At 50.8% G+C, this 57,671-nt stretch carries 55 protein-coding genes, 9 tRNA genes and 1 pseudogene (2 of these 65 only partly in view); 37 read left to right on the top strand and 28 right to left on the bottom strand.

What is annotated here, in order from left to right; genetic code table 11:
- The 9 genes in view from CWE07_RS02265 to hisG are tightly spaced (at most 55 nt apart) and all read right to left on the bottom strand, a layout consistent with a single transcriptional unit that may run on beyond the window.
- Positions 1-229, bottom strand: the beginning of a protein-coding gene (locus CWE07_RS02265; protein WP_241973995.1) for an MATE family efflux transporter. The gene continues 1,166 nt to the left of window position 1, outside the view; only the first 229 of its 1,395 coding nucleotides appear in the window; its start codon is at positions 227-229; its stop codon lies beyond the left edge, outside the window.
- 40 nt (positions 230-269) lie between these two features.
- Positions 270-890, bottom strand: coding sequence for a bifunctional phosphoribosyl-AMP cyclohydrolase/phosphoribosyl-ATP diphosphatase HisIE (gene hisIE / locus CWE07_RS02260; protein ID WP_111568295.1), 621 nt, complete (start codon positions 888-890; stop codon positions 270-272).
- Between the two features lie 24 nt (positions 891-914).
- Positions 915-1,688 (bottom strand): imidazole glycerol phosphate synthase subunit HisF, encoded by a 774-nt coding sequence (gene hisF / locus CWE07_RS02255; RefSeq protein WP_111568294.1) that lies wholly within the window; start codon positions 1,686-1,688, stop codon positions 915-917.
- A complete protein-coding gene (gene hisA / locus CWE07_RS02250) occupies positions 1,670-2,407 on the bottom strand; it encodes a 1-(5-phosphoribosyl)-5-[(5-phosphoribosylamino)methylideneamino]imidazole-4-carboxamide isomerase (protein WP_111568293.1) in 738 nt (245 codons plus the stop codon). The genes hisF and hisA overlap by 19 nt, the downstream gene beginning before the upstream one ends.
- A complete protein-coding gene (hisH, locus tag CWE07_RS02245) occupies positions 2,401-3,009 on the bottom strand; it encodes an imidazole glycerol phosphate synthase subunit HisH (RefSeq protein WP_111568292.1) in 609 nt (202 codons plus the stop codon). Before hisH ends, hisA begins: the two co-directional genes overlap by 7 nt.
- Complete coding sequence (gene hisB, locus CWE07_RS02240) at positions 3,006-4,079, bottom strand: bifunctional histidinol-phosphatase/imidazoleglycerol-phosphate dehydratase HisB (RefSeq protein WP_111568291.1); 1,074 nt, start codon at positions 4,077-4,079, stop codon at positions 3,006-3,008. The genes hisH and hisB overlap by 4 nt, the downstream gene beginning before the upstream one ends.
- A gap of 30 nt (positions 4,080-4,109) precedes the next feature.
- Entirely contained in the window at positions 4,110-5,186 is a 1,077-nt protein-coding gene (gene hisC / locus CWE07_RS02235) for a histidinol-phosphate transaminase (protein ID WP_111568290.1), read from the bottom strand.
- Positions 5,183-6,550: a histidinol dehydrogenase gene (gene hisD, locus CWE07_RS02230; RefSeq protein ID WP_420836530.1), complete on the bottom strand. Its 1,368-nt coding sequence runs from the start codon at positions 6,548-6,550 to the stop codon at positions 5,183-5,185. Before hisD ends, hisC begins: the two co-directional genes overlap by 4 nt.
- Positions 6,551-6,605: 55 nt before the next feature.
- Positions 6,606-7,502, bottom strand: coding sequence for an ATP phosphoribosyltransferase (hisG, locus tag CWE07_RS02225; RefSeq protein ID WP_111568289.1), 897 nt, complete (start codon positions 7,500-7,502; stop codon positions 6,606-6,608).
- 353 nt (positions 7,503-7,855) lie between these two features.
- Here hisG and CWE07_RS02220 point away from each other — a divergent pair, with 353 nt between their 5' ends.
- Positions 7,856-8,179 (top strand): hypothetical protein, encoded by a 324-nt coding sequence (locus CWE07_RS02220; protein WP_111568288.1) that lies wholly within the window; start codon positions 7,856-7,858, stop codon positions 8,177-8,179.
- A 27-nt stretch (positions 8,180-8,206) separates the two neighbouring features.
- Here the strand turns inward: CWE07_RS02220 and CWE07_RS02215 are convergent, their stop codons facing one another.
- On the bottom strand, positions 8,207-10,249 hold the full coding sequence (locus tag CWE07_RS02215; protein WP_111568287.1) for a YfiR/HmsC family protein: 2,043 nt from the start codon (positions 10,247-10,249) through the stop codon (positions 8,207-8,209).
- Between the two features lie 195 nt (positions 10,250-10,444).
- Between CWE07_RS02215 and CWE07_RS02210 the strand changes: the two genes are divergently transcribed.
- The 10 genes from CWE07_RS02210 (at position 10,445) to CWE07_RS02165 (ending at position 20,639) form a co-directional block, all read left to right on the top strand.
- Positions 10,445-12,466, top strand: a complete 2,022-nt coding sequence (locus CWE07_RS02210; protein ID WP_111568286.1) for a DNA repair helicase YoaA — start codon at positions 10,445-10,447, stop codon at positions 12,464-12,466.
- 10 nt (positions 12,467-12,476) lie between these two features.
- The gene (gene tsaB / locus CWE07_RS02205; protein WP_241973994.1) at positions 12,477-13,211 is read left to right on the top strand and encodes a tRNA (adenosine(37)-N6)-threonylcarbamoyltransferase complex dimerization subunit type 1 TsaB; all 735 of its coding nucleotides are present in this window, start codon (positions 12,477-12,479) and stop codon (positions 13,209-13,211) included.
- Between the two features lie 84 nt (positions 13,212-13,295).
- The gene (locus tag CWE07_RS02200; RefSeq protein ID WP_157983201.1) at positions 13,296-13,982 is read left to right on the top strand and encodes a Slp family lipoprotein; all 687 of its coding nucleotides are present in this window, start codon (positions 13,296-13,298) and stop codon (positions 13,980-13,982) included.
- A 10-nt stretch (positions 13,983-13,992) separates the two neighbouring features.
- Positions 13,993-14,859, top strand: a complete 867-nt coding sequence (locus tag CWE07_RS02195; RefSeq protein ID WP_157983200.1) for an alpha/beta fold hydrolase — start codon at positions 13,993-13,995, stop codon at positions 14,857-14,859.
- Positions 14,860-15,145: 286 nt separating this feature from the next.
- Positions 15,146-16,801, top strand: coding sequence for a long-chain-fatty-acid--CoA ligase FadD (fadD, locus tag CWE07_RS02190; protein ID WP_111568283.1), 1,656 nt, complete (start codon positions 15,146-15,148; stop codon positions 16,799-16,801).
- Complete coding sequence (gene rnd, locus CWE07_RS02185; RefSeq protein WP_111568282.1) at positions 16,801-17,961, top strand: ribonuclease D; 1,161 nt, start codon at positions 16,801-16,803, stop codon at positions 17,959-17,961. Before fadD ends, rnd begins: the two co-directional genes overlap by 1 nt.
- 36 nt (positions 17,962-17,997) lie before the next feature.
- On the top strand, positions 17,998-18,297 hold the full coding sequence (locus tag CWE07_RS02180) for a YcgL domain-containing protein (protein ID WP_111568281.1): 300 nt from the start codon (positions 17,998-18,000) through the stop codon (positions 18,295-18,297).
- Positions 18,298-18,310: 13 nt separating this feature from the next.
- A complete protein-coding gene (locus CWE07_RS02175) occupies positions 18,311-19,348 on the top strand; it encodes a lytic murein transglycosylase (RefSeq protein WP_111568280.1) in 1,038 nt (345 codons plus the stop codon).
- An 88-nt stretch (positions 19,349-19,436) separates the two neighbouring features.
- Positions 19,437-20,111 (top strand): fumarylacetoacetate hydrolase family protein, encoded by a 675-nt coding sequence (locus tag CWE07_RS02170; protein ID WP_111568279.1) that lies wholly within the window; start codon positions 19,437-19,439, stop codon positions 20,109-20,111.
- A 9-nt stretch (positions 20,112-20,120) separates the two neighbouring features.
- Positions 20,121-20,639 (top strand): YcgN family cysteine cluster protein, encoded by a 519-nt coding sequence (locus CWE07_RS02165; protein WP_111568278.1) that lies wholly within the window; start codon positions 20,121-20,123, stop codon positions 20,637-20,639.
- On the opposite strand, the gene CWE07_RS02160 is transcribed toward CWE07_RS02165, so the two are convergent.
- Positions 20,634-21,194 carry a disulfide bond formation protein B gene (locus CWE07_RS02160; protein ID WP_111568277.1) on the bottom strand — a complete coding sequence of 187 codons (561 nt, stop codon included), beginning with the start codon at positions 21,192-21,194 and terminating at the stop codon, positions 20,634-20,636. The two genes, CWE07_RS02165 and CWE07_RS02160, sit on opposite strands and share 6 nt — an antisense overlap.
- A gap of 278 nt (positions 21,195-21,472) precedes the next feature.
- On the opposite strand from CWE07_RS02160, the gene fadR reads away from it, so the two are divergent.
- On the top strand, positions 21,473-22,183 hold the full coding sequence (fadR, locus tag CWE07_RS02155) for a fatty acid metabolism transcriptional regulator FadR (protein ID WP_111568276.1): 711 nt from the start codon (positions 21,473-21,475) through the stop codon (positions 22,181-22,183).
- 114 nt (positions 22,184-22,297) lie between these two features.
- Here the strand turns inward: fadR and CWE07_RS02150 are convergent, their stop codons facing one another.
- Complete coding sequence (locus tag CWE07_RS02150; RefSeq protein ID WP_111568275.1) at positions 22,298-22,879, bottom strand: superoxide dismutase; 582 nt, start codon at positions 22,877-22,879, stop codon at positions 22,298-22,300.
- Between the two features lie 332 nt (positions 22,880-23,211).
- Here CWE07_RS02150 and grxD point away from each other — a divergent pair, with 332 nt between their 5' ends.
- From grxD to CWE07_RS02135, 3 genes are all read left to right on the top strand, one after another.
- Positions 23,212-23,574, top strand: coding sequence for a Grx4 family monothiol glutaredoxin (gene grxD / locus CWE07_RS02145; RefSeq protein WP_111568274.1), 363 nt, complete (start codon positions 23,212-23,214; stop codon positions 23,572-23,574).
- Between the two features lie 112 nt (positions 23,575-23,686).
- Positions 23,687-24,292 (top strand): peroxiredoxin, encoded by a 606-nt coding sequence (locus tag CWE07_RS02140; RefSeq protein ID WP_111568273.1) that lies wholly within the window; start codon positions 23,687-23,689, stop codon positions 24,290-24,292.
- A 50-nt stretch (positions 24,293-24,342) separates the two neighbouring features.
- The gene (locus CWE07_RS02135) at positions 24,343-25,446 is read left to right on the top strand and encodes a hypothetical protein (RefSeq protein ID WP_111568272.1); all 1,104 of its coding nucleotides are present in this window, start codon (positions 24,343-24,345) and stop codon (positions 25,444-25,446) included.
- Between the two features lie 65 nt (positions 25,447-25,511).
- Here the strand turns inward: CWE07_RS02135 and rnt are convergent, their stop codons facing one another.
- Positions 25,512-26,123 carry a ribonuclease T gene (gene rnt, locus CWE07_RS02130; RefSeq protein ID WP_181452249.1) on the bottom strand — a complete coding sequence of 204 codons (612 nt, stop codon included), beginning with the start codon at positions 26,121-26,123 and terminating at the stop codon, positions 25,512-25,514.
- A gap of 211 nt (positions 26,124-26,334) precedes the next feature.
- On the opposite strand from rnt, the gene CWE07_RS02125 reads away from it, so the two are divergent.
- A complete protein-coding gene (locus tag CWE07_RS02125; protein WP_241973992.1) occupies positions 26,335-27,243 on the top strand; it encodes a flagellar protein MotY in 909 nt (302 codons plus the stop codon).
- Here the strand turns inward: CWE07_RS02125 and nth are convergent.
- Genes nth through rsxA form a run of 7 tightly spaced genes read right to left on the bottom strand, consistent with a single transcriptional unit; the run spans position 27,240 to position 33,615 of the window.
- Complete coding sequence (gene nth, locus CWE07_RS02120; RefSeq protein ID WP_111568269.1) at positions 27,240-27,875, bottom strand: endonuclease III; 636 nt, start codon at positions 27,873-27,875, stop codon at positions 27,240-27,242. The two genes, CWE07_RS02125 and nth, sit on opposite strands and share 4 nt — an antisense overlap.
- Positions 27,876-27,899: 24 nt before the next feature.
- Positions 27,900-28,679 carry an electron transport complex subunit E gene (locus tag CWE07_RS02115; RefSeq protein WP_111568268.1) on the bottom strand — a complete coding sequence of 260 codons (780 nt, stop codon included), beginning with the start codon at positions 28,677-28,679 and terminating at the stop codon, positions 27,900-27,902.
- A complete protein-coding gene (gene rsxG / locus CWE07_RS02110; protein WP_181452245.1) occupies positions 28,676-29,332 on the bottom strand; it encodes an electron transport complex subunit RsxG in 657 nt (218 codons plus the stop codon). The genes CWE07_RS02115 and rsxG overlap by 4 nt, the downstream gene beginning before the upstream one ends.
- Positions 29,332-30,450 (bottom strand): electron transport complex subunit RsxD, encoded by a 1,119-nt coding sequence (rsxD, locus tag CWE07_RS02105; protein ID WP_111568267.1) that lies wholly within the window; start codon positions 30,448-30,450, stop codon positions 29,332-29,334. The genes rsxG and rsxD overlap by 1 nt, the downstream gene beginning before the upstream one ends.
- Complete coding sequence (gene rsxC / locus CWE07_RS02100) at positions 30,450-32,438, bottom strand: electron transport complex subunit RsxC (protein WP_111568266.1); 1,989 nt, start codon at positions 32,436-32,438, stop codon at positions 30,450-30,452. Before rsxC ends, rsxD begins: the two co-directional genes overlap by 1 nt.
- A complete protein-coding gene (rsxB, locus tag CWE07_RS02095) occupies positions 32,435-33,034 on the bottom strand; it encodes an electron transport complex subunit RsxB (RefSeq protein ID WP_111568265.1) in 600 nt (199 codons plus the stop codon). Before rsxB ends, rsxC begins: the two co-directional genes overlap by 4 nt.
- Positions 33,031-33,615, bottom strand: coding sequence for an electron transport complex subunit RsxA (gene rsxA, locus CWE07_RS02090; RefSeq protein ID WP_111568264.1), 585 nt, complete (start codon positions 33,613-33,615; stop codon positions 33,031-33,033). Before rsxA ends, rsxB begins: the two co-directional genes overlap by 4 nt.
- 182 nt (positions 33,616-33,797) lie before the next feature.
- Between rsxA and CWE07_RS02085 the strand changes: the two genes are divergently transcribed.
- Positions 33,798-34,328, top strand: a complete 531-nt coding sequence (locus CWE07_RS02085; RefSeq protein ID WP_111568263.1) for a phosphatase PAP2 family protein — start codon at positions 33,798-33,800, stop codon at positions 34,326-34,328.
- Here CWE07_RS02085 and CWE07_RS02080 read toward each other — a convergent pair.
- From CWE07_RS02080 to CWE07_RS02065, 4 genes are all read right to left on the bottom strand, one after another.
- Complete coding sequence (locus CWE07_RS02080; RefSeq protein ID WP_157983199.1) at positions 34,303-35,937, bottom strand: serine hydrolase domain-containing protein; 1,635 nt, start codon at positions 35,935-35,937, stop codon at positions 34,303-34,305. The genes CWE07_RS02085 and CWE07_RS02080 overlap by 26 nt on opposite strands.
- A gap of 191 nt (positions 35,938-36,128) precedes the next feature.
- Positions 36,129-36,205 (bottom strand) — tRNA-Asn (locus CWE07_RS02075).
- Positions 36,206-36,236: 31 nt separating this feature from the next.
- Positions 36,237-36,313, bottom strand: a tRNA-Asn gene (locus tag CWE07_RS02070).
- Between the two features lie 719 nt (positions 36,314-37,032).
- The gene (locus tag CWE07_RS02065; RefSeq protein WP_111568370.1) at positions 37,033-38,220 is read right to left on the bottom strand and encodes a pyridoxal phosphate-dependent aminotransferase; all 1,188 of its coding nucleotides are present in this window, start codon (positions 38,218-38,220) and stop codon (positions 37,033-37,035) included.
- A gap of 285 nt (positions 38,221-38,505) precedes the next feature.
- Here CWE07_RS02065 and CWE07_RS02060 point away from each other — a divergent pair, with 285 nt between their 5' ends.
- From CWE07_RS02060 to CWE07_RS02005, 12 genes are all read left to right on the top strand, one after another.
- A complete protein-coding gene (locus tag CWE07_RS02060; protein ID WP_111568261.1) occupies positions 38,506-39,876 on the top strand; it encodes an MATE family efflux transporter in 1,371 nt (456 codons plus the stop codon).
- Positions 39,866-41,875 (top strand): excinuclease ABC subunit UvrB, encoded by a 2,010-nt coding sequence (gene uvrB, locus CWE07_RS02055; protein ID WP_111568260.1) that lies wholly within the window; start codon positions 39,866-39,868, stop codon positions 41,873-41,875. The genes CWE07_RS02060 and uvrB overlap by 11 nt, the downstream gene beginning before the upstream one ends.
- Before the next feature lie 117 nt (positions 41,876-41,992).
- Positions 41,993-42,068, top strand: a tRNA-Val gene (locus CWE07_RS02050).
- 78 nt (positions 42,069-42,146) lie between these two features.
- Positions 42,147-42,222, top strand: a tRNA-Val gene (locus CWE07_RS02045).
- An 86-nt stretch (positions 42,223-42,308) separates the two neighbouring features.
- A tRNA-Val gene (locus CWE07_RS02040) sits at positions 42,309-42,384 on the top strand.
- Positions 42,385-42,812: 428 nt separating this feature from the next.
- Positions 42,813-43,286, top strand: a complete 474-nt coding sequence (locus tag CWE07_RS02035) for a TonB-dependent receptor plug domain-containing protein (protein WP_157983198.1) — start codon at positions 42,813-42,815, stop codon at positions 43,284-43,286.
- Positions 43,283-44,545 carry a TonB-dependent receptor domain-containing protein gene (locus CWE07_RS02030; protein ID WP_111568258.1) on the top strand — a complete coding sequence of 421 codons (1,263 nt, stop codon included), beginning with the start codon at positions 43,283-43,285 and terminating at the stop codon, positions 44,543-44,545. Before CWE07_RS02035 ends, CWE07_RS02030 begins: the two co-directional genes overlap by 4 nt.
- 3 nt (positions 44,546-44,548) lie before the next feature.
- On the top strand, positions 44,549-45,013 hold the full coding sequence (locus CWE07_RS14465; RefSeq protein WP_241973990.1) for a hypothetical protein: 465 nt from the start codon (positions 44,549-44,551) through the stop codon (positions 45,011-45,013).
- Positions 45,006-45,200 (top strand): helix-turn-helix domain-containing protein, encoded by a 195-nt coding sequence (locus CWE07_RS14460; protein WP_425320744.1) that lies wholly within the window; start codon positions 45,006-45,008, stop codon positions 45,198-45,200. Before CWE07_RS14465 ends, CWE07_RS14460 begins: the two co-directional genes overlap by 8 nt.
- Positions 45,201-45,362: 162 nt before the next feature.
- The gene (gene exaC, locus CWE07_RS02015) at positions 45,363-46,883 is read left to right on the top strand and encodes an acetaldehyde dehydrogenase ExaC (RefSeq protein ID WP_111568255.1); all 1,521 of its coding nucleotides are present in this window, start codon (positions 45,363-45,365) and stop codon (positions 46,881-46,883) included.
- 71 nt (positions 46,884-46,954) lie between these two features.
- Complete coding sequence (nosP, locus tag CWE07_RS02010; RefSeq protein ID WP_126818962.1) at positions 46,955-48,163, top strand: nitric oxide-sensing protein NosP; 1,209 nt, start codon at positions 46,955-46,957, stop codon at positions 48,161-48,163.
- A 15-nt stretch (positions 48,164-48,178) separates the two neighbouring features.
- A complete protein-coding gene (locus CWE07_RS02005; RefSeq protein ID WP_111568253.1) occupies positions 48,179-50,032 on the top strand; it encodes a sensor histidine kinase in 1,854 nt (617 codons plus the stop codon).
- Here CWE07_RS02005 and CWE07_RS02000 read toward each other — a convergent pair.
- Both CWE07_RS02000 and CWE07_RS01995 read right to left on the bottom strand, forming a co-directional pair.
- Positions 49,997-50,638, bottom strand: a complete 642-nt coding sequence (locus tag CWE07_RS02000; protein ID WP_111568252.1) for a response regulator — start codon at positions 50,636-50,638, stop codon at positions 49,997-49,999. The genes CWE07_RS02005 and CWE07_RS02000 overlap by 36 nt on opposite strands.
- 88 nt (positions 50,639-50,726) lie before the next feature.
- Positions 50,727-52,223, bottom strand: a complete 1,497-nt coding sequence (locus tag CWE07_RS01995) for a protein adenylyltransferase SelO family protein (protein WP_157983197.1) — start codon at positions 52,221-52,223, stop codon at positions 50,727-50,729.
- 196 nt (positions 52,224-52,419) lie between these two features.
- On the opposite strand from CWE07_RS01995, the gene CWE07_RS01990 reads away from it, so the two are divergent.
- From CWE07_RS01990 to CWE07_RS01955, 8 genes are all read left to right on the top strand, one after another.
- Positions 52,420-52,653, top strand: a complete 234-nt coding sequence (locus CWE07_RS01990; protein WP_111568369.1) for a DUF2061 domain-containing protein — start codon at positions 52,420-52,422, stop codon at positions 52,651-52,653.
- Positions 52,654-52,827: 174 nt separating this feature from the next.
- Positions 52,828-54,237, top strand: coding sequence for a glutamate--tRNA ligase (gene gltX / locus CWE07_RS01985; protein ID WP_111568250.1), 1,410 nt, complete (start codon positions 52,828-52,830; stop codon positions 54,235-54,237).
- 1 nt (position 54,238) lies between these two features.
- Positions 54,239-54,880: a carbonate dehydratase gene (gene can / locus CWE07_RS01980; protein ID WP_111568249.1), complete on the top strand. Its 642-nt coding sequence runs from the start codon at positions 54,239-54,241 to the stop codon at positions 54,878-54,880.
- A gap of 172 nt (positions 54,881-55,052) precedes the next feature.
- Positions 55,053-55,128, top strand: a tRNA-Ala gene (locus tag CWE07_RS01975).
- A gap of 29 nt (positions 55,129-55,157) precedes the next feature.
- Positions 55,158-55,233, top strand: a tRNA-Glu gene (locus CWE07_RS01970).
- Positions 55,234-55,369: 136 nt separating this feature from the next.
- Positions 55,370-55,445: transfer RNA gene (locus CWE07_RS01965), tRNA-Glu, on the top strand.
- A 264-nt stretch (positions 55,446-55,709) separates the two neighbouring features.
- Positions 55,710-55,785, top strand: a tRNA-Glu gene (locus tag CWE07_RS01960).
- Between the two features lie 123 nt (positions 55,786-55,908).
- Positions 55,909-56,637: an SDR family NAD(P)-dependent oxidoreductase gene (locus tag CWE07_RS01955; RefSeq protein ID WP_111568248.1), complete on the top strand. Its 729-nt coding sequence runs from the start codon at positions 55,909-55,911 to the stop codon at positions 56,635-56,637.
- A gap of 129 nt (positions 56,638-56,766) precedes the next feature.
- Here CWE07_RS01955 and folK read toward each other — a convergent pair.
- Positions 56,767-57,072: pseudogene (folK, locus tag CWE07_RS14680) on the bottom strand (2-amino-4-hydroxy-6-hydroxymethyldihydropteridine diphosphokinase); the annotation flags it as partial.
- A protein-coding gene (locus tag CWE07_RS01945) for an arylesterase (RefSeq protein ID WP_111568246.1) crosses the window boundary here: on the bottom strand, positions 57,072-57,671 show its 3' portion. Its footprint extends 33 nt past the window's final position; only the last 600 of its 633 coding nucleotides appear in the window; the start codon falls outside the window, past its right edge; it ends in the stop codon at positions 57,072-57,074. The gene CWE07_RS01945 and the pseudogene folK, both read right to left, overlap by 1 nt.

The raw sequence follows: 57,671 nt of genomic DNA, 5'->3' as shown, positions 1-57,671 counted from the left end.
TAGCAAAGCCGAATACCAGGAGTGTCGCCGGGATCCAAATCGAGCCACCGACTGCGACCGCCGCCAAATCAGTTGCGCCAACCCGTCCTGCCATGAGGGTGTCAACGACGCTCATTAACATTTGGGTCAGTTGGGCAATCAGAATTGGACCAGTGAGCAGGGAAAGCTTACGAACTTCCTGCCAGGTGGTGGTGCGGGGGGTGGTTATAGGTGCGCGCGCTGTAGACACAAGGTAACTCCCAATCATATAGCGCGCGCATCATAGCATATTACTTTTTACGTTGCTCCAACACCTGACACACATCGGCAATGCTAAGATCGCGGGCGCTAAGCACCACCATCAAGTGGTACAGTAAGTCGGCGCTTTCGTTAAGTAATGCGTCATCGTTTTGTGCCACCGCAGCAAGGGCTACTTCGACGCCTTCTTCACCAACCTTTTGCGCGCAGCGACGAATGCCGTCAGCCAGCAATTTGGCGGTGTAGCTTTGGCTGTCATCGCCCTCGGCTTTGCGAGCGTCAACGGTGCGTTGTAATTCACTGAGTTGGCTAATCACCGGTTGCTGCGTCGGACGCCAGCAACACTCACTGCCGGTGTGGCAAGTCGGGCCGTTGGGGTGTGCCAGAGCTAAAATAGAGTCCTGATCGCAATCGGCAATTAACTCGACCAAATCCAGGGTATGCCCACTTTCTTCACCTTTGCGCCACAAACGTTGTTTGCTGCGGCTAAAAAAGGTGACTTGTTTGTCATTTAAGGTCGCTGCAACGGCCTCACGATTGACGTAGCCTTGCATCAGCATGCGCCCACTAAAAGCGTCCTGTACGATGCATGGCAGTAGCCCGTCCATTTTGTCCCAGGCTAAGTTGTCCAGGTTTTGCGCTGTGATATGCATAATGAATCCTTGTGCACGACGGTGTTAACGACGCATCTCAATATCTTGTTCGGTTAAATACGCTTTTAGCTCTTGAATGCCAATGATGCCTTTGTGAAAGACTGATGCAGCAAGGGCGCCATCGACGTTGGCTTGTTTGAATACATCGCTAAAATGCGACATCGCGCCGGCGCCGCCGGATGCAATTAATGGCACACTGCAACTGGGGCGCAATGCTGCGAGTTGGGCAATGTCGTACCCTTGGCGCACGCCGTCCTGATTCATGCAATTTAGCACGATCTCGCCAGCGCCACGTTTAATCACTTCTTGTAACCAGTCAGCTGTCTGCCAATTGGTTTTGCCGCTGCGGCTTTCGTCACCGGTGAACTGATGCACTTCATAGACGCCAGTGGCTTGGTTATAAAAGCTATCAATACCGATAACGATACACTGCTGGCCGAACTCATCGACCATACGGTCAATCAGCTCTGGGTCGCGCAGAGCCGGGGTGTTAATCGATATCTTATCCGCGCCCATCGCAAGAATTTCACGCGCCTGATCGACACTGCGAATACCGCCGGCTACAGCAAATGGAATATTAATCACTTCGGCGACACGTGACACCCAGGATTTATCCACCACGCGGTCGTCCGATGACGCGGTAATATCGTAAAACACCAGCTCATCGGCCCCTTCCTCGGCATAGCGCTGAGCGAGTGGCACGATATCGCCAATAATCTCATGGTTACGAAACTGGACGCCTTTGACGACTTGACCGTCGCGCACGTCAAGGCACGGAATTATGCGTTTTGCCAGCATTCAGTTGCCTCCTGCAAATCAAACTGTCCGGTTAGCAGGGCTTTACCGAGTATCACGCTGTCACAGTCGACGGCTTTGAGGTCGCGCAAGTCATCTAAGTTGGCGACGCCTCCTGAGGCTTGCCAGACGACTTCTGGGAAATCGATTTTTAAATCACGGTACAACGCGACATTCGGACCGCTTAACATGCCATCGCGGCTAATGTCCGTGCACAACACATGACGGCAGCCTGCGGGTATTAGTTCACCGAGTAAATCTTCGATGCGCACATTGCTTTGTTCCTGCCAGCCATGGGTAGCAAGCCAGCGTTGGCCATTGGCGTCAATATTAATATCAAGCGCCAATACAATCGCCTCTGAACCGAATTCAGCGAGCCATTTGGCCGCAAGGGCAGGGTCTTTGACTGCACTGGAACCAACCACAACCCGTGTTACGCCTGCGTCTAACAGACTCGCGATATCTTCACGGCTGCGAATGCCGCCACCGGTTTGTGTGCGCAGGCCACTTTCGCGCTGCATGCGGTGAATTAGTTCTAACTGACGTTTTTTCGGGTCACGCGCACCGTCTAAATCAACGATATGCAGAAACTCAGCACCGGCTTGGGCATACTGGCAGGCGACTTCGACGGGGTCGGCATGAAAGGTGGTCTGGCGGGCGAAATCCCCTTGCTGTAAACGTACCACTTCGCCATTAATTAAGTCTAAAGCTGGAATTAACATGCTATCTCCAAAAAGTTTTGCAGCACTTTGGCACCCACGGCACCTGAGCGTTCAGGGTGAAACTGCACGCCCATAAAGTTATTTTGTGCGATAGCGGCCGCAAATGGCTGCGTATATTCGCACTCGGCAATGCTGCATGCGTCGGCGGGCGCCGCGTAGGTGTGCACATAGTAAAAATACGGCTGCGTGCCTTGTAACCCGTTAAACAGTGGGTGGTCACTCACTTGGGTGGCGTTCCAGCCCATGTGCGGTAACGGCATATTATCTTTATTTACTAAGCGTTCAATCTTAGTGTCAATCACGCCTAAGCACGGCAGTGGCGCACCATTGCGCTGTTCATTTGAGGAGCGTGCAAGCATTTGCATGCCTAAGCAAATGCCCAGCACAGGTTGGGTAAGGCTACGCAATACCTCAACCAACTCAAGTTGTTGCAATGCGCGCATGGCGGCACTGGCGGTGCCTACACCGGGTAACACCACATGACTGGCTGCGCGAATGACTGCTGGGTCGGCGCTAATCACCGGGGTTACACCGAGGCGTTTAAACGCGAAGTCAACAGACGCTAAATTGGCGCAACGGGTGTTGACGATAACCAGGTTCATGCCAGTACCCCTTTGCTCGATGGCATATCGTTGCCTTGCTTGCTGACAGCTTGGCGTAGTGCACGGCCAAAGGCTTTGAATAGGCCTTCCACTTGGTGGTGCGCATTGCCCTCAGTCACACTTAAGTGCAGGGTGATTTTCATGGTGTCGCATAGTGAACGGAAGAAATGCTCTACCATTTGTGTCGACAAGGTACCTACATGGCTGGCGCTAAAATTGGCGTCGAACACTAAAAATGGGCGTCCGGAAATATCCATCACGCACTCAGCCCGGCACTCGTCCATCGGCAACACAAAGCCGAAGCGGCCAATGCCACGCTTGTTGCCCAAGGCTTTATATAAGGCTTCGCCCAATGCCAAGGCGGTGTCTTCAACACTGTGATGATCATCGATGTGTAAGTCACCCGCGACGCTAACTTGCATCGCAAAGCCGCCGTGGGTGGCGATCTGTTCGAGCATATGGTCGAAAAAGCCAATCCCGGTTTGCATCGAAATCGGGCCTTTGTCATCCAGGTTGAGCTTGACGGTAATGTCGGTTTCCCGTGTGGTACGCACCACAGTCGCTTCGCGTGGCTGGGTAGTTAACTGCTTAACGATAGCGTCCCAACCTAACTGTTCGCGGTCATAACGAATCCCCTGAATGCCCATGGCTGCGGCTAATTGAATGTCGGTTTCGCGGTCGCCGATGACTGCGCTTTGGGTGAAATCGACCAGACCTTGCTGCAAGAAGTCCTGCACTAAGCCCAGTTTAGGCTTTCTGCAGCTGCAATTGTCGCTTTCAAAGTGCGGGCAGATTCGGACGTCGCTAAAGGTAATACCTTGAGATTCAAACAGCTGCATCATGGCGTTATGGGGGGCGTCGAAATCAGCTTGTGGGAAGCTGTCGGTGCCTAAACCATCTTGGTTACTCACCATCACTAAACGGTAGCCTACTTCTTGCAGCTGTTGTAGTGCACGCACCACGCCAGGTTCGTAGACAAGCTTGGCTAAGCTATCGAGTTGTTTGTCTAACGCAGGCTCTTCAACCAAAGTCCCGTCACGATCAATAAAAAGAATCTTTTGCTGGCTCATCGCCATCTCCTGTATTGCTATGGCGAACGTTTAAGCAAACGCGCGCAAAGTTTCGATGAGCTGATCATTTTCAGCCGGTGCGCCAATGGTGGCACGAATGCAATTGTCCAAGCCCAGCTGCGCAGATTGGTTGCGCAGTAAGATGCCAGCATCGATGCAATGTTGCATCAGGCGGCTGGCATCTTCGACATGGAACAAAATAAAGTTGGTGCTGCTGGGCTCAACTTGGTCTACATAAGGTAAGTCTCTTAGCGCTTGCGCTAAGCGTTCACGCTCACCCAGTGCTTCGATAACGTTTTGGCGCATCTCAATCAAGCCCTCAGCACTGAGTGCCTGGGTTGCGACCTGAATACTCAAGTCAGGCAGTGGGTAGGGCGCAAGGACCGGTACTAACGCTTGAATCACGTCTTCATTGGCTAAGGTAAAACCTACGCGAATGCCAGCTAAACCAAAGGCTTTGGATAGCGTGCGCATGACCACTAAATTCGGATACTTGGCTAACAAGCCAGCGCAGCTTTGCGCTTCACCTTGGGTGATGGCGTATTCAATATAAGCTTCATCAACCACTACGATGGCTTGCTCGGCAAACATTTCGATCACTTGTTGCATGTCGTCTTGGCGCAAACGATTGCCCAACGGGTTTGATGGGTTACACAGGAACACCACCTTAACCTGTTCGCGTGCCGCTGCAATACCTGGGATATCTAACTGCCAAGTGTCTTCAAGTAACGGTACCACCGCCACGGGCGTATTGTTAAGCCCCGCTGAAATGGCGTACATGCCATATGTCGGCGGGCAGATAAGGATTTTATCCTGGCCTGGTTCGCAAAAACTGCGGATTAACAGTTCAATACTTTCATCACTGCCACGGTGGCTCAACAACTGGGTGGCTTGTACACCTGCATATTGTGCATAGGCTTGATTCAGTGCTTGTGACTGAAAGTTAGGGTAGCGATTCAAATGCTCAGTGGTGACTGCGTAGTCACGGCTGTAGGGGGATTCATTGGCATTCAGCCAAATACGGCCGCCACTCATACTGCGGCGTGCCGACGCGTATGGGGTAATGTCGCGTAAGTGCTTGCGAAGAAGGGTTTGCGCCACACTCATGACTGCTCTCCTGCTAAATCTTGTTGCATGCGCGAACTTGAAAGGCGCAACGCAACGGCTTGTAAGTGGGCATCAAGTTGCTCTTCTGCGGCCATTGCAATTAATGTCGGCGCCAAATCTTGTAGTCCCTGTGGGGTTAAGTTTTGCACCGTATAGCGGCGGTAGAAGTCGGCTAAGCCTAAACTGCTGTAGTTACGCGCATAACCGTAGGTCGGAAGTACGTGGTTCGTCCCCGTCGCATAATCGCCGCCGGATTCTGGGGCATAGTGACCGACAAAAATGGAGCCAGCTTTGTCGGTGCGCGCAATCCAGTCTTCTGCGTTTTCGATTTGTAAACTTAAGTGCTCGGGTGCGTAGCGCTGGGAAATCTGCGCGGCTTCGGCTAAATCAGCGGTCACAATTAAGCTACTGGATTGCAATGCTTGGGCCGTGATCTGCGCTCGCGGCAATGCGTTCAGTTGCCGCTCAAGCTCCTGGCGCGTGGCTTCGACTAAGCGCGCAGAAGGGCTTAGCAGCAAGACTTGGGAGTCCGGGCCGTGTTCTGCCTGCGATAATAAATCAGCTGCAACAAAAATAGGGTCGGCGCTGTCATCGGCGATGACTAGTAACTCAGACGGGCCTGCAGGTAAATCAATCGCAGGGCCACCGGGTAGTTGCGATACCAATTGTTTGGCCGCAGTCACGTAGCTATTCCCGGGGCCGACAATTTTGTCTACCGCTGGAATGTTCTCTGTGCCAAGGGCCAAGGCTGCAATGGCTTGCGCACCGCCGCCTAAACATACTTTAGTGACCTCGCATTTAAGCGCGGCGTAACATATAGCTGGGCTTAATAAGCCTTCTTTGTTCGGTGGGCTAATTAACACCCGCTCACTGCAGCCGGCTAACTGCGCTGGAACCCCACACATTAATACTGTGCTGGGCAGGCTGGCAGAACCACCTGGAATATATAAACCGACCTTCTCTAAAGGTGCAAAGCGTTGTTCACACAGCACGCCCGGCATCGTTTCCATGCGCACAGGCGAGGGCGCTTGGGCGGCGTGAAATGCTTTAATATTGGCATAAGCTTGGTCAATCGCGCGCTTGACGTCGGCATCGGTTTTGTCAGCTTGGGCTCGCACTGTGGTGATATCGAGCACCACAGTGTCAAGTTGCACACCATCAAACTGTGCCGTTAAAGCTAACAGCGCTTGCTCGCCCTGATCGCGTACTTGCTGAATAATATCTTGCACTCGCGTCATCAGCTCGTCACTGGCCTTCTGCGCAGGTCGCGCTAACGCGTCACGCTGTTGCTCAGATGTCAGTTGCGACCACATCACCGCCTTGGCTATGGTGTAGTTGCCTGTGTTTTGTGAGTTGTTGGGCATTGCCTTGTTTACCATCTTCTGAACCCTCGTGACTGATACTGCTAGCCTAAGGTGGCTAACCCAGCATTTTCTCAATTGGTAACACTAAAATAGAGCTGCAACCCAAGCCCTTCAGCTTTTCCATGGTTTCCCAGAATAAGGTTTCCGTGCTCACTACGTGTACTGCAACGATGTCGTCGCTGTGGGACAGTGGCAAAATGGTCGGGCGTTCAGCACCCGGCAGGATATCTTCCACTTCCGCTAGTTTACTCTTCGGCGCGTGCAGCATGATGTATTTGCTTTCTTTGGCTAATTGCACGCCGTCAATGCGTGCCAGCAACGTATCCATCATTTGTTGCTTTGCTGCAGATAACTCGTCTGCACGTTGAATGAGTTGCACTTGTGAGCGGAAGATAACTTGTTGCTCACGTAAGCCATTGGCTTCGAGCGTCGCACCAGTGGACACCAAGTCGCAGACTGCGTCGGCGAGTCCTGCGCGTGGTGCAACTTCCACTGAACCGGTGAGCATCACCGACTTGGCATTCACGCCTTGTTCCTGCAAATAACGCTCAAGCAAACGTGGGTAGGTGGTGGCAATTTTCAAACCTGCCAAGTCTTCAATACTGTTAAATTGTTGCTCTGTGGGTAGTGCAATACTTAGGCGACAGTGGCCGAAATCTAAACGGCGTAATGAGCGGTACTCATTCGCTTGCTGGCGCATTTGACGCTCAAGGCATTCTTCCTCAAGCACGTTCTCGCCCACCAAGCCAAGATCAACCACGCCGTCCATAACCAGCCCTGGGATATCGTCATCGCGCACCCGCAATAAATCAATTGGGTGACTGGTGCTGTGCACCATCAAACGTGCTTCGTGCATGTTGAATTTGACCCCACAGGCACTCAGCAATTTAATCGATTCTTTGCTAAGGCGACCGGACTTTTGTAATGCGATGGTAAGACGTTGTTTGCTCATTAGACTTCCTTAAAATTAAAAACCCCCCGAAAGGTACGCTTCCGGGGGGTAAAATGTTCAGATGCCGGGAAGGTACCGCGAAGACGGACCTCCCACACGCTGTGAGGCCGTCACACAGGATGATGGTGGTGGTGATGTAACATGCTGGTGTTGTATAGACTAGTCATGATTAATAACCTTAATTGGTGCGGCTTTCAGTAGGTAATTAAATCGCCTTAGGCTTTAGTTGTCTAAATAGTACGGGTTTTATCCACGTTTTCAAGCGTTGATTGTAAAAAAACTACACAGGTGATTAATTTTTATCCGCTTTGGTCGATAATACGCTTAGGGGCATTGTGTTTAGGAGGCAAGCGATGGCGAATCAAGATGTATTATTTCCCTATTTGCCGCGAAATACTCAAGTGAGCGTGAACCAAGGCAACCTTAGGGTTAGAAAAGTTGAGAAGCGCCCCAGTGGTGACGCGGTCGCGGACGATGAGGGGTTAGACACAACCCAGGAAGCGCGGGTAAAAGCCTACTTGCAAACCTCGCAAGTGGCGCAAAGCGCTGAGCCAAATGAGGACCAAAGCGCAGATTTTGCACCACCAGAGCCGCCGGCTGTGGCAGAAGATCCGCGTAAGCCAAGTGGCGAGGGCGGTGATGACTATAAAGGCATCAACTTAGATACCTTTGCCTAGCTATGGTTGCGCGCTGAGGCTCTTAGGTTAGTTGCTCAAGCGACGCGGCAGAGTTAGGTCGAAGCACGTGCCTTCACCGACTTTGCTGCGTACGCTGATGTCCCCTTTGAGCTGCTGGCGCACCAAGTTATAGACAATCGGCATGCCCAGTCCGGTACCACCTTGATTACGCTTAGTGGTAAAGAACGGCTCGAAGATTTTATCCAGTACGGTTTCGTTCATACCAATCCCATCGTCACAGAAGGTCAGGCGAATTTGTCCGCCGTCAGCACGGCTGGCACGCACGGTAATCGTGCCTCGTGGTTGGCCACCTTGTGGCTTCTCGCCTTCTTCAAGAGGATGGTAACCATGGCGAATGCTGTTAGTGACTAAGTTAGTCAGAATTTGCGCCATCGCACCTGGAATGGTTTCTATGGTGATCTCACCCTGAATATCAATGACATAATTAATGTGCGCGCGCTTGAGCTCAATCGACAGCGCTGACATGATTTCTTCAACATAGTTGCCCAAATCAATGCTGCGCTGCTCGGTCACCATCTGGTCCACAGCAACTTGCTTAAAATTACTGATTAAACGCGCCACGCGGCTCAAGTTTTTCTCGGTTAAGCTCAGCGACTCGGCGGCTTGGCCAAGAAACTTATTCAGTTGCTCGCGGGTGAGCTGCCCTGCTTCAACGTCTGTCGCTAATTGTTCACGGCGGTCGTTCAACATCGACGTTGCGGTCAATGCAACGCCGAGCGGGGTGTTCACCTCGTGGGCTACGCCAGCAACTAAGTTACCCAGCGCCGCCATTTTTTCAGACTCGACAAGTTTATCCTGAGCGTCGTGCAACTCCGTCAAGGTGTCCAGCAATTGGCTGGCGGTGCGGCGTTTCTTGACATACAAACTAAGGCTTAACGCGCCTAAAACGACAAAGGCGATCAACGCAATCACAACGTACACTAAGAACTCACGTTGGCGATCAATGGTGCGCTCGCGATTCTCAATCAACTGTGCCTGCTCCGCAAGTGCAGCGCGCTGGTCACGTAGCTGCTGCTGCTGAGCTGAGAGAATGTCACGGTTTGAGGCGATACGTTGGGTGAGCACATCGCCTTCACGTTCTTTGTCCAACAACTGAACTTCTTTTTCTTCTAATAGTGCTTCTTGTTCACGCAGGCGATTTTCGCTTTCCACCAATTGACGTTGAATTTGCACTAGTTGTTCTTCACGAACCAATAAGACTTCACGTTGCTCCTGAAGCTCGGCTATTAATGCATTCAGGGTCGCTTGCTGCGAATCCATCAATTGTTGCTTATCTTCTAAAGAGCTCTCTTGTGCACGTAGGGCGTCATCGCGTTCACGCAAATTCTGCTCCAATAGCTCAATGCGTTCACGACTTTGATTCAGTTGTGCGCTGATGTCGCGATTGCGCTCGAGTAATTCTTGGCGGCTGACCTGAATGGCGGTGATGTCACGAATGGACGCTAAGTGCGCCGCTACAGTGTCCAGTTCTCTGCCGCGTAACAGCATCAGATCCCGGGTTGGCATCAGCCCGGCGGCCTGAATGCGCGGCTCGTTAATTTGAAATACCAGCTCGCTGCCCCGATCGACTTGAATATTAATCATCATGCGCTCGCGCACATTTCTATCTTCAGTGACCACGAGCACGTTACTGCGCGTTGCAAGGGTAAGGATTTGCTCGAGTGAACTACTGATACGCGGCGATACATACACAAGGTCGACTTGAGGAATCTGCGAATTGCGGGTTAGCTCGACGACTTGCACACTTTTGCCGCGCACGCGGCTGAGGGGGACTTCACTTAGAAGCTGGTAGACAGAGCTCGGCCCCAGCACCCCAATGGTCAAAGTGTCGCGGGCGTCTTCATTGGGCCAGGTGACATAACGTAATACGCTAACCAAATAAGCAGCTCGGGTGTCATCGGCACTAAATTCTACACCGTCTTCAATGTCTGCAAATGGCGGCTGCTGGGCGTAACTGGGGTGTATTACGCTAAGCCCGCCACCGAGCATGACAGCAACCAAGCTGACAACTAAAAAGAATGAATAACTGCGTCGCACTGAAACCAACATCCTACGCCAAAGGTTAGCGCGCTATTGTATCTGAACTCTACACATGTTGGAAACTTGATCACAAACCTTTGCAATATTGCAAATTGGTGTAGCGCAAGCCTGTTTAAATCGGTCATTCTTTACTGAAGATGATACCTTCGCATGGTGTCTTCCCTGCGCCTATGAAATAATAACCAATATAAAGTATCGTTCGCTATGACGCGAGGAGTCAGCTCAGCAGTGCCACAACAAACGTCTGAAATTAGGTCAGCGGCGACGGTAGCGGTGACTCAAGTATTTGCCGAGCAAGGGCGCTTAAGTCAAGCCATTGAAGGTTTTCAGCCGCGCGCTGCGCAAGTGCAAATGGCACAAGCGATTGCACAGATGAGCAGCGACAGTGCGGTGTTGGTGGTAGAGGCTGAGACTGGCACCGGTAAGACGTTTGCGTACCTTGCCCCCGCGTTGATGGCACACAATGAGCACGGCGAGCGTAAAAAGGTGATTGTCTCGACCGGCACCAAGAATTTGCAAGAACAATTATTCCATCGTGATTTACCGCGTGTGCGTGAAGCGCTGGCACCTGACGCGATCGTGGCGTTATTAAAAGGTCGTAGTAATTATCTGTGCCTGCATCGCATGCAGCAATTTGTTGCTCAGTCGGGGCGCCCGGACCCAAGCGTGGCTATCCAACTCCAATATGAAGCGCGTGTAGTGCGGCATTGGGCGAACCAAACTCGCAGTGGCGATTTAGGTGAACTGACTGAGTTGCCTGAAGATGCGATGATCCTGCCACAGATCACCAGCACTGCGGACAATTGCCTTGGCCGTGATTGTCCTGATTATCAAGATTGTTATCTGGTCAAAGCGCGCCAAGAGGCTTTAGAAGCGGATGTTGTGGTGGTGAATCACCATTTATTTTTTGCCGACGCAGTGTTGAAGGATACTGGGTTTGGTGAGCTAATTCCCCATGCAGATTTAGTCGTCTTTGATGAAGCCCATCAAGTCCCTGATATTGCCAGTCAATATTTTAGTGAGTCACTGAATACACGCCAGCTTGCGGATTTGGCCCAAGATTTACGCTTATTGTATAGCACTGAGCTGAAAGACCTGCGTCAACTTGGCCAGCTTGGCGATCAACTGGATAAAAGCGCTAAAGATTTGCGCTTGCAGTTTGGGCGTGACCCAGAGCGCGGCAATTGGCGTGAGCAAAAACAACGCAGTGCGTTGCAGCAGGATTGCGTGCGTTTGGCGGATATTCTGGATACCGCACAAGCCGTAACGAAAGCCGCATTGGGGCGCAATAAAACCTTAGATCAATGCTATGAGCGCATCGTGCTGCTCAAAGCGCGCTGGCAGCAACTCAATCATACTGAGCGTACTGGCTACAGTTTTTGGTATGAAACCAGCCCACGCCAATTAAATGTGCACCAGACACCGCTGAGTGTGGCGGATAAGTTCAGCAGTTATATGCAAAGTCAGTCCATGCAGTGGGTGTTTACTTCCGCCACACTGGCGGTGCATGGTCGATTTGATCATTTTACGCAGCGCTTAGGTTTAGCCAGCGCGCAGACCTTAGTGTTGGCAAGCCCATTTGATTATGCCAGCCAAGCGCTATTGTATTTACCGCGGTATTTGCCGGCGCCGAATGACCCTAAAATGGCACAAGCGTTCGCGACTGAAGCGTTGGCACTCATCGAGCACAATCGTGGCGGTACGTTTCTACTATTTACCAGCTACCGAATGCTGAACCAGGTTGCGCAACTGCTGGAAGGTCAGTGTGACCGTTTGTTACTGACACAAGGGTCGACCAGTAAACGTGAATTATTGGAACAGTTTGTCGATGCGGGAGACGCTGTGTTATTGGGGACTAGCTCATTCTGGGAGGGCGTCGATGTGCGCGGCGAAGCTTTAAGCTTGGTGATGATAGACAAACTACCCTTTGCGGCGCCGGATGACCCGCTGTTGCAGGCACGCATTGAAGATTGTAAATTGCGCGGCCAGAACCCGTTCCAGCAAGTGCAAATTCCGCAGGCCGTGATTAGTTTAAAGCAAGGGGCAGGCCGATTGATTCGCGACGCGTTCGATAGGGGCGTTTTGGTGGTGTGCGATAACCGACTGGTGCAAAAAGACTACGCGCAGACCTTTGTCGCGAGCCTGCCCGCGATGCAGCGCACACGCAACAGACAACGTGTGTGTGAATTCTTAGCACAGCCAACTGATTCAGACATAGATAATTAGGTACCCAGTAATGATGCGTTTTTTAGCCATTGATAGTGCCACCGAATTTTGTTCCGTGGCCTTAAGTGTTGAGCGTGATGGTGAGCAGCTTGTGTATGAGCGCGGGGATGAACTGCCGCGACAACATTCACAGGCACTTTTACCTTTTGTTAACCAAGTTTTACAACAAGCCGATGTCACATTGGCGAGCTTGGACGCTATTATTGTAAGCCAAGGGCCCGGAAGTTTTACCGGCGTACGAATTGGCGCTAGTATCGCGCAGGGCTTGGCGTTTAGCCAAAATCTGCCCCTTGTGCAGGTCTCGACATTGGCTGCAATGGCGCAAGCCTGCTGGCGTTTACACGGTTCAGAGCGCGTTGCTGCTGCCATTGATGCGCGCATGGGTGAGGTATATTTTGGAACCTACCAAGTTGAAGCGGGTCTGATGCATAGGGTCGGTCCTGAAGTAGTGAGTGAACCGACCAAGTTAGCGCAGGTGTTAAGTCCGAAAGTGATGGATTGCGTAGCCGGGCAGCGGGTGGCGACCTGTGGCACTGGTTGGGAAACCTATTCGCAGGCGCTATTAGAGGTGCTGGGGAGTAAAGGTGCAACATGTACTAAAACTGACGTGCGTTTACCGCACGCAGTGGATATGCTGACCCTTGGTCGCCACAAGTTTATCGCGGGAGAAGCGATTGATGCGGTCGATCTGTCACCCAATTACTTGCGTAATGAAGTTACGTGGCAAAAATTACCAGGCCGATAGGCGGACTGGGTACCGAGTTGTAGCCGGGTTTTCTGCGGCTGCACCAAGCTGCGGCTTCACCAAGGTTGAGAGGTAGTGATGCGAATGTTTCAGTCAACAGTATATTTAAAGTGGGTGGCGATAGCTGCCAGCGTATTCGTGCTTGCGGGGTGTGCATCTCGCTACCCTCAGCCGATTCGCACTGATGCGACGGATTTAGTAAGCTTCACGGAAGCGCAACGCCAGGGTGAGGCTGTGCAAGGTCGCACCGCACGCTGGGGTGGGGTGATTGCCAATGTGCAAAACACAGAACAGCGCTCGCGCATTGAAGTGGTGAATTTTCGTCTGAATAACTTTGGCCGTCCCCAGGCTGGCGATGATACCGCGGGCCGCTTTGTGGTGTATGTGAATGAGTTTCTGGACCCGGAAATTTATCAACGTGGGCGTTTAGTTACCGCGTTGGGCGAATTTACCGGCACTGAACAAGGTCAAATTGGCGATTTCAATTACTATTACCCAGTGGTGCAGGCGACAGGCGTCGAATTATGGCGCCCGCAACAATCATCGCCAGCTCTGATGCACCCTGCCTACGGATATTATGATCCGCATTCGTTGTGGTATCGCAATTATATCTATGGTGTGGGTCCTTATCGTTATTATCACGACCCTTTTTATCGCCCTTGGGGCCACCGTCCTGTAAGAGTGATTCAACAGAATCCGCACCCGCAGCGTCCGCGTGTTCCGCAACTCGAAACACAGGGTGTGTCCCAACCAAGGCAGCAACAGCATTAGCGTGGTGGCGGTGACATATAACGAAGTAAGCTTTGACTTGCCACACATTCAATTGAAAGGCTTGCGCGGCGGTACACCGGGCAAGCCTTTGTTATTGCTATTGCATGGCTGGTTAGACAATTGCCACTCGTTTTTACCTTTATTATCCGAACCTGAGCTGGCCGATTACGATTGGATCGCATTGGACTTTGCAGGCCATGGGCACTCAAGTCACCGCGGCGCCGATGCGGCGTATTACTTTGTCGACTATATGTACGACGTACAAGCCTTGATCGAGCAACAAGGTTGGCAGCATTTGCATGTTGTCGGTCATAGTATGGGCGGTTACGTCGGGCAGTTATTAGGTGCTTGCTTTGGTGAGCGGATTGCTTCGTTAGTAACGATTGAAGCTTTTGGTTTAGTCACTGGGGAGCCGGAGCAGACCTTACAGCTATTGCGCGACGGATATACAAGCCGTCAGAAGCAGTTTGGCCGTGAGCTGCCAACTTATAAAGACCTTAACCATTTAATTCAAGCGCGCGCCAAAGCGGGTGATTTCCCCCCTGAGTTGGCCGAGTTATTATTGCGTCGTAACTTGACCCATACCGAAGCAGGTTTTTGCTGGCGCACAGACCCGCGTGTGCGCACCACCTCCCCATTTCGATTTACCCAACAGCATGTACCGAGCGTACTGCAAGCACTGCAGATGCCGGTTCAAGTCGTATTAGGTGAGGATGGACACGCGCAATTGCCTGATGCCTTAGCGCAATGGGGAGCACATGTTCAACAGCTTAGCGTGGTGCAAGTAGCGGGTGGCCATCACGCCCACATGCAGTCGCCCCGAAGCGTTGCCCAAGCAATTCGAGCCCATCTGGATACGAGCAATATGCACGATTAGGCAACTTCAGTTGCCGTTAACGTAAACTGAGGATTAAAAATCCTCTAGGATATGGGCTAAGGATATGCGAATATACAAATCATACACTTGTATGAAACGCCCAATTTGGGCGTTTTCTATGTAGCCGGTCAGTGGACAGGCCATCGGTATTGGGCACTAAATATTGACCCGAGCCTAGGTTGACTGCGTAGTTATAAGCTATACATGTGATAGTGATACGTGGCTTGACCAGGATGGAATTGGCGCAAGACCAAAGTTAGAACAGATAAAAAGCAGGAGCGACACTGTGGAAAGAATTTGGCAGCAACGTTACCCCAAGGGTGTTCCAAACGAGATAGATCCGGATCACTACAGTTCATTAGTAGAGATTTTCGACGAGGCGGTTGGTAAGTATAAAGACAAACCCGCTTACGTGAATATGGATCACGAGATGTCTTTCAATGAGTTAGACAAGCAAACTCGTGATTTCGCAGCCTACTTGCAAAGCATCGGCTTGAAGAAAGGCGACCCAGTTGCCGTGATGATGCCAAACTTACTGCAATACCCGGTGGCGCTGTTTGGTATTTTGCGAGCTGGTATGGTGGTTGTGAATGTTAACCCACTATACACCGCGCGCGAGCTGAAGCATCAATTGGTGGATTCTGGTTCTAAGGCGATGGTTATCCTGAAAAACTTCGCTCACACCTATGAAAAAATCAAAGACGATGTGAAGTTAGATAAAGTGATCTTGACCGGTATTGGTGATGCTTTGCCAGCGCCGAAGCGTTGGATTGTCAACTTTGTCGTCAAATATATTAAGAAAATGGTACCGGCGTATCAGCTGAGCAACACCATTGATTTCAATGATGTGCTGAAAAAAGGTGCGAATGCTGAATTTAAACCTCAGCAAGTGATCGGTGATGACCTCGCATTCTTGCAGTACACCGGTGGCACCACTGGGCCATCGAAGGGCGCGATGCTAACCCATCGTAACATGGTCGCTAACTTAGAGCAGGTATCGGCGGTGATTACCCCGATGATGAGTGACGGCGAAGAAATTATTATCACCGCGCTGCCGTTGTATCATATCTTTGCGTTGACCGCGAATTGCTTAACCTTCATTAAGCATGGTGGTAAGAACATTTTAATTACCAATCCGCGCGACATGCCTGCGTTTGTAAAAGAGCTGGGCAAGCACGAGTTCTCTATGATTTCGGGCGTTAACACCTTGTTTAACGGGTTGCTGAATACGCCAGGCTTTAAAGATTTAGACTTTAAGTCGCTAAAAATTGCATTAGGCGGCGGCATGGCGGTTCAGCGCGGTGTGGCTGAGCATTGGGAAAAAGTTACCAAGTCGCCATTACTGGAAGGCTATGGTTTGACTGAATGTGCGCCTGTGGTCACCACCAACCCTTACGACATCGAACATTATACCGGCAGCATCGGTATTCCAGTGCCTTCAACCGACATTAAAATTGTCGATGAAGAGGGTAATGAGGTTGCGATGGGTGAACCAGGTGAAATGCTGGTCAAAGGCCCGCAGGTAATGGTTGGCTATTTAGGCCGTCCAGACGCCACCGCAGAGTCGATTAAAGATGGTTGGTTTGCGACGGGCGATATGGCGGTGGCAGATGAAACTGGCTTCTTCCGCATTGTTGATCGCAAAAAAGACATGATTTTGGTGTCGGGCTTTAACGTCTATCCGAACGAAATTGAAGAAGTAGTCGCCACCCATCCGAAAGTGTTGGAAGTCGCTGCGATTGGCGTGCCCCACGAGTCGTCTGGTGAAGCGGTGAAAGTGGTGTTGGTGAAGAAAGATGCTTCGTTAACGGAAAAAGAAGTCATCGAGTACTGCCGCGAAAACTTAACAGCGTATAAAGTACCTAAATTGGTGGAGTTCCGTGACGAACTACCAAAAACCAATGTGGGTAAGATCTTGCGTCGGGAACTACGGGACGACTAGTGACCAATCAATTAAGCGATGTAACCTATCGCCTGATAAACGCCACCAAGCAATTGGTGGCGTTTTGCGATCAGGCAAAAACTCAAGGCTGGGTGGCGATTGATACTGAGTTCGTGCGCGAACGCACCTATTACGCCCAATTAGGTTTGGTGCAGCTAGCCCTAGCCGACGATGTGATCCTGGTCGACCCTTTGACTATCGACGATTTAGAGCCTTTGTGGCAGCTGATTGCAGACCCAGAGGTTATCAAGGTGTTGCACTCAGGCGGCGAGGATATCGAACTGCTTGCCCATTGTGCACAGCGGACGCCGCAAAATTTCTTTGACTCGCAAATTGCAGCCACCATGCTTGGATTAGGCGATGCCATGGGATACGCGGCAATGGTCGCACAATTTTTTGGCGTTGAGCTGGATAAGTCACAGTCGCGTACCAATTGGTTAGCACGGCCGTTAACACCAGAGCAGTTGGTGTATGCCGCCGCAGATGTCTACTACTTGGCGCGTATTTATCCGCAGTTACTGGAGCAGTTGGTGGCCACTAAGCGGTTAGATATGTTTGCCGACGAGTGTGCACTGCAAATTGCTAAACGCACGACTCGCACCCCGGATGATTTAGCCTGGCGTGATATTGGTAATGCGTGGCAATGTGAAGGCCAGCAACGTGCTGTGTTACAAGAACTTGCGGCCTGGCGCTTAGCGACTGCAAAAGCTCAGGACAAGCCACTTGGTTTTATTGTTAAAGACGCGGCTTTAGTCGACTTGGCGCGTCGTGGTCCGCAAACGATGAGCCATTTGGGCGGCGTTCAAGAGCTGCACCCGCAGGCCATTCGGCGTTACGGTGAGGCGATACTGCAAGCGGTAGCCCGTGGTCAAGCTCGTGCGCATGAAGATATTCCTGCGCCGATGCCTCGTTTAGACTTCGAACCTGGCTACAAGGTTGTCTTTAAAAAGCTGAAGGCAGAGGTTAAGCAGCAAGCCGATGCACTGGCTTTACCCGCCCCGTTTGTTGGCTCACGCAAACAAATTAATGAGCTATTTCATTGGTATTGGTTTAGTGACGAAGCACTCAAACGACGTTTGCCGACCCCTGATTTAATTAGCGGATGGCGTAAAGCTTTGTTCAAAACCAAAGTGGAAGCGTTGTTGCTGCCACGTCCATAGGGTAGACTGAGAACAGGCATGACCTTGGAGTAAAACATGTTTTGCACTGTTCTCAAGTCGCATCGTAAAGCCGACACCTATTTATATATCCCGAAAGACGCAATATTGGACGATTTACCGGCCAATCTAGTTGAGTTATTCACCCCGCATACCGTTGTAACCACGTTGCACCTGAAGCCGGAGCGCAAGCTCGCGCGCTTGCGTGCCCCGGAACTGATTAAACATTTAGAAACCGATGGTTTTTACTTACAGCTACCACCGACTCAAGCTGACTTACTGGCACTGCATAAAAGCCAACAGCAAGCCGCGAAACAGTCGTCAGAAGAATCATCCTAAGGAGCGCTTAATAATGAATACATGGATTAAATCAATCGCTTTCGCTTGCGGCATCGCGAGCATTGGCGTCGTTAGTATTGGTGCGGGTAGCTTGCTAAATGTGCCTGGCTTGGCGAATGTAGCCACTGCGGCAGAGCAAGAGCGCCCTGAGTTTGAAGCCTATGTTGAATTATTAAAAGACAAAGCGCGCGAGCATGGTATCAGTGAAGACGCGATAACACGCGCGTTTGAAGATATTCGCTTATACGAGCGTGCGATTAGTCATGACCGGAATCAACCCGAGCGAGTGCTCACCTTAGACACTTATTTACCGCGCGCAGTGCCAGATTGGAAAGTGCAGCAGGGGATTCAAAAATACAATGAGCACCGCGAGTTACTTGAAGCCGTTGGTGAGAAATTTGGCGTGCAACCACGCTTTATTGTGGCGTTATGGGGAATTGAAACCAACTACGGCGGTTACACCGGTAATTTCCGCGTGGTGTCGGCATTAGCGACCCTTGCCTGGGAAGGACGCCGGGAAGAGTTCTTTACCCGCCAGTTGATGCAAGCGTTGGAAATTATTGATGCAGGCCACATTGAGCCTGAGCAAATGCGTGGTTCGTGGGCGGGCGCGATGGGCCAAACTCAGTTTATGCCATCCTCATTCTTAAGCTATGCGATTGATTTTGACGAAGATGGCAAAATCGATATTTGGAATAGCTACCCGGACGTTTTTGCTTCTGCGGCGAATTACTTAAACCAAGTCGGATGGCGCGATGACGTCACCTGGGGGCGCCAAGTGCGTATTCCGGACGGCTTTGATCAATCCGTTGCTGGGTTAACCACCAAAAAGTCACTCGCAGAATGGCAAGCTTTAGGCGTACGCCGTTTTGATGGCAGTGACTTACCGACTCGGGACGACATCAGTGCGTCGTTGGTTATTCCAGATGACGAGAATGGTCGCATTTACCTTGCTTATAGCAACTGGGATTCATTGATGCGCTGGAACCGCTCGAATTATTTTGTCGTTGCGGTCGGTCACTTAGCTGATCGGATTCAGCTTGGCAGATAGTTTGCGCTGGTGAATAATAGTTAACATAGTAACTTAGGCAACGACTCAGGGTGGGGTTGGCGTGTGCCGGCCTCCAGGAATGTGACAGATGACCTATCAGCATAAAGATTATCAAGGGCGTTTACTGCCTTTTACCCCAGGTAAAGTTGTGTGTGTGGGGCGTAATTACCGCGCACATGCAGAAGAGCTGGGCAATTCGGTTCCTGAGGAGCCTTTGTTATTTATCAAGCCAGCCAGTGCGCTGCAGCCTTTTAGCAAGCCAATTCAGTGGCCTCAGGTATTAGGCAGTTGCCATCATGAGCTTGAGCTGTGTTTACTTATCGGAAAACATTTGGAAGACCCGTATCCGAAGCAAGCCATGGAAGCTATCTGGGGCTATACATTGGGTCTTGATTTAACCTTACGTGACCAGCAAAACTTGCTCAAAGCGAAGGCGTTTCCGTGGGAGCGTGCGAAAGCATTTGCTGGCAGTGCGCCAATGGGCACCTTTATTCCGGCGAAAGAAATCAAGTCGGTGAAAGACTTCCAGCTTGAATTGCAGATCAACGGTGGCGTGCGCCAGGCGGGTGAAACCAATGCAATGATATTTAATATTCTGGAATTGCTATGTGAAGCGGCGCGCACCTTCACCCTGCAACCAGGAGATATTATTATGACTGGCACGCCTGCTGGTGTAGGGTCATTGCGTCGTGGCGATGAGTTGTATTTGCAGCTGCAAGGCGCCAGTAAGCAATGGTCTTGGCGTACACGGGTCGCGGGTTAGACGCGCGTCATGGCACCGAAGGCTCTGGGCGCCGAATTTTGGCGCAGCAAAACATTGGCACAAATGAGTACCGCAGAATGGGAAGCTTTGTGTGATGGCTGTGGCAAGTGTTGCTTACATAAGCTACTCGCGGCAGCGGACTCAGAGCCTGACGAAGAGTCGGCTGAGAGCGATGACGACGCGTGGATGCAAGCGGGTGAAGAGCTACATTACACCGATGTGCGCTGCCAATACTTAGACCCGGCCACAGCTCGCTGCGGCTGCTATGCCGAGCGCTTAGCGCGGGTTGAAAACTGCGTCAATATTACCCTAGCGGACTTACCGAATATTCACTTTATGCCGTCAACCTGCGCGTATCGGCGCTTGCACGAGGGCCGTGGCTTACCCGTGTGGCACCCTTTGCGTCATGGTGGATCGCGAGTGGCGATGCAAGCCGCAAAGCAAGATGTCGGTAGCTACGCAACCGTTAGCGAGTGCGATGTCGCAGAAGATGACTACGAACTGCGTATTGTGACCTGGCCCTTATAGCGATGGTTGAATGCGATTGCGTAGGGCATAACACATGCTGACCACCAGGGCGATGGTCCCCAAGGTGGTGAAAATGACAAATAGCCATTGCGGCATCGACAGTCCTGCCCATTGCCAATCAATTTCCCCGCATAAACCACCGGCATCGAACACTTGCGGTAACCAATAATGTAAGGGAGCCCAGCTCGGGAAGTTGGGGTGTGGCTGACACGGGTTGAACAATGGGTTGAGTGCGGTTTGTATCCAGCTGTGATAATACGCACTGTAGGCGCCGGCTATGGCGCTGGTTAGCCACCCCACCAAAGCGAACCAGCGCAGGAGTGCACTGGTTCGGCCGCCCCCAGGTGCGCAGGCAAAGCCAAGCCAGGCAAACAGAGCAATACCTATCATGGCCGTGCGTTGATAAATACATTGCACGCACGGCCATAATTGTTCTGGACCGTGCTGAGTGTACAAGGCATAGGCAACTAAGCCAGAGCTAAAAAGCGCTAATAACAGCCAAGGCAGTCGCTTCAGTGGTAAGTTGGCTAAGCAATATGTTATTTTGGTGAACATTGAAGACGCTGATGGCACTGCTTTTACTCTATAAGGTCAAAAGAATGGGGGCGAAGCAGCCGGTTAACGGCACAACACCCAGCACTTGTGTTTAAGCATGCTAACGTGAATTTCATGTAAAGCAAATGGCAAAGCGACGGGACTGGATAAATAATCCGCCGGCAACTAAGTTTAGAGACAGGAATACACTTGTCCGACCAATGCACTCACGTTAGAATCAGCGCATCCCTAAACCTGAACATTGCAATATTGTGTCAGGGTCAAATAAAGGTTTTTAGATGATTATTAAAGCACAAAGCCCTGCAGGGTTTGCTGAAGAATACATAGTTAAGTCGATTTGGAACGGTCACTTCGCGCCTGGTTCTATTTTACCGGCTGAACGTGAACTGTCAGAGCTTATCGGTGTAACCCGTACCACGCTGCGCGAAGTCTTACAGCGCCTGGCGCGTGATGGTTGGTTGACGATTCAGCACGGTAAACCAACCCGGGTGAATAATTTCTGGGAAACGTCAGGGTTAAATATTCTTGAAACCTTAGCGCGTCTTGACGAAGAGGGCATGCCGGAGTTGGTGGACCATCTTCTCTCTGCGAAAACGAATATCAGCACTATCTATACCCGCGCCGCGATCCGCAAGAATGCTGAGCAAGTAGTCGCTGCACTGGATAAAGCGCAGGCGCTGGAAGACACGCCAAAGGCATTTGCTGACTTTGACTATACGCTGAACCACGAAATTGCGATGGCATCTGAGAACCCAATTTACGTGCTGGTGCTGAACGGTTTTAAGGGCCTGTATGCGCGTATCGGGCAGTTTTACTTTTCGTCGGATGAGGCACGTCCGTTGGCACGCCAGTATTACGCCGAGCTGCGTGCATTAGCGCAAGAAGGTCAATACGACGAGTCAGTGATGCGTGTGCGTAAGTATGGCTATGACTCGGCTAAGATCTGGTTTAGCCTGCGCGAGCGCATCCCCGCTAACCTGGTGGACTAAAGCCTAGGTATTGGCCATGTGGAAATGAAAAAAGCCGCTGTTCAGCGGCTTTTTAATGCTAGCTATGTGCTAACCACGGTGGCTACATAAAAGCAGCGCAGGGTTGGACTGAGCTTAGCCGAAGTTTTTGGCTACGAAGTCCCAGTTGACCAGCTTCCAGAATGCTTCAATGTATTTTGGACGCGCGTTGCGGTAGTCAACATAGTAAGCATGTTCCCAGACGTCAATCGTCAGCACTGGTACAACGCTTTCATCTGTTAACGGGGTTTCTGCATCGTCAGTGTTAACGATTTCAACACCACCGTCTTTGGTTTTAACTAACCAAGTCCAGCCTGAAGCGAAGTTACCGATGGCTTGGTTGGTAAACTCTTCTTTAAACTTGTCAAAAGAACCAAATTTCTTTTTGATAGCATCAGCTACAGCGCCTGTTGGCTCGCCACCACCATTTGGGCTTAGGCAGTTCCAGTAGAATGTATGGTTCCATACTTGCGCCGCGTTATTGAATAAACCACCGCTTGAAGACTTGATAATGTCTTCCAGTGACTTACCCGCGTACTCAGAACCTTCAACTTGTGCGTTCAGCTTGTCGACGTAAGTTTGGTGATGTTTGCCGTAGTGATACTCAAGAGTTTCAGCTGAGATGTGCGGCTCAAGGGCGTTCTTTTCGTAAGGCAGTGCGGGTAGTTCAAAAGCCATAATATGCTCTCCGTTCTTTTTTAACAATGCATGTCGTAAAAAAATACGTGAAACACACTGTGCGAGTGGTTCACGTTAGCGACTTTAAAAAAACATGTGACAGATGTCGTCATCATGCTGTGTGCTGGCTACATGCGGCATAGCGACACAACCGTTAACAGTATAGCGCAATGCGAGAATAACCCAATAAGATGAATACGACACAGCATGCCAACGTATTCTCTAACTATTTGTACATGAAGGTTGGCAAAGCAGATCTCAAGGGCTTAGCAAAAAAAAGTCCGAGTGTTATACTAGGTTTTTAATTCCTGGTAGTGATTGAGGTAATATTGATGGAAGACAATCAACACACAGCGCAAACTGAACAAAGTGTTCAAGATCGTATTCGTCAGCAAATAGCAGAGAATCCGGTGCTGTTATATATGAAAGGCTCGCCTAAGCTACCAAGTTGCGGCTTTTCGGCGCAAGCATCCCAAGCCTTGATGGGTTGCGGCAAACCGTTTGCTTACGTCGACGTGTTACAGAACCCAGATATTCGCGCTGAGTTGCCGAAAATCGCAAATTGGCCGACCTTCCCACAATTGTGGGTGAACGGTGAGTTAGTTGGCGGCTGTGATATTATTCTAGAAATGTTCCAGCAAGGTGAACTGCAGCCATTGGTCGAAGCCGCAGCACCTGAGCAACCCGAACAATAAATCTTAATCTTTCGACTTGAAAAGATCATAGTTGCCCATATTTAATATGGGACTTTTTTACTTGTTGGTGCCTTAAGGCATTGATTTAACACATGACTGACGGAGAAAACAAATGGCTGTACTAGTAGGACGTCAAGCCCCAGATTTTACTGCAGCAGCAGTATTAGGTAACGGTGAAATCGTAGAAGGTTTTAACTTTGCTGATCATATCAAAGGTTCAAAAGCAGTGTTGTTCTTCTACCCACTGGACTTCACCTTTGTGTGCCCTTCAGAGCTTATCGCTTTCGATAAGCGTTTAGCTGAATTCGAAAAGCGTGGTGTGAAAGTGATTGGTGTTTCAATCGACTCTCAGTTTTCACACAATGCATGGCGTAACACCAGCATCGAAAATGGTGGTATCGGCCAAGTTAAGTACCCATTAGTTGCTGATGTGAAGCACGAAATCTGCAAAGCGTACGACGTTGAGCACCCTGAAGCTGGTGTTGCTTTCCGCGCGTCATTCTTGATCGACGAAGACGGTCAAGTACGTCACCAGGTGGTGAACGACTTACCTCTAGGTCGTAACATTGACGAAATGCTGCGCATGGTTGACGCATTAAACTTCCACCAGAAGCACGGCGAAGTATGCCCTGCGGGTTGGAACGAAGGTGACGAAGGCATGAAAGACACCGCTGAAGGTGTTGCTGCATACCTGTCAAAGAACTCAGGCAAGCTGTAATAGTTACCTGGTTTGATAGATAAGAAAACCGCGCAGATGCGCGGTTTTTTTTGCCTGCAACTACTGCATCACTTAGTCAGTCAGGCGACTTCAACCAAGCTACGTTAACTCAAATTGGCGTAGCCCAGTCAATCGGTGCTACGCAAATTGGCGTTGAAAACCAATTGTCAGCCACCCAAGCTGGCGTCGGTAGCTCGCTGGTCACATTGCAAGATGGTTACTTGAATGATGCGACCACTTGGCAACAAGGTGATGACAATAGCCTGAGCTTAACCCAGTTAGGTGCGTCCGGTAACAGCATTGATTATTACCTGGAAGGTGATGATAACTACGGTCAGTTGTATCAAGCAGGTGGCAACCAGCTTGACGCGTCAACCTACGGTGACGGCAATGGCTTGATTGCGTCCCAGTTCGGTGACGATAACTACGTCGATGTCTATGTGAGTGGCGACGATAATGGCATCAATGCGACTCAAAGCGGTGTCGACAACTTAGCGGTTTACACCGTTGATGGTGCGGACGGCTCGTATATTTACAGCTGGCAGAGCGGTCAAAGTAACGAAGTGTATATCGATGTGCTGGCGCGCAACTCTGGCGCAATATCCACGAACAATGACTTCTCGGTGATTCAGGATGGTAATAGCAACGTGACGGATATTCTGTTACGTGGCGATGGTAGCTATGTAAGCTCTGAGCAGTACGGTAGCGACAACTACATGACTGTGACTCAGCCTGCACATCACTCTAACAGCGTGGTCAGCCTGCAAGAAGGCACTGCGAATAGTCTGAGCGTGTTCATGGGCGATCCAATTAACAGCTACGATAGCCATCAGTGGGGCGACGAGAACGATGCCAGCGTGCGCTTTACCGCGCGTCGCAACTCAGCAGCATCTGAGCAGTATGGTGAGTTAAATAGCTTAAGCTTGTTGGTCTCTAATGAGCAGAACAGTGTGTTTATGGGTCAATACGGTGACAGTAACGTGATTCAAGGTATTGGTGGCGGTGAATTCGAAGTTGGTGGCTTTGGTGGCAGCGTGTCATTAGTCCAAGTAGGCAGCGCCAACCTGATTCAAGGTCATCAGTTGTCTGATGCCAGCAGCATGAACGTGTTCCAATCAGGCTCATTCAACTCGGCCACTATCACTCAGCAGTAATCACTGCTTAAATAACGGCCTAGATAGCAAATAAGCGAAAACCACAGCCAACAGGCTGTGGTTTTTTATCCGTGCTTTGGTGGCCAGCCACCGAGTGCTCGCCAGCGGTTTACCATCCAGCAGAATAGCTCTGCAGTGCGCTCTGTGTCGTATAACGCACTATGTGCCTGGTGACCGTCGAATTCTATTTGCGCGGCTTTGCACGCTTTGGCAAGCACGGTTTGGCCCAAGGTTAATGCCGCTAAGGCGGCAGTATCAAAGGTGACAAACGGGTGAAATGGATTGCGCTTCAAGGCGTGACGTTCAGCTGCCGCCATCACAAAACCATGATCGAAGGTCGCATTATGCCCGACCAGCACACAGCGCTGACATCCGGCCGCTTTTTGAGCTTTGCGAATGATCTTGAACATTTGCTTAATCGCGTCTTGCTCCGCAATGGCACCGCGCAACGGATTGTCTGGGTCGATACCATGAAATTCGATCGCGCTTTGTTCAATGTTCGCCCCTTCGAACGGCTCCACATGGGCATGAAAGGTTTCTACCGGGTGCAATTCACCCGCCTGATTGAAATCCAGCATCACCGCTGCAATTTCGAGCAGGGCGTCGGTTTTTGCATTAAAGCCAGCCGTCTCAACGTCGATAACGACTGGTAAATAGCCACGAAATCGTTCTTTCATCAGCTCGTTTTGCGCCAACTCGGTGCTTTGGGTGTCGGTTTGTGAGGTGTCCGACTGAAGGCTTGATGAACTAGACTCTGGCATGCGATATCCGATTACTGAAAAATGAACATGTAGGCGCGCAAGTATGCCAGAAAGCGGGCTTAAATGCTAAAGCCGAAGCGATTTTGGTCGATAAGCTAACTAGAATAATGTGAAGGGGATGGAAGGCATGCAAAAAACTGTATTGAGTTGTCTGGTAGCGACTTGGTTAGGTGTATCCTTTAGCGCAAGCGCTGAAGTACGCCACTATGGCGCCGGGCTTGACAATTCACAGTGGCGAGTGAGTGAATACTCTCCGTTGCAATGCACGTTGGAGCACGCAATTCCGCGCTACGGCGATGTCCGTTTTCACGCCCATGCCAGCCGCGAAATGAATTTACGCATGGTGGTGAACATGCTGCGTTTGCCCGACACCTACGATATTGCTGCGATTAAATCGGTGGCACCTCATTGGCGTCCAGGCCAAGCATCGCGCGAGCTGGGCAACTTAGACATGTATCGTCAGTTCAACAGCGAAGTGGGTAAGACCATGGCGTGGACAATGTTGACTGAACTTGAGAAAGGCATGCAGCCGACTATTTATTATCGTGATTGGCATGACAGTCATGACGAAGTGGTGGTCAGCGTGTCGGCGGTCAATTTTCACAGTCGCTACGACGACTTTTTGGATTGTATAGCCCAGTTACTGCCCTATAGTTTTGAAGATATCTCGTTCACTGTTCTGCAATATCACGAGCGTACGGACGACCTAACCAACCCGTCAAAACGGCGTTTGATGCAAATTGGTGAATACTTGCGCCATGACCAAGACATTGAGCTGGTATTAGTCGATGCGCACACGGATTCTTACGGTCCATTTGAGGAAAATGAAACCCTGGCGATGCAACGGGCTGAGTCGGTGAAAGCTTTTCTGCTTGAAGCGGGTGTGAGTGAACATCAGATCCGAATTTCAGGGCATGGTGAGCGCCGTCACGTTGCTGCTAACGACACTGAGTTGGAACGCCAGCAAAACCGCCGGGTTGTGGTACAAATGCAGCGCCCGTTCAACCCGCGCCTGCTGAGCGCTCAGGCACCTTAAATCTCAATCTTATCTTTAAACTCGCAGAGATCTTCAATAATGCAGGAACCACAGCGTGGCTTACGCGCCACGCAAGTGTAACGCCCGTGCAAGATTAACCAGTGATGCACATCGACCTTAAATTCTGCCGGAACGACTTTTAGCAGCTTTTGCTCCACCTGATCGACATTTTTTCCCATGGCCAGTTTAGTGCGATTGGACACCCGAAAAATATGCGTGTCGACGGCTATCGTCGGCCAGCCAAAGGCTGTATTGAGCACTACATTCGCGGTCTTCCGCCCAACCCCGGGCAGCGCTTCTAATGCGTCGCGGTTCTCAGGTACTTCACCACCGTGTTGCTCGACCAATATGCGGCAGGTTTTAATCACGTTTTCGGCTTTAGTATTAAATAAGCCAATGGTTTTAATATAATCTTTCACCCCATCGACGCCTAACGCCAGCATATCTGCAGGGTTATTAGCGACGGCGAAAAGTGGGCCGGTCGCCTTATTCACACCTACGTCAGTGGCTTGGGCTGAGAGTAACACCGCAATCAGCAATTCAAAGGGATTACTAAAATTCAGCTCAGTTGTCGGGTTGGGGTTGTTATCCCGCAAACGACTTAAAATTTCATAGCGTTTTTGTTTATTCATAATCGGTAAAAATTCATAGTCGCTTTAGTTAGACGTCACTCGCGCGCGTGCTACTTTCTCAGCTAGCTGAGGTTGGGCTTTTAATTTGCGCTTATGATCGAACCAGTTTTTCGCTGCGATGATAAATCCCATACCTAAAAAGGCACCCGGTGGTAGTACCGCGAGTAGCAGCGGATAATCAACCGCGAACAGTTCAATACGTATATGGCTGGCCCAAGCACCAAGTAATAGATCGGCACCATCAAATAAGGTCCCTTGACCAATAATTTCGCGCATCGCACCTAATACCAGCAGCACGGCGGCAAAGCCTAAGCCCATCATAAAACCGTCAATGGCTGACAACTGCCAACCATTTTTTGACGCATAGGCTTCCGCACGCCCAATAATGGCGCAATTGGTGACGATTAATGGAATAAAGATCCCAAGTGCCATGAATAGCCCGTAAGTAAAGGCATTCATTAGCAGCTCCACTAAGGTCACGAAGGTCGCAATTACCATCACAAATACCGGAATACGCACTTCATTGGGTACGAAACCTCGCACCAAGGAGACTGTCACATTAGAGCCAACCAAGACCAAGAGGGTGGCTAAACCAAGACCAAGGGCGTTAGTGACGGTGCCGGTGACTGCTAATAACGGGCATAAACCTAATAATTGCACTAAGGCAGGGTTATTTTCCCATAAGCCATTACGCACTAAAGTGGGTACTTCTGTGTAGTCAACTTGACTTGTATCCGTTAGCTCAGTCGAACCTGGTGTTGAGTCGGCGGCAGTGTCGGCCGCTTGATTCAGTGCATCACTCATGCGGGATCTCCTTGGGCCTGGCAATTCGCGGGTGCAGCGAATAGCACGTCACGTTGTTGGTTGGCATAGCGTACGGTACGCTCAACCGCGTTGACCACGGCGCGAGGTGTAATAGTCGCCCCAGTAAATGCGTCAAACATACCACCGTCGCGGCGTACAGCCCAGCGCGGATCATTATCACCACGAACGACTTGACCGTCGAAACTTAAAATCCAGTCATCGCGGCGCAGCTCAATCTTGTCACCCAGACCTGGGGTTTCGCGATGGGCCAATACCCGCACACCTTGTACAACCCCTTGGGCATTGACAGCAACCAAGAGATGAATGTTGCCGCTGTAACCGTCTGGGGCGGTAGTGCGTAATGCCAGGGCATTATTGACGCCAGCTAAGCGGCTGCGATATACCGCTTGGGGCTGGCTTGAGCCCAAGGCGTCAGGTGCCGTGACTAAGGTGCAATCTGCATATAAATCATTGTCATGCTGCTGTGGCGGGATAAGCGCATTTAACGTGTTCAATAACTCGTTGCGCTGCTGTGCATCAATGCGATCGCGTGTGGCCCATTGGGTTGCCATGACTAACACAATGGCAGCTAAGGCAAATACCGCCAGAATGATGCCGTTACGCTGCATCTTTTCGCGTGCTTCTTGGCTCATCAATTGCCTCCCTTAGAAGAACTGCTTGCTTGCTTCGTGTCGCGACGAGCTGCTGAACCATGACCGTAGGTGGTCGGTTTGGTGTATTTATCAATAATAGGCACGCATAAATTAGCTAACAGCACCGCAAACGCAACCGCATCGGGGTAGCCGCCAAAACTACGAATTAAGTACACCAACAGTGCAATTAAAGCACCGTACACCAAGCGACCTCGGTTCGAAGTAGCCGCCGATACTGGGTCTGTCGCAATAAAGAAAGCGCCGAGCATAGTGGCACCGCTGAGCAGGTGAATATCAAGGCCAGGCAAGGTGTCGGGCGCGATCACGCTGCCTATGCCAGCGCAAAGGGCTAATGTTGCCAGAATGGATACTGGAATGTGCCATTGAATGACACGCTGTTGTAGCAGCACTAAGCCACCGGCCAAATAGGCAAGGTTAACCCACTGCCAGCCTAAACCTGCAATACCTGCAAATATAGGCGCCCGCAAACTCTCAGAGAGTGTCATGCCTTGGCTCAAGTCGCTGCGAATATGATCAAGGGGGGTCGCCATTACCACGGCGTCGAGCAGCGCACCTGTTTCCACCATTCGCAACTGTTCAACGCTATAGCCCGCGGTAGAATACTGAAACAGCATGATGTGTATGCTTTCCCATAAGCTTGGGTGGCTGCCCGCTAATTCAATCGGGGGTAACCAACTAGTCATCTGTACAGGGAACGAAATCAGCAACACAACGTAGCCGGCCATGGCGGGGTTGAAAAGGTTTTGGCCGACGCCACCGTACAGGTGTTTGACCACCACGATGGAAAAGGCGACACCGATCACAATGACCCACCAAGGCGCTAATGGCGGAATACTCACTGCTAACAACAAAGCCGTCACCAGCGCGGTGTTATCGCGCAAACCACCAAACGCACTGCGCTCGCGCGCTTGCAGGCAAAGCGCTTCAGCGGCATAGGCGGTCGCCACCGCTAGACCGATTTGTAATAGCACACCCCAACCAAAGAAGTACCACTGGGCGATAATGCCAGGGATCATGGCAAGGGCGACAATCCGCATTAACTGACTTGTGGTGCGGCGTTGGTGCGCATGGGGCGACGAGGCAATATAAAAACTCATCAATCATGTCCTCGTTCGGTCTTTTCACCACTGGGTGGTGTTAAGGTTGCATCTTCAGACGCTTCCGGCTTATTGCTAGGCTGCGCTTCCTGATTTTCACTTGCTGCGAGCGCAGCGGCTTGAGCTGCCTTTTTGGCTTTAGCACGGGCAATGGCTGCCTGAACTCTATCTTGCTTACTTAATTCAGCGGCTGGCGCCTCAGCCGGTGACGTTTGAGGCGCTTCAGCAGGCTCGGAATTCGGTGCAGCTTGGGCAGCTTTTTTGGCTTTAGCACGCGCAATTGCAGCCTGAATTTTATCTTGCTTACTAGCCTCGGCTGCAGGGGCTGCCTGGCCGGCTTTCTTGGCCTTCGCCCGCGCAATGGCGGCTTGAATCTTATCTTGCTTACTTTCACCTGCGTTGGTATTCGCTGTGTCAGGCACTGTATCAGCGGCGGCAGCAGCTGCTGCTTCGCGTTCGGCGACTGCTTTTTGGCGAGCTTCAGCGGCGCGTTGGTGTTTTTCTAAACGCTCTTGCTTTTCACGTTCTAAGCGTGCTTTGCGGGCTTCAAAACGCTCTTTTGCAATATCCGCTTTGTGCTTTTCAATATATTGTTCACGCATGTCAGCTTTCGCTTGGCGGTAATAATGCACGAGGGGAATTTCGCTCGGGCATACAAAAGCACAGGCCCCACATTCGATGCAGTCCGCTAAGTTATATTGGCGCAGGCCATCGTAATCATGGTCGCGGGCAAGCCAATACAGTTGTTGTGGTAACAACGAGGCGGGGCACACATCTGCACAGGCACCACAACGAATACAGGCCATTTCAGCACCAGCAGTCGGCAATTCCTTCTTTGCTGGCGCCAAAATACAATTGCTTCCTTTGACGATAGGCACATCTAAGCGGGGCAAGGTGAAGCCCATCATCGGGCCACCCATAATCACCTTGGCTTTGGGATAGGCGCGATAACCAGCAAAGGTAAGTAAGTCTTCCACGCTGCACCCAAGCGGCGCCCACACCGTACCAGGACGCTCCAGCGCTTCGCCGGTCAAGGTCACTACCCGTTCATGCAGTGGTTCACCAAACATCACCGCGCGATAGATGGCATACGCCGTACCGGTGTTTTGCATCAGTACGCCAATGTCTTTGGGTAACCCGTTGGCAGGCACTTGACGGCCTGTGAGAACCTGAATTAATTGGCGTTCACCACCTGAAGGATACACTGTCGGTACCGCGCGCACCTGAATGCTGGCGTCACCCTCACAGGCATCGCGCATGGCTTTGATGGCTTCAGGTTTGTTATCTTCAATCGCCACCAAAACCTGCTCAATGCCGCTGATATGCTGTAAAATTTTAATCCCACGCATGATACCAGCCGGGTGCTCACGCATTAAACGGTCGTCGGACACGATATACGGTTCACACTCAACGCCATTGATAATCAGGTAATCCAGTGGCTGACTATTAGCGAGTTTCTGCGCAGTAGGAAAGGCTGCACCGCCAAGCCCAGCAATACCACACTGGGCAATATGGGCGATGAGCTCCGCGCTGTCTAGCTGGGTATAATCGGCAATCGGGTGACGCTGACCCCAAGTGTCTTCGCCATCGGTGTCGAGAATCAAAGTGGTCACTGGTAACGCGGATGGGTGCGCGCTCGGGTGCTCGACGATAGCACTGACTCGCCCTGACGTTGGCGCGTGCACCGCTAAGCCGGCATTTGGGCCTGGTGCGGTTAATGCTTGGCCTTTAAGGACAGAGTCACCAACTTGCACGATGAGTTGACCAGGCTGACCAATATGTTGCTTCAATGGGATCCATAAGCGCTTTGGGATCGGCATTCTGGCAATTGGCGTCTGGTTGGCTAAATCTTTGCGCTGCGGCGGGTGAATGCCGCCCGGGAAGCGCCAAAGTTTGCCTGCGGCGATTTCAGCTTGATTACGCGCTAAATCGTCGGCATTGAAGTATGTAATAGCAGCGCGTTCGGTTTGGCTTGCAGAATGGCTCATGCTTTTACCTCCGTGGCTAAATCAGAGGTGTCTGATACCTCAACCACCGGAATTTGCTGCAAGTCCCATTTCCATCGCTCCGGGCCTTGTTGCACTGGCAACATGTCAATGCAGTCAACCGGGCAGGGCTCAACGCATAAATCGCAGCCGGTGCATTCATCGGCGATGACGGTGTGCATTTGTTTGGTCGCGCCGAGAATCGCATCCACGGGGCACGCTTGAATGCACTTTGTGCAGCCGATACATTCGTCTTCACGAATAAACGCAACTTTTTTGACGTCTTCAACGCCGTGTGCACCGTCCAAGGGTTTTGCTTCGCGGCCCAATAGGTCTGCGAGTTGATCAATGGTAGCTTGGCCACCCGGTGGGCATTTATTGATTTCGTCGCCGTTGGCTATGGCCTCGGCATAGGGGCGACACCCAGGGTAACCACATTGCCCACATTGGGTTTGCGGCAAAATGCTATCAATTTGCTCAACCACTGGGTCTTTTTCAACTTTAAAACGCACGGAAGCAAAGCCTAACAATACGCCAGACAACAGTGCCAGCACCGCCAGCGCGGCCATACCAATAAGAATTCCGCTGAGTACACTCATGACAACGACACCAAACCACTAAAGCCCATGAATGCGAGCGACATTAAACCAGCCGTAATCATGCCGATAGCTGCGCCGCGAAAGGGTAGCGGCACATCGGCAGCAGCGACGCGCTCGCGCAGGGCAGAAAATAACACTAAGACCAATGAAAAACCGAGCGCAGCACCAAAACCAAAGATAATTGACTGCATAAAACTGTGCAGCTCATTGACGTTCAGCAATGCCACCCCGAGCACCGCGCAGTTGGTGGTAATCAGCGGCAAGAAGATACCCAGTAAGCGATACAGGGTAGGGCTGGTTTTATGCACCACCATTTCAGTGAACTGTACGACTACGGCAATCACTAAGATAAAGCTTAAGGTGCGCAGTGCCATTAGATCAAAAGGTTGCAATATATACGTATTGACTAAATAGCTACTGACAGATGCTAAGGTAAGCACAAAGGTGGTAGCGGCAGACATACCGACTGCGGTTTCCAATTTATTCGACACGCCCATAAATGGGCAAAGCCCTAAAAATTGGACTAAAACAAAGTTATTCACCAACACCGTGGCGATAAGTAATACCAAATAATCAGTCATGAATTGCGTTGACTCTGCTTTGCGGTCTGGGTGGATTTCATCTCAATGTATATTATCGGGGTTTAAGCGGCGAGACACAACTATTAGGGCTGACTCTCGTCAAAGCCCCTTCATTTAGGCTATGATTGCGCTGGCAAGTAGTTAAAAAGACCCGCTGTGGGTATTTATTTACAGGAGAACCCATGACCAACATATTGAAAAGTATTCGTCGCTTTGACGAATTTACTTTTTATTGGTTGTTTCGGTTCACCCGTTGGTGGCGCGACAGCCGCCTGGCTATTTGGGTATCGCGTAGCGGCGATGGGCCTTACTATGCTGCGCTTGCTGGGGTTATGGTCGCAGTGGCGGTTGAAGGCAGTATGATTTTCCTGCAGCGCGCGTTAATCGGCTTTGCGATTGAATTACCGCTGTATTGGTGGTTAAAAAATACCTTAAGGCGGGCACGGCCAGCACTGGAGCGATTGTCATTTCGACCGGTGATTACCCCTGCCGACCGCTTTAGCTTTCCCTCGGGCCACGCAACTGCAGCGTTCTTATTTGCTGGCTTAGCCGCTGTGAGTTTCCCTGCCTATGCGTTGTTTTTCTACGTATGGGCAAGTCTGGTTGCTTTATCGCGCGTCGCATTAGGGGTGCACTTTCCATCGGATATTCTGGCTGGCGCGCTATTGGGTAGCCTGATTGCCTACTTTACTCTGCAGTTGCCGATAGGCTAGTTTGACGTAATTGAATTAACTGTCGGCGCAGGTTTTGGGTATGGTCATAGGCTTGATTCCCCAAATACACCAGTGCAGCAGAGCCGTCTAAATAAAATCCTACAAAACTATTGAAACCCCCCGTTTGGCCTGAATGCATTGCAAAGGTAGCGCCGTCATCATCGGTTTGCAAAATCCAGCCTAGCGCCTGTTCACAGCAATCGGCAATGCGTAATTGCGGGGTCATCATTTGTGTCATGGCAGCATCGTTGTCAGCTTGCAAGGTCATTAGATAGCGCACGTAGGCAACCATGTCAGGTAGGGTCGATACCACCGCACCGGCACCGGCTAGGGCATCAAATTGCCAGTGAGGCACTTGCTCACCACTGGCGTCATGGCCTTGGCTAAGGTCTGGCAAAGACAGACCTGTCAATGCCAAGGTGCTATTTCCCATATTTGCCGGGTTGAACACCCAAGTTTCAAATAAGCTATTTAAATCACTTTGAGCCGCAATTGCTAACGCCTCACCTAAGGCGCCGTAGGCGTAATTTGAGTAGCTGTAGTCAGGGATTTGCTGGTTTGATGACACTGGCGTCGCGGCTAAAATACTTTGCAACGCGGCGAGATCAAAATGAGCATAAGGATTGCGCGGATTCGCGGTAATAAACAGATTCGCTGGTAGTCTGGGTAAACCGCTGGTGTGGGTGGCCAGGCGCGCCAGCGTAATGCTGGGGTCGGCGCCCGTAAAGAAATGCGCCAATGGCGTGTCGAGGGCCACTTGTTCTGCGCTTACCAATTGCGCCAAAATAAGCGCCACCATAGGCTTAGTGACAGAACCAATCTCATATTGGACTTGCGCATCATGGTCACCAAAGTATTCGGTCTCAAGTTGCCATTGCTGCTCTCCTGTTGCAGTTAACTTAGCAAGGGCACCGCCATGCTGACCTAATTCTGGGCTACGATACTGTGCCACTGCGCTGTGGCCGTCTTCACGCTGTAAGCGCAGTTCGAACTCCCGACCTTGAGTAAAGGTCCCGGTGTAACCATCACGGTCATTTACCTGCTGGTAGTCGCCAACAAAACGAGCACCCAGTAATTGCGACTCAAAGCTAAGTTGCTCTGCGTTAATCTCAACTCGCGTAATCGGGATACCAAAACTTTGCTGTGCGGGGCTATCAAGGGTTGCGATGAATCCGGATGGCGCTATGGCTTGGGTGACCCGCGCGAGGTTCAGGCGCAAGGGAAGTGACTGTTGTCGGCTAATTTGCAGTTGACCGACATACTGCCCCTCGTAGCTAAGGCTGGCTAAGTCTTCAGCACTTAAACGTTGCAGGGTAAGTGGTATCGCCTCAGCACGCTCGCTACCTTGGCGAAACTGGCCGACTAACTGGCGTTGCTCGAACTTGGCATCAAAACGAAGGGACATGCCGGCATCGTACAGGCTTAGTGCCTCGTTGGAGAGCTCAAATTCAGTCGGAGCATGGTTGAATAAACCTTGGTTGGGACTATCGAACGTGACCTCGTCGCCTGCAATGCGCACCCCAAACACGAGCTGTGAATGCTCGGATAGTTGCAATACACCGCGGTAGTGACCGTCCGCATCAGCAAAACCAGGGATCGAAAAAGTCATTAGGTACATACTAGCAAACGCCAGATAATGGCGTAGAGATAGGATTTTCACGCAGCGTGCTCCATGCAAGGCTTAAGACGAAATAATTCGTTATAAGATAGCATGTGATGAGTGAAAGCTAAGTAGACTAGGCAGATATTTACGTAAGAGAATGTAACTTAAGTGGTGATGCTTTGGGATGAAGCTCGAAATGGCTCCCCAGGTTGGATTCGAACCAACGACACATGGATTAACAGTCCACCGCTCTAACCAACTGAGCTACTGGGGAATTACAGGGAAATGCGTTGAGGCTGAAAGATTGGCTCCCCAGGTTGGATTCGAACCAACGACACATGGATTAACAGTCCACCGCTCTAACCAACTGAGCTACTGGGGAACAGCCTTCAACGGGGCGAAATATTAATGGCGTTAAGCATAGGTGTCAACAATGAAAATCAGTTTTTTGCTGCCATTCAGCGCGTTTGCTGGAATTTTGCACGTGTTGGGCAAAAAATGTGTGTTAAAGGCGTAGAATGATAACTTTTTCGCTAAATGTAAAATCGTTCTATATCTTTTGTTATGGATTTAGGCGCCCGCTGTTATCCACAGATCGGCTGATCCTGCGGTACGTCAGCGATTGCGGATCTTATCCACTTTTTCTGTGGATAACTTTGTGGCTAACTCTGTGGGTGACAAGCGTTCACAGGGGCTGTAGCGGATTTGTAAAGCTGGTTAAATATTGGCACGATTTTTAAAAAAGCATGCAAATCAATTGGTTATGTCTTTGGTTCGGTTTTTAGGCAAGATGGGTGATTCCTGTACGATTTTGCACTGATCCCTTTTTAAGGCTGTGTATTTTTTTCACAGTCAAGCAATTTATGTGCAAAAGTGACCTTGAATTTTGCAATTTATCCGTTCTTATCATTTTCTTGAATGGCGATTTGAACAGTCACAACGACTTTGAATTGTCACATAATTTGTTAATACGCTATTTACAATTAAGCGCACTTAAAAGTCTTAAAACATACCTATATGATTGGATTAGGGAAATAAAAAACCCATTAGCACATACTAATGGGTTAAATAAGTAAGAATCTGTCAATCGAAGGTATTGATTTACAAGCCTTCCGCAAACTCACGAATGCGCGCGACCGCTTGCTCAAGTACCTCCATACTGGTGGCAAATGACAACCTGAAATAGCCGTCTGTACCAAACGCAGAACCTGGCACCAACGCCACGTTTGCTTCTTCCAATAAGCGTTCGCAAAGCTCGACGTCGGTTTTACATCCTGCTTTACGCATTAAGCCGGTCACATTTGGGAAGGTGTAAAACGTGCCTTGGCCCGGCAAGCATTGAATGCCTGGAATGGCATGTAACGCAGCAACTAAGTAGTCATGGCGGCGCTTAAACTCTGTCACCATAGTTTGAATGCAGCTTTGATCGCCCTCTAATGCTGCTAAAGCTGCATATTGAGACACGGCGGTCGGGTTCGAGGTACTTTGCGACTGCACTTTCTTCATTGCCGCAATAATTTGCTTAGGACCTGCCGCATACCCGATACGCCAGCCAGTCATCGCATAGGCCTTTGACACACCGGATAAAATCACGCTGCGATTTTTTAAATCTGGGGCAGCCATCACAATATTGGCGAATGGCGCATCGGTCCAAAGAATATGCTCGTACATGTCGTCGGTGGCAATCAGGATGTCCGGGAATTCACGTAACACCTCAGCCAACGCAGCCAACTCGTCATGACTGTATGCCATACCGGTTGGGTTGGACGGGCTATTCAAGAACAACAGCCGGGTTTTCGGGGTAATGGCCGCGCGTAGTTGTTCAGGCGTGATTTTGTATTCTTGCTCAATGGTGGCTTGCACTACCACTGGCTTTGCACCCACTAATAAAGTCATATCAGGGTAAGACACCCAGTAGGGTGCTGGGATAATGACTTCATCGCCTTCGTTTAACCAAGCGGTCAGCAGATTAAAAATGCTATGTTTGCCGCCCGCAGAAATGAGTACTTGGTCAGGGCTATATTCGAGCTGATTGTCACGCTTAAATTTGGCGCACACCGCCTGCTTGAGTTCACTAATGCCATCTACTGCCGTGTAGCGTGTGTGCCCGTCGTCAATGGCTTTCTTAGCCGCATCACGGATAAATTCAGGGGTATCAAAGTCGGGCTCACCTACACCCAAACCAATGACATCCTTACCTTGGGCTTTCAATTCAGCGGCTTTTTGGCTTACAGCCAGAGTAGGGGAAGGTTTAATCGCGTTAACACGACGGGACAGTTTGTAATCCACCAGAGCACCTTTAGTCGAGTAATGAGTTGAGAAGTCGAACAGCATCATGTAAGGGGTTTACAACGGGGTGGCGCTCATAGCGCCTTGCGCTGCATTGTTATAGTAAGGCTCGTCGGTAGTAATGTCCAGCCACGCTGTTCAGGTCTGCGGAGCCAGTTGTGGTGTTGCCAACACGTATCAAGGCGGCGCGCATAACAGGGTGCGACATGGCGGTTTGGGCGTAAATTGGTTATTATAGTGCTTCATTCTCGCGCCATCCCATGCCTTGCACTCACCAGGAGTCGTATGAGTCAGCCCGCAAAAAAAAGTGCATTGCTTCATCAGCCGATAGCCAAAACCTTATGGCAAATGACGTGGCCAATGATTTTCGGGGTTGCCACCTTAATCAGTTTCAACGTCGTCGACACCTTCTTTATCAGTTTATTAGGCACGCAAGAATTAGCCGCTGTTGGTTTTACATTTCCGGTCACTTTCACTGTGATAAGTTTGTCGATAGGTCTGGGCATTGGCACCTCAGCGGTCATTGCACGGTTGCTGGGGCAAGATAACCACCAACAAGCGCGTTATGCCGGGTCATCGGCGTTATACTTAGCTGCTGCCATGGTGGCGGCATTGGCGTTGGTCGGATGGTTGCTGGCAACACCGATTTTCCGCTTGCTTGGAGCCAGTGACGAATTAATGCCACTGATCATGGGCTATATGAACATTTGGTTCATAGGCGCGCCGTTGCTGGTGATGCCGATGGTTGGTAACAGTATTCTACGCGCCTCTGGCGATACCAAAACGCCGTCGATGATTATGACCCTTGGTGGGCTGCTAAACGCGGTGTTCGACCCGATTTTGATTTTTGGTTGGGGGCCAATACCAGCCATGGGCATTGAAGGCGCGGCGTTGGCTAGCTTATTGTCTTGGGTGATAGGTTTTGGCCTGATTATCTGGTGGTTAATCGTCAAGCGTCGGTTAATCGACCCACGTCCGCCGTCATGGTCGGTGTTCGTTCAGTCCGCGCGAAAACTGTTAGTGATTGGTTTACCCGCGGCAGGCGCAAATATGTTAACGCCGTTGTCGATGGCGATTATGACCGCCATTGTAGCGACTTATGGTGCCACTGCGGTGGCAGGTTTTGGCGCTGGTATCCGCCTCGAATCCCTTGCCAGTATTGTCATATTGGCGCTGTCGATGAGCTTGCCGCCATTGATTAGCCAGAACTTTGGGGCGGGGCGCATGGACCGTGTGCGTGAAGCCTACCGCACCGCATTATTTGCCGTCCTTGGCATTCAAGCGCTGGTGTATGTGGCTTTAGTGATTAGTTTGCCGCTTATTCAACATGCGTTTGCCCGCGAAGACGAGGTCGCGCAAGTATTGGCATGGTTTATTTGGCTAATGCCCCTTGGCTACGGCGTACAGGGTTGGGTGATTCTAACCAACTCGTCGATGAATGCCCTGCATATGCCGTTGCGTGCGCTAAGCTTAAGTATTGTGCGCTTATTTATCTTTTTTGTGCCAATTTCATACCTTGGAAGCGTCCTGGCGGGTTTGCCGGGGCTTTTCGCTGGTGGCGTGATCGCAAATATAGTCACTGCCGTTATTGCTTATCGATGGTTTATGAAAATCCTGGCGCAGCAGCCTTCAGTTGAGGAATCTCATGGCACGTAAATTCGAATTGGTTTCAGATTACCAGCCTGCAGGGGATCAGCCCCACGCTATCGAAAAACTGGTCGAAAATATTGACGCAGGGCTAGCACATCAAACCCTGCTCGGCGTGACCGGTTCGGGTAAGACGTTTACCATGGCCAATGTGATAGCTCAAACGGGGCGGCCGACGCTTATTTTAGCCCATAACAAAACTCTGGCGGCGCAGCTTTATGGCGAAATGAAAGAATTTTTCCCGAATAATGCGGTGGAATATTTTGTCTCTTATTACGATTACTACCAACCTGAAGCCTACGTGCCAACCACCGATACCTTTATTGAAAAAGATGCGTCAGTGAATGACCACATTGAACAAATGCGTTTGTCAGCCACGAAAGCGTTGATGGAGCGCCGCGATGTGGTATTGATAGCGTCGGTGTCGGCGATTTATGGTTTGGGTGACCCGGAATCGTATATGAAGATGATGCTGCACTTGCGTCGTGGCGACATTGTCGACCAGCGTGAGATGCTGCGCACACTCGCAACCTTGCAATACACCCGCAATGACCAAGCTTTCGAACGTGGCACCTATCGGGTGCGGGGAGAAGTGATTGATATTTTCCCTGCTGAATCCGATGAGGCAGCGGTGCGGGTGGAAATGTTTGACGACGAGATTGAGCGCATTAGCCTGTTTGAGCCACTCACCGGCCAAGTGTTACAAGCCGATATTGCGCGTTTCACCGTCTACCCAAAGACGCACTATGTGACCCCGCGAGAAAAAATTATTGAAGCGATTGACCATATCAAGGAAGAGCTTAAGCAACGCCGTGAGCAATTCTTTAGTGACAATAAGTTAATTGAAGAGCAACGCATTCGCGAACGCACCCAGTTTGATATCGAAATGATGCTCGAGTTGGGTTATTGCTCTGGTATCGAAAACTATTCGCGCTACCTTTCAGGTCGTGCCCCTGGCGAGCCACCTCCGACCTTGATGGATTATTTGCCGGATAATGCATTATTGATTATCGACGAGTCCCACGTCACGGTATCTCAGGTTGGCGCCATGTATAAAGGGGACCGTTCGCGTAAAGAAAACTTGGTCGGCTATGGCTTTCGATTGCCGTCAGCACTGGACAATAGACCCCTCAAGTTTGATGAATTTGAAGCCATCGCACCGCAAACGATTTATGTATCGGCGACGCCGGGTAATTATGAGTTGGAGCGCAGTGCTGGCGAGGTCGTCGAACAGGTAGTGCGTCCGACTGGATTGTTAGACCCTGTCATAGAAATTCGTCCGGTCGGCACTCAGGTGGACGATTTAATGTCGGAAATCAGGGCGCGTACCGAAGTCGGTGAACGTGTACTTGCGACCACGTTAACCAAGAAAATGGCCGAAGATCTCACTGACTACCTGGACGAGCACGGTATTCGCGTGCGCTATTTGCATTCAGACATCGATACGGTGGAACGGATGGAGATTATCCGTGATTTACGCTTAGGTGAGTTCGACTGCTTAGTCGGGATTAACTTATTGCGTGAAGGTTTGGATATGCCTGAGGTGTCGCTGGTGGCGATTTTGGATGCCGATAAAGAAGGCTTTTTGCGTGCTGAGCGCTCGCTCATTCAGACCATTGGCCGCGCTGCGCGCAATATTAATGGTCGCGCTATTCTATACGCTGACCGTATCACTGGCTCAATGCAACGGGCGATTGATGAAACGGAACGTCGCCGCGCGAAGCAAATTGCGTTCAATGAGGCCAATGGCATCACGCCGCAAGGCTTGAATAAGAAAATCACCGATGTGATGGATTTAGGCGGTGGCGCGGCGCGTAAGCGTAAGAAAGAAGTTGAACGCCTGAAAAAAGATAAACCTGTATATCGCAACAGCAAGGACATTTTGAAAGCGATTGCGGCACAAGAAAAAGCGATGTACAAAGCGGCTCAAGATCTTGAGTTCGAAAAAGCGGCATCCATCCGCGATGAGCTGCATGAACTGCGCGAACAGCTTAAAGAATATGGTTAATAGCGTTTATTTGTGCAGTTTGCGCAATTATCCAGCACTCGCGCTTTTTAGCGGAAATTTATAGTTGACAGCTTTTCGAAGCGCCCTATAATAGCGCCCCGCAGTCCAGCGAAATATGGGTGGTTAGCTCAGCTGGGAGAGCATCGCCCTTACAAGGCGAGGGTCACTGGTTCGAGCCCAGTACCACCCACCATTTTGTGGCTGCAATCGTGATATTCTAATGCTATCGTAGCAAGCGTGTCACACCAGAAATGCTGAGAAACACCAAGATGGGTGGTTAGCTCAGCTGGGAGAGCATCGCCCTTACAAGGCGAGGGTCACTGGTTCGAGCCCAGTACCACCCACCAGCATTTCACTTGCCTACAAATTTTGTACGCACTAAATTCCCTGGCATAACCCCTTGTTATGCTATGACCTTAAGGTCAACCACGTTGGGTGGTTAGCTCAGTTGGGAGAGCATCGCCCTTACAAGGCGAGGGTCACTGGTTCGAGCCCAGTACCACCCACCAATCTTTTGCTTCTGCATGTAAATTCCAATTGTCTTTATTAATTGCTCATATCTGCGTTTGTTGCGCTAATTTTCGTTGCGTTTAAACAGGTGTGGAATGTGAACACAAAATAATTGCAAACAAAACACAAGTGATATTGATTCTCATTTTTATATCTGTATTATAGTCCCTGAAGCAACATGAACTGACTCCCTGGTCTTTTCTGTGCGAGTGTTGTTTCAGTTTGAAGAGTAAGCATCTACACGATGCGGGAAGTTCGGCCAGCTCCTTGTGCGAGGGCTGGCCTTTTTTTTGTGAAGTTTGAAAAAAGTGAAGACGAATAGCTCAGTCCGGAGTGCGACACTATGCCGCCTGCTGTTTAAGGGACAATTTGGGTAGACTGTTAGCATAAACATAATTATCTTCTCATGCTTCAAGGAATTCTCTCCATGCCCGCCACTCTCTCTCATTTATCTGTGTTTATAGCCCTCGCAACGGTTAATACAGGCGAGCTAAGCGACCGTGAAGTGCTTAAGACCAAAGAGAGTGAATCAACGAGCTCTATTGAACGCATCCAAGTAACCGGTGAATTAATGAGTTCGCCTGGTGTGGTGGAATTGTCAACAAAACGGATCCGTCAACCGATGCCAGCGCAGGATGGCGCGGACTTTCTTCGTTCCATTACAGGTTTTCATACGGTGCGAAAGGGAGGCGCCAGTGGTGATCCCGTATTTCGGGGTATGAGCGGCTCACGCTTGACTATTTTGACTGATGGGGCGTTCACTCTGGGTGGTTGCCCAAGCCGAATGGATCCCCCAACTGCCTATATTACACCTCAAGCCTTTGATTTCGTGACCGTCATTAAAGGGCCTCAGGACGTTACCCATGGTCCCATGACCGCGGTTTTTTTAATACCGCAGTGAATCTTGCTCGCAGCGACGACTATCAAGATGGTAATGGCAATCGTGTACACTCCGCTTATGAACACTGGAACACCTCGTTACAAACTGGTTGGACCCCAAGTGAGCAACACCGTGTGAACGTTAGTCTTGGGCTTAGCGATGGCGAGGCGGCGTACGCTGATAGAGGTATGGATGGTAGCCGATTTCGACGTGAAAGTACGGCCTTGGGGTATCGTGGTACTGATTTAACCGACTGGCTGCAGCAAGTAGAGGCACAGTATTTTTATAATTACGTCGACCACGTGATGGATAATTTCAGTTTACGCCAATTTACGCCGGGTATGATGATGAACCCCGCTGCGAGTAATCCGGACCGACGAACCCACGGCGGTCGGATTCGTAGTCGCTTGGCGTTGAGTGACGCGGTTGAACTGGAGCTTGGTATTGATGGGCAAAGTAATACACATCGTGCACGAATGAGTATGAACCAGTCGCTCATGCCCGTTCAGGAAATGGCGCGTCGGACTGATGCGCAAATGTCTCAATGGGGTAGTTTTGGTCAGCTTCGTTATACCTTAACAGAGCAGTACGCGGTCATTGGCGGTGTGCGTGCCGACCGTTGGCAGGCCAAAGACTTACGTACGACGATGACAGCCACTATCGATCGCGAGCAGTCTCAAGCGAGCACACGCCGTCAGACATTATGGGGGCGTGAGCTGCAGACCAGTATCAGCGTGTTTTACGCCGATATCAGTGATTATATTTTACTGCAAGCGGGCACGCACGATCAGCCCGATCTTGTGCGCAACGTAGATGTTCATCATTTTGGTTTGGAGTTGGATAACCAGTATGACTTTAATTTGCATTGGCAGGGACAAGCAAGCTTGGCATATAGCAAAGGCGTCAACCGGAGTGATGATGGACCTTTGGCTCAACAGCCACCGCTTGAGCTTAAACTCGGGTTAAACTGGCGTTACCAATCGTTGCAAGTGGGCGGTCTATTGCGAACAGCCGCTCGTCAACATCGGGTTGCGCTCAACCAAGGGACCATAGCGGGTGTCGACACTGGGCCCACTGCCGGATTTACAACGGTTTCGATCAATGCCAGCTGGCAGCAGTTCAATGGCATGCATTGGAGCTTTGGTATCGATAACGTGTTTGACAAAGCCTATGCTGAGCATTTAAACCGTGGCGGTGTTATGATTTCAGGATACCTTCCGCAGACACAGATTATGGAACCCGGTCGAACGCTGTGGGCAAATTGGACTTATCAGTGGTAGTGCATGCAACAAGCAACTAAAACAGCCAACCTTTATTTAAGCACGTTATTAGCCGGTACCAGTGCGTGGCTATTGCTTATGGCGATACTGACTCATGTGCAGGTAACTTGGGCGATGGCGGATATGTACCAGCAATTAGCCAGTTCTGGTCTGGATGTCAGCTGGCGTTGGTGGTTGCTATTTGGGCTAAGCTTGACGCTTTTAATTACCTTAATATTACTGGGGCGCGTGGGTCACTCGGGCAGCGCCGATGACCGTGTGTTCTTTGGTTTGCTGTACGATGAGCTTGAGGAGTCGCATCCACAAGATGAGGCAGTGCGAGCGCTGGCTCCTCCCATTCAGCAGGTCAGGGTATTGCTTGATGATTTGCGCGCCGTCGCAAGTCAAATTCAGACGCAGCAGCAACAAGCGATTGAATTGGATGGTTTGCATCGGCAGTTGCAACAACAGGTTAGCCTTAGTGCGTGAATTGCAGGGCGATAACACGTCTGCCGTAAGCATGCCGGAGCAGCTGATCAGTGTGGATGCACTGGAGTGGGAGCTTATTCATCAAACCCTTGCGGCACACGACAACAACATTTCGGCGACGGCACGGGCGCTGAATATGCACCGGCGCACGTTGCAACGAAAGCTGCAGAAAAAGCGCCCTCAATAAATGCGCTTGGCGCACCTCCTACTTTAGGAGGATGGCAAAATCATCCTTTCGCCCAGTGGCAGGGGGCGCTTACCTTGGCTAGTCTGAACTAGATTCCAACGTTGTTTTTTCTTTATTGCCCTGAGCTGAGGCTCATCGGGTTACAACACGAGGCAGGTTCAGATGATTTACGCACAACCCAATTCCGACGGCGCGTTGATTAACGCAAAAGAAACCTATGGCAACTTCATTAATGGCGAGTGGGTCGCACCGGTCAATGGCAAGTACTTTGACAATATTTCGCCAGTAACGGGCAAAGCCTTTTGCCGAATTCCGCGCTCCGACGAGGACGATATCAATAAGGCCATCGATGCAGCCCAAGCAGCGAAAGACGCATGGGGCAAAACCTCGGTTACTGAACGTTCCAACCTATTGCTGAAAATTGCAGATCGGTTGGAGCAAAACCTTGAAGCCATCGCAGTGGCGGAGACTTGGGATAATGGTAAAGCCATTCGCGAGACATTGAACGCGGATGTGCCATTGGCAGTGGACCACTTTCGCTATTTCGCTGGTGTGATCCGTGCTCAAGAGGGAACCAGCAGTGAAATTGATGAGCACACGGTCGCCTACCATTTCAACGAGCCGCTGGGTGTGGTGGGTCAGATCATCCCATGGAACTTCCCATTATTGATGGCGTCTTGGAAGCTGGCACCAGCACTGGCGACAGGCAACTGTGTGGTGTTAAAACCGGCAGAGCAAACCCCATGGTCGATTCTAAAGTTTGTCGAACTGATTGAAGATTTGTTGCCAAAAGGGGTGTTGAATGTGGTCAACGGCCACGGCGCTGAGGCGGGCGAGGCGTTGGCCACCAGCAAGCGCATCGCTAAAATCGCCTTTACTGGTTCAACTCCAGTCGGAGCACACATTCTTAAATGCGCGGCTGAGAACATCATTCCGTCTACGGTAGAGTTAGGCGGCAAGTCACCGAACGTCTTCTTCGAAGACATTTATAACTACGAAGACGACTATCTAGATAAATGCATTGAAGGGGTGGTGCTGGCATTTTTCAACCAAGGGGAAGTCTGTACCTGTCCGTCGCGGTTGTTGGTGCAAGAGAGCATTTACGACAAGTTCATTGAGAAAGTGATTGAGCGAACTAAGAAAATTAAACGCGGCAATCCGCTGGATACCGACGTCATGGTCGGCGCGCAGGCTTCTCAAGAACAATTTGAGAAAATTATGAGCTACTTCGATATTGGCCGTGAAGAAGGGGCCGAAGTACTCATGGGCGGCGATAAAGAAAGCTTAGAAGGCGATTTCTCCACGGGCTACTACATTCAGCCGACCTTGTTCAAAGGCGACAATAAAATGCGTGTATTCCAAGAGGAAATCTTTGGCCCGGTGGTGTCGGTCACGACCTTTAAGGACGAAGCAGAAGCGCTCGAACTGGCCAATGACAGTGAATTTGGCTTAGGCGCTGGTTTGTGGACCCGAGATATGAATCGAGCGTACCGCATGGGTCGCGGCATTCAGGCGGGGCGTGTGTGGACCAACTGTTATCACCATTATCCAGCCCATGCTGCATTTGGTGGCTACAAGAAGTCCGGTGTTGGGCGCGAGAACCACCTGATGATGCTGGCGCATTATCAGCAAACCAAAAACATGTTGGTCAGTTACAGTACCGACCCAATGGGCTTCTTTTAATGGTACCAGCGTAGACCTGTTACAACGAGTGGGGTAACGTAGTTATCCCACTCGTTGCTTTGAGGTACCCAGTGAATCTGGCAAAAAACGTAAGTGCGACGCAGACAGCTGCGGGGAGCATCGTTAGCTTGCGCTCGGCACATAAACACGGCGTTGAAGCCGTTCAGGACATCGCTCAGCAATTGGCTGAACTGCAACGTAAACAGCAGTTTGGTGAATTGGGCGGTGTCTTATTTTTTTGCAGCGCTGAGTATCAATTGACGGCGTTGGCTGAAGGCTTTCAGCAATGCTTTGGCGACACCCCTGTGGCCGGATGCACCACGGCCGGTGAACTCACCACGCTGGGCTACGAAAATGGCACTTTGTGCGCGGTGCTATTCGCGGGCAACGCGTTTCAGTTGCAGGTTAGTGGTATCACCCAGCTGCATGAGTTTGATTTAGCACGCGGTCAACAGTTGGTGGACGCGCTGTTGCGGCGCAGTCGCGACGACCCTCAGCGGGTTAGTGATGACAATGTATTCGCAATTACCTTGCTGGATGGACTGTCCAGCCAAGAAGAAACGGTGTTGGTCGCATTGCAAAGCGCATTGGGGAAAATTCCTCACTTTGGGGGTTCCGCAGGGGACGACAACCAATTGCAAACCACCCACGTGTATTTTGATGGGGCGTTCCATAGCAACGCGGCGGTTATTGTATTGGTGCGTACCGCCCTCGCATTTGAAGTGTTCTCAACCCAGCACGTCAGCGCACTGACTGAAAAATTGGTGGTGACCGAAGCGGACGCGGACACCCGAACGGTGTTTGAACTGAATGCGGAGCCTGCGGCTCAAGCCTATGCCGACGCAGTAGGCGTTGCGATGGCGCAGTTGAATGCCACGGTGTTCGCGATGCACCCGTTGGCAGTGAAGGTAGGGCATGAGTATTACATACGCTCAATTCAGCGGGTCAACGACGACGCCAGTTTAACCTTTTATTGCGCAGTGGGTAATGGTGCGGTACTCACACGGATGCAGCCAGAGCCGATGCTGCCCGCATTGGAGGCGCGCTTGAGTGAGATTGAACGCCGGATAGGCGAACCGGTGCTGACCATTGCGTGCGACTGTGTGTTGCGGCGCTTAGAGAACGAGGCGCGTGGTCATCTGGCGGATGCGTCTGCGTTTCTGCGTCGCCATCATGTCAGCGGCTTTACAACCTATGGTGAGCATTTGCATGGTGTGCATGTGAATCAGACATTCACTGGAGTCGTGCTCGCTAAACCAGTGGAAGGTCAGCGTCATTGAACCGAGTGATAGCCCATGTCTGATACCAAATTACCCACCACGCTGGCAGAAGCCAACGCATTGATTGCAGCGCAAGCCGAGCAATTGCGACGGCTGAAGAAAATTAATCGAGCGTTGATTGAGCGGGTCGAAGACAGTGGCGCAGGCGGCTCGGCAACCTCCGCATCGGCCCCTTATGCCGCATTCGAACATGCTGCGGTGCTCGCCGAGCAAGTGCGCGAACGCACCGCAAAATTGTCGCATACGTCGGATGCCCTGCGTCGTTCGAATGACAGTTTACGCCGCGCCAACCAAGCGGCGAGGTTGGCGCATCGCCGTTTGGTGGACGCCATTGAAAGTATTTCCGATGCGTTCGTGTTGTTTGACTCGGAGCAGCGGATTCGTTTATTCAACCACCGTTTTCGCGAGTATTGGCAAGATCTGGGGCTGAAAGTCGAGATAGGGATGCCCAGAGCACGCTTGCAATGGCAAGCTCAAGAGTACGATTTAGTGCAGCATTGGCAGCGTGACAATCAAAGCCGTAGCCGGGTCTATCAGCTGACCAACGGCCACTGGATCCAGCTGAGTGAACGCTTAACCGGCGACGGTGGGCGGGTGTTGCTGTACACCGATATCACCGATTTGAAGCGCAGTGAAGATCGCAGCAAGCAACATTTGCAAGCGGCGAAGCTCGCGGCGGAGCAAGCCAATATTAGTAAGACCAAGTTTTTGGCCGCCGTGAGTCACGATTTGCTGCAGCCACTGAACGCTGCTCGCTTGTTTCACGGGGCAATGCAGGAGCAGCCGATGAGTGCCAAGATGACGCAGTTGGTCGGCTCCGCCAGCCGCTCGTTGGACGATGTCGAAGAGTTGCTGCGCACTTTGATTGATATTTCCAAGCTGGACGCTGGGGTACTGAAAGCGGATAAAGAACCGATTGCGTTGCCGACGTTGTTGGCCAATCTGGATGAACAACACCAACCATTAGCAGCCCACAAAGACCGGGTGTTGAACTGTGTCGCCCAAAGGGTATGGGTGATGACCGATGCCGCGTTGTTAAGTCGGTTGTTGCGCAATTTACTAAGTAATGCTCTTCGCTACACCGAAACCGGTGGTAAGGTGCTGCTTGGTAGCCGACGGCGGCACCATGATGGGCGCCGATATGTTGAAATTCAGGTGCTGGATAACGGCAGCGGCATGGACGAGGCCGCGCTAGGACATATTTTTCGCGAGTTTCACCGACTGCCCCAAGCGCGCGATCAGTCCGATAACGGCTTGGGCTTGGGGCTGGCGATAGTTGATAAGCTCAGTCAGTTGCTTGACCATCCGGTGACGGTACGTTCCTCGCTAGGCGCGGGGTCAGTATTCAGTGTGCAAGTACCCATCTGCGCGGCCCCTGAACCCACAGCGCTACGCACGGTGGGCGAGGTGGGTGATTCAACACGGGGGTTGCATGTTGCCGTTATTGATAATGATCCAGCGGTGTGTGCGGCGATGGAAACCCTGCTGGTTGGATGGGGGTATCGGGTTTCGGTATTTCACCAAGCGCCACTGGAGGTGAACCCGTTTGATTTTGTCGTAATTGATTATCATCTGGCGCCAGGCGGGTCGGTGGTGGATGCTCACACCGATTTGGCAACGCCGCATGCGGCACTGTCGGGCTGGCAAATGAATGCGCCAACGTCGCAGTCAACCGGGTTGGAGTGGGTTCATCATTGGCGCAAAAGTACGCAAGCGCCGCTGCCGCCAATGCTGATGATTACCGCCAACCACAGCCCTGAGCTTAAGCAGGCATTGCAGCAGGCTCAATTGCCGGTGCTGTATAAGCCTGTGCGCCCAGTCAAGTTGCGTGCGTTAATTCAGCACTTGGCCGGGCAGGCGGTTGGCTAGCAACCCCGCTTGCATTCGATTGTCCAGTTCAAGTTTGTCCAAAATTGCTGAAACGTGAGTTTTGACTGTGGTTTCCGCGATATGCAATTGAGTAGCGATGTCTTTGTTTGAAGCACCTTGGCCCAGTAATAATAAGACCTGAAACTGACGCTCGGTGAGTTGTTCGCGCACGTTGGATTCAGGTTCGACGACGGTTTCCTCGGTAGTTGACTGGAAGCTGAGAGCAGGCAGGTACATTTCTCCGCGCAGCAACTGATTGATCGCAGCGGCCAGTGCATCGTGCGCCAAGGATTTGGAGATGTAGCCTGAGGCACCGAGCTTGATGGCTTCAAGTACGGTGTGCTTGTCATCGTGTGCGGACAGCATCGCGACGGCGGTGGCTGGAAATTGGCGACGCAATTCAATTAACCCTTGCAGTCCGTTCATTCCCGGCATATTTAAATCCAGTAACACCAAGTCTGCATCAGGCTGCTGACTGAGTTGTTGATACACCTGGTTTAAATCGGCTGCCTGTAAGCGCAGTTCATGGTCCACATAGCGGTCGATGACGTCGTTAACCGCGTCACGGTACAGGGGATGATCGTCGGCCACTATAATGATACTCACGGATGCTCCACAGTCTCAACGCAGGGGTAATGGTTGTACACAATTTTGCCGCAAATGGAAACCTTTGCTAGTGCTCATACGCTGCAATTTAAGTCCCACAAAATGTACGTTGCAAACCCTTGGGTACGATCACTGGGCTTTGCCATGGCTCAGGGGGTTGCTTAAAAGGGTTGGCACAGGCATCTAACAATTGATTCAGCGTCGTGTGCGAATGAGCTGTCGCTGCCGTCGATGCCACCACAGCTTGAACCACCTGTTCAACCCATGATAAATGCGCAGTGAATTTAGGGTTGTGTGCACGCATTACATCCGCACCGGAGCATAGCGCATGATAGGACTGCAACCACTGCCGCCCTTGGTGACCACTCAGCCAAGCTGGTGGCGTTGCACCATCGAGCACCTCAATTAATTGTAAAAAGCTGTGCTGGTAGTCGATATCATGGCTTTGTAATAAGGCTAGGTATCCTTGGCATAACTCGGTTGATGGTGAGGGCAGCCCGAGTCGTTGGCATAAACGCACAATCCATTGATGTTCCAATGCGGCGGAGAATTGGCGCAACGTGTCGGCAATGTGCGTGACTTGCTGTTGTGCGTCGGTGCGACTCAGTTCAGCGTTCTGATGGGCGGCTTCTAAACGCTGCTTGCACGCCATAGCCAGTTGTTGCAGCGCAAAGAACAGTGCCGCCGGCTGGCGGCTGTAACGATAGCGCTTGCCACTGTCTACCGCGCTGAATGCCGTATCTGGACGGTAACGCTGCAAAAAAGCGGCGGGTCCGAAATCGAACGTTTCGCCGGTCAAGGTTAGATTGTCGGTATTTAGGACGCCATGAATAAACCCTGCGCTCATCCAATGCCCGCCAAGCTCGGCAAATCGATTGCTGATCGCTTGATAGTGTTGGCCAAGGCAATCGGGGGTGCCCAAGATACCGTCCCATGCCATCCAGCTCTGTTTGAGTGCAAGCAATTGCAGGGTACCGATACGAATATGACTTGGATTGATACGGACTAGGATTGCGGCGGACTCCATGTGCTGGCGTTGCAATAGCTGCGAGCTGTTTAAGACCGCAAGCATGCGCGATGTGGGAATGCCTAAGCCAGCCAGAGCTTCGCTGTATATATACTCACGCAAGGCGCTGGCAAGTGGCAGCCGGCCATCGCCACCCAGCGTCCATGGGGTGGTGCCACTGCCTTTCAGTTGGATTTCAATCTGTCGATTGCAGAGTTTGCTGTGAAAGGGGTTGCGGGTGACATGGTCGGGTGCCAACGACGCTTGGCCAATCAGATGGGCGCGGCCATCACCAAGTCGTGGCGCAAATTGACCAAACTGATGCCCTGCGTAACCTAAACAAACGGGCTGATAATTCGAGTAGGGGACGTGGCCGCTGAACACCGGGCGTGCGGCGGACCAGTCTAAGGTGGTGGCTGTAGCCTTATCGCACAACGGCCCCCACTGAATCATGTTTGCGAGTTCATGATTGCGGACGACATAGTCGCAGTCGGGTAAGGGGCTTGGAGCGGCCTGCTGAACCCAAGAGGGGGTTGCGCCGGCAGTGCCTAGATTGATTGGTAACAAAGTTTTGGTCATAGCAATAGCATAGCTCGCGCTCATCACCGTTGCATGTTGTTCAAGGATGTGAACGTTCCTAAACGAAAAAACCGAGGTAAATAATCGGTAAACTGCGTTGGCACGCTTTAATGATAATAATTATCATCTAAACTTATAAACATGACGTATTGATAGATTCAATATAGATCGATAAATGGGGTGGTGTATGTATTTTATGAATAAGACTTTGACCTTTGCCGTGGTGCATTTCTTTGTGGCTTTCACGGTGACTTGGCTGATTACTGGTAGCTTTGTTTTGGGTGGCTTAGTGGCGATGATAGAGCCCGCTGTCAACACAGTGGCGTACTTCTTCCACGAAAAGGCGTGGGCACGCTTTGGTCAACCTAAGCATGCAGCGAAAAGCCCTGTGACGATTGACGCACAGGCCGTGTCGGTGGACATTCGATAGCGTCAACGTCACACACTTACACCGCAACTCATACGGGTTAACCAGCACGCGGCGAATAATTTTGTCAGCCGCGTGCCAAAGCCAGCCTCTTTAGCACGCCTCAAGCATGTTCCTTTCGTCACCTTGTGATAAACTCAGCGCATTTGTTGATTAAGTCTATAAGGTTATCGTCGTATGAGCATAGTCTCTCGTTTTGCCCCTAGCCCTACTGGTTACCTGCACGTAGGTGGCGCCCGTACCGCACTGTATTCTTGGTTAGTCGCGAAAGCGGCTGGCGGTAAATTTATCCTGCGCATCGAAGACACCGATATTGAACGCTCTAGCCAAGCAGCGATCGACGCTATCATGGAAGGTATGCAATGGCTCGGGCTCAACTATGACGAAGGCCCTTATTACCAAACCAAGCGTTTCGACCGCTATAAAGAGCTTACCGAGCAGCTATTGCAAGAAGGTAAAGCATACAAGTGTTACTGCTCAGTCGAGCGCCTGGATGCGATGCGTGAAGAGCAAATGGCCGCCGGCAAAAAACCACGCTATGACGGTGCGTGTCGTGACCAAGCGGATAGACCTGGGCAGCCCTATGTGATTCGCTTCCGTAACCCACAAGAGGGTAGTGTGGTATTTGATGACCACGTGCGTGGGCGCATCGAAATTTCTAATCAAGAATTAGACGATCTGATCATTGCACGTACCGATGGTACGCCAACCTACAACTTCTGTGTGGTGGTCGATGACTGGGATATGGGGATTACCCATGTTGTGCGTGGCGAAGACCACATCAATAACACCCCACGCCAAATTAATATCCTCAAAGCGCTGGGTGCGCCGGTGCCTGAGTATGCCCACGTGTCGATGATTTTAGGTGATGACGGTAAGAAGTTATCCAAGCGTCATGGTGCGGTGAGCGTGATGGAATACCGCGATAACGGCTACTTGCCACAGGCATTATTGAATTACTTAGTGCGTTTGGGTTGGTCACATGGCGATCAAGAAGTTTTCTCTGTAGATGAAATGATCAAGCTGTTTAAGCTGTCTGACATTAATAAAGCGGCATCCGCATTTAATACCGAGAAATTGAATTGGCTAAACCAGCATTACATAAAAACCTTACCTAAAGCTGAAGTTGCGGCAGAACTGGCATGGCACTTTAATAAGTTAGGCGTCGATGTGAGCCAAGGCCCAAGCTTGGAAACCATCATTGAGCTACAAGGTGAGCGGGTTAAAACCTTGAAGGAAATGGCCGAAATTAGCCGTTACTTCTATGCTGAAGTCAACGAGTTTGACGCCGATGCTGCGAAGAAGCATTTACGCCCAGTGGCCGGAGCTGCTTTAGCAGACATCCGCGATAGACTGCGTGACACGACGACATGGGATGCAAGTGCAATTCAGCAGTGTATTAAAGATACCTGCGATGCACTCGAAATTGGCATGGGTAAAGTAGGTATGCCATTACGAGTCGCGGTGACCGGTGGTGGTAACTCGCCATCGCTGGATGTCACTTTAGCCGCATTGCCTCAAGCGGTCGCGGTGGCACGGATTGAGCTGGCGCTTGAATTTATTGAGGCGAGAGCGGAGCAGGGTTAAGATGCCCAAAATTAAAGAATTACTAAATAATAACCGTAAATGGGCTGACCGCATGGTCAATGAGGACCCAGACTTTTTTAATCGTCTGGTGAATCAACAAAAGCCTGAATACTTGTGGATTGGCTGTTCTGACAGCCGCGTGCCGGCGAATCAAATCGTCGGCATGGCCCCCGGTGAGTTATTTGTGCACCGAAATGTGGCCAATCAAGTGGTGCAGACTGACTTTAATTGCTTGTCAGTGATTCAATATGCAGTCGAAGCCTTAAAAGTTAAGCATATCTTAGTGGTTGGGCATTACGGTTGTGGCGGGGTAGCGGCCTCCATGGAGAACACCGCCCACGGTCTGGTTGATAATTGGTTATTCCCAATTAAAGACGTGTATCGCGAGCACCGTAAAGAATTGGAGAACTTGGCCTACGATCCACGCTTAGACCGACTATGCGAGCTCAATGTCATTGAGCAAGTGCGTAACCTGGCGAAAAGCCACACGGTGCAAGAAGCATGGAATCGAGGTCAACCCCTGACAATTCACGGTTGGATATATAGCGTCAAAGACGGCTTGGTGCGTGATTTAGAGGTCACCATGTCAGACAAAGAAGGGGTGGAGCGCATTTACCACTTTGATGTGGCAGATAGCGAATAGCGTTGTAAAGTGTCAAAAACAGACGCTTGCTGGTTGTTTTTACGGCAAACTGTTAAAAAAATAACCGAACGCTAGCTATCTCAGAAAAAAGTATTGACAGTTTTTCTGATGTCCTTATAATTCGCCCCGCTGTCAGGGTAAAGCAACCGCGCAATCGGGAGCTTATCAGGATGGGGCTATAGCTCAGCTGGGAGAGCGCTTGCATGGCATGCAAGAGGTCAGCGGTTCGATCCCGCTTAGCTCCACCATCTGAGTGCTTTGATATATTAAGTCCAGGGTCCCCTTCGTCTAGAGGCCTAGGACACCGCCCTTTCACGGCGGTAACAGGGGTTCGAATCCCCTAGGGGACGCCAATTTTGCCAGGCTTACGCCTTGCGAGTTAAGCGACAATAGTTTTTGTCGTCATGTGCTCACGTTATGCGTGAGTGAGAGTAAAGCACCGTGCAGTACATGTGAACGGACTTAATAGAACAGCCATTGAAATTTTGCGTCCCCTTCGTCTAGAGGCCTAGGACACCGCCCTTTCACGGCGGTAACAGGGGTTCGAATCCCCTAGGGGACGCCAATTTCAAAACATAATTGGGTGCAAGCCCAGAGATTGGCCGCCGTGAGGCGGTGCCCCGAGGACACCGCGCCAAACCTTTGGCACGGCGGTAACAGGGGTTCGAATCCCCTAGGGGACGCCAATTTCAAAACAAATTTGGGTGCAAACCCAGAGATTGGCCGCCGTGAGGCGGTGCCCCGAGGACACCGCGCCAAACCTTTGGCACGGCGGTAACAGGGGTAGAATCCTTCAAGGGACGCCAATTTCAAAACATATCAGTCCAGGGTCCCCTTCGTCTAGAGGCCTAGGACACCGCCCTTTCACGGCGGTAACAGGGGTTCGAATCCCCTAGGGGACGCCATTTCCGACTGATATTTCTAAAAAACCTTCCTTTGTTCGAAACTATCAATTAATCAATCCTTTTTGTTTTTCTATGCGTATAACCTGTTCACGATAACTCATCCGTTAACAAGGACTTACCACCATGAATACGCAACCAAACCCCGTCGCTGTCATCACTGGGGCAAGCCGTCGCTTAGGTTTGCATATGACCCAGTCATTTCTGCAGCAAGGCTGGCAAGTCATTGTCTTAACCAGAGACTGTGGCGCGGGCGAGTTAGCAAACATAGATAACCCTAATTTGACCTGTATCGAATGTGACGCCCTCAATGATGAAAGTGTGAGCGCTGCGATAGGGTCTATTCGTCAGGCCACTCAGCATGTGGATTTGCTGCTACATAACGCCTCTATTTACGAAAAAGACCAACAGCACCAAAGTGACCCAGTCAGCTTTTATAATGATTTGTATGCGATTCACATGAAATTGCCTGCACGCTTGAACACTGCCTTGGCAGATCTACTCAAAGAGAGTGTGCGCGAGCAGGGTAATATTATTCATATCACTGACATATATGTGGCAAATCCGAACCCTGAGTACGCGCTATATTGCTCTACCAAAGCGGGTTCAGAAAACCTGATGCTTAGCTTCGCAAAGCGTTTAGCGCCGACAGTACGCGTTAATGCGATTCAGCCTGGGCCGGTAAAGTTCTTACCTGAGCATAGCAGTGATGACCAATCAAAAGTGCTCGCTGAGACCCTGCTGGCGGTGGAAGGGGGCTTTGAAGCGTTGGAAAAGGCTATCTATGCTATCCTCGATAACCATTATATGACCGCTAGTGTGGTGCGTGTTGATGGCGGCCGTGCAATGGCCTAACTGACGACCATGAAATTCAATCTGCTGGCAGCCTGCGATATTGTTTGGTTGGTTGCCAGCGCGAATCACTGCCTGGATATAAGGCTCTTTAAACTGCGCTAAAATAGCCAAATCAAACTGACTCTGTTGCGCCAAAACATCAACATCAAGCGGGCGGTCTTTTTTACTGCTCATTGGGTCGCTACGGTCGCGGCCGCATGTAATTTCCAGTTCGTTAGTCCAGGCTTTTAATTGCTCCGGTGGCCATTCAGTGTGAATGACCACCAAGGTGTTATAAAACTCATGCTGAGTCAGAATGTCGACGGGTGCTGTACGTACCACCGGCCACACCATAATATGACCAAACTTTGCTTGCAGTTGGTGTAGGGCAGTGCTCAAATGCTGGGCAGGATGAATATTACTGCCCAAGCTGAGATAGTACGTATAGCGTCGCATTATAAGGTTGCCACATGTTGTAAGATTTCGCGCAACTTCGGTTCCATCATATCGGCTATTTTTTCTTGCGCTGCTAAATTAGGGTGGATGCCATCGCTTTGCATTAAGTTGGGTTGGGTCGCAATTTCAAGCATAAAAAACGGCACCAAAGGCACGTCGTGCTGTTCCGCGACGGCACCGAACAATGCGCTAAACTCGCTGGTATAACGGCGTCCCATATTCGGCGGAATTTCAATTTGGCTTAAGGCGACATAGATACCTTCGCCGTGCAGGTACTCAATCATTTGGGTTAGATTGCGTTGAATGCTGTCTATTTGGAAGCCACGCAAACCATCGTTACCACCGAGCTCGATAAATACAGCATCAGGCTGGTGTCGAGCGACTACGTCGCGTAAGCGATTAAGGCCGCCTTGGGTGGTATCGCCACTGATACTGGCGTTAATAATTGAGAACTCTGGATGCGTGCGTTGCCAGCGACGTTCAATGTCGGCAACCCAGGTATCGGCTTGAGAAATGCCATAGCCTGCACTTAGGCTATCACCTAACACCACGAGTGAGACATTTGCGCTGGCAGGACGTATAACCAGCAAGAGTATAAT

It is taken from the genome of Aliidiomarina maris (assembly GCF_003987335.1).
Lineage (GTDB): Bacteria > Pseudomonadota > Gammaproteobacteria > Enterobacterales > Alteromonadaceae > Aliidiomarina > Aliidiomarina maris.
This window is presented reverse-complemented; position numbering and strand designations above follow the sequence as displayed.

Coding starts and splice junctions, on each gene's coding strand:
- fadR (WP_111568276.1), top strand. CDS start 21,473: ATGATTATTAAAGCACAAAGCCCTGCAGGGTTTGCTGAAGAATACATA.
- CWE07_RS02165 (WP_111568278.1), top strand. CDS start 20,121: ATGGCACCGAAGGCTCTGGGCGCCGAATTTTGGCGCAGCAAAACATTG.
- CWE07_RS02160 (WP_111568277.1), bottom strand. CDS start 21,194: ATGTTCACCAAAATAACATATTGCTTAGCCAACTTACCACTGAAGCGA.
- hisB (WP_111568291.1), bottom strand. CDS start 4,079: ATGAGCCAGCAAAAGATTCTTTTTATTGATCGTGACGGGACTTTGGTT.
- CWE07_RS02200 (WP_157983201.1), top strand. CDS start 13,296: ATGTTTCAGTCAACAGTATATTTAAAGTGGGTGGCGATAGCTGCCAGC.
- hisA (WP_111568293.1), bottom strand. CDS start 2,407: ATGTTAATTCCAGCTTTAGACTTAATTAATGGCGAAGTGGTACGTTTA.
- CWE07_RS14465 (WP_241973990.1), top strand. CDS start 44,549: ATGCAACAAGCAACTAAAACAGCCAACCTTTATTTAAGCACGTTATTA.
- CWE07_RS02180 (WP_111568281.1), top strand. CDS start 17,998: ATGTTTTGCACTGTTCTCAAGTCGCATCGTAAAGCCGACACCTATTTA.
- rsxD (WP_111568267.1), bottom strand. CDS start 30,450: ATGAGTTTTTATATTGCCTCGTCGCCCCATGCGCACCAACGCCGCACC.
- CWE07_RS02150 (WP_111568275.1), bottom strand. CDS start 22,879: ATGGCTTTTGAACTACCCGCACTGCCTTACGAAAAGAACGCCCTTGAG.
- CWE07_RS02115 (WP_111568268.1), bottom strand. CDS start 28,679: ATGAGTGATGCACTGAATCAAGCGGCCGACACTGCCGCCGACTCAACA.
- rsxB (WP_111568265.1), bottom strand. CDS start 33,034: ATGAGTGTACTCAGCGGAATTCTTATTGGTATGGCCGCGCTGGCGGTG.
- hisD (WP_420836530.1), bottom strand. CDS start 6,550: ATGCCCAACAACTCACAAAACACAGGCAACTACACCATAGCCAAGGCG.
- CWE07_RS02175 (WP_111568280.1), top strand. CDS start 18,311: ATGAATACATGGATTAAATCAATCGCTTTCGCTTGCGGCATCGCGAGC.
- CWE07_RS02035 (WP_157983198.1), top strand. CDS start 42,813: ATGCCCGCCACTCTCTCTCATTTATCTGTGTTTATAGCCCTCGCAACG.
- nth (WP_111568269.1), bottom strand. CDS start 27,875: ATGAATAAACAAAAACGCTATGAAATTTTAAGTCGTTTGCGGGATAAC.
- CWE07_RS02170 (WP_111568279.1), top strand. CDS start 19,437: ATGACCTATCAGCATAAAGATTATCAAGGGCGTTTACTGCCTTTTACC.
- gltX (WP_111568250.1), top strand. CDS start 52,828: ATGAGCATAGTCTCTCGTTTTGCCCCTAGCCCTACTGGTTACCTGCAC.
- hisG (WP_111568289.1), bottom strand. CDS start 7,502: ATGAGCAAACAACGTCTTACCATCGCATTACAAAAGTCCGGTCGCCTT.
- CWE07_RS02085 (WP_111568263.1), top strand. CDS start 33,798: ATGACCAACATATTGAAAAGTATTCGTCGCTTTGACGAATTTACTTTT.
- CWE07_RS02060 (WP_111568261.1), top strand. CDS start 38,506: ATGAGTCAGCCCGCAAAAAAAAGTGCATTGCTTCATCAGCCGATAGCC.
- hisH (WP_111568292.1), bottom strand. CDS start 3,009: ATGAACCTGGTTATCGTCAACACCCGTTGCGCCAATTTAGCGTCTGTT.
- hisC (WP_111568290.1), bottom strand. CDS start 5,186: ATGAGTGTGGCGCAAACCCTTCTTCGCAAGCACTTACGCGACATTACC.
- CWE07_RS02210 (WP_111568286.1), top strand. CDS start 10,445: ATGACGCGAGGAGTCAGCTCAGCAGTGCCACAACAAACGTCTGAAATT.
- uvrB (WP_111568260.1), top strand. CDS start 39,866: ATGGCACGTAAATTCGAATTGGTTTCAGATTACCAGCCTGCAGGGGAT.
- CWE07_RS02140 (WP_111568273.1), top strand. CDS start 23,687: ATGGCTGTACTAGTAGGACGTCAAGCCCCAGATTTTACTGCAGCAGCA.
- can (WP_111568249.1), top strand. CDS start 54,239: ATGCCCAAAATTAAAGAATTACTAAATAATAACCGTAAATGGGCTGAC.
- CWE07_RS02220 (WP_111568288.1), top strand. CDS start 7,856: ATGGCGAATCAAGATGTATTATTTCCCTATTTGCCGCGAAATACTCAA.
- rsxA (WP_111568264.1), bottom strand. CDS start 33,615: ATGACTGATTATTTGGTATTACTTATCGCCACGGTGTTGGTGAATAAC.
- rnt (WP_181452249.1), bottom strand. CDS start 26,123: ATGAAAGAACGATTTCGTGGCTATTTACCAGTCGTTATCGACGTTGAG.
- exaC (WP_111568255.1), top strand. CDS start 45,363: ATGATTTACGCACAACCCAATTCCGACGGCGCGTTGATTAACGCAAAA.
- rsxC (WP_111568266.1), bottom strand. CDS start 32,438: ATGAGCCATTCTGCAAGCCAAACCGAACGCGCTGCTATTACATACTTC.
- rsxG (WP_181452245.1), bottom strand. CDS start 29,332: ATGAGCCAAGAAGCACGCGAAAAGATGCAGCGTAACGGCATCATTCTG.
- CWE07_RS01995 (WP_157983197.1), bottom strand. CDS start 52,223: ATGACCAAAACTTTGTTACCAATCAATCTAGGCACTGCCGGCGCAACC.
- CWE07_RS01990 (WP_111568369.1), top strand. CDS start 52,420: ATGAATAAGACTTTGACCTTTGCCGTGGTGCATTTCTTTGTGGCTTTC.
- CWE07_RS02215 (WP_111568287.1), bottom strand. CDS start 10,249: ATGTTGGTTTCAGTGCGACGCAGTTATTCATTCTTTTTAGTTGTCAGC.
- tsaB (WP_241973994.1), top strand. CDS start 12,477: ATGATGCGTTTTTTAGCCATTGATAGTGCCACCGAATTTTGTTCCGTG.
- CWE07_RS02005 (WP_111568253.1), top strand. CDS start 48,179: ATGTCTGATACCAAATTACCCACCACGCTGGCAGAAGCCAACGCATTG.
- CWE07_RS02080 (WP_157983199.1), bottom strand. CDS start 35,937: ATGACTTTTTCGATCCCTGGTTTTGCTGATGCGGACGGTCACTACCGC.
- hisF (WP_111568294.1), bottom strand. CDS start 1,688: ATGCTGGCAAAACGCATAATTCCGTGCCTTGACGTGCGCGACGGTCAA.
- CWE07_RS02125 (WP_241973992.1), top strand. CDS start 26,335: ATGCAAAAAACTGTATTGAGTTGTCTGGTAGCGACTTGGTTAGGTGTA.
- grxD (WP_111568274.1), top strand. CDS start 23,212: ATGGAAGACAATCAACACACAGCGCAAACTGAACAAAGTGTTCAAGAT.
- hisIE (WP_111568295.1), bottom strand. CDS start 890: ATGCATATCACAGCGCAAAACCTGGACAACTTAGCCTGGGACAAAATG.
- CWE07_RS01955 (WP_111568248.1), top strand. CDS start 55,909: ATGAATACGCAACCAAACCCCGTCGCTGTCATCACTGGGGCAAGCCGT.